This window comes from Reichenbachiella sp. (genome assembly GCF_039941815.1).
Taxonomy (GTDB): domain Bacteria; phylum Bacteroidota; class Bacteroidia; order Cytophagales; family Cyclobacteriaceae; genus Reichenbachiella.
In genome coordinates this window covers 57,672-115,342 of the sequence record NZ_JBDVDW010000076.1, presented here as the reverse complement: position 1 = coordinate 115,342, position 57,671 = coordinate 57,672, and the positions used below count along the sequence as shown (strand labels likewise).

At 40.4% G+C, this 57,671-nt stretch carries 47 protein-coding genes and 2 tRNA genes (2 of these 49 cut by a window edge); 27 read left to right on the top strand and 22 right to left on the bottom strand.

All coding sequences use genetic code 11. From position 1 onward, the window contains the following. The 7 genes from ABJF11_RS20460 to ABJF11_RS20430 all read left to right on the top strand — a co-directional run. Window positions 1–2,686: the end of a putative Ig domain-containing protein gene (locus ABJF11_RS20460; RefSeq protein WP_348122151.1), read on the top strand. It extends 3,782 nt beyond the left edge of the window; 2,686 of the gene's 6,468 nt are visible here — the last part of the coding sequence; the start codon falls outside the window, past its left edge; its stop codon occupies window positions 2,684–2,686. Window positions 2,687–3,194: 508 nt separating this feature from the next. Further along, window positions 3,195–6,941 carry a T9SS type A sorting domain-containing protein gene (locus ABJF11_RS20455; RefSeq protein ID WP_348122150.1) on the top strand — a complete coding sequence of 1,249 codons (3,747 nt, stop codon included), beginning with the start codon at window positions 3,195–3,197 and terminating at the stop codon, window positions 6,939–6,941. Window positions 6,942–7,281: 340 nt separating this feature from the next. Next, window positions 7,282–12,240, top strand: a complete 4,959-nt coding sequence (locus ABJF11_RS20450; RefSeq protein ID WP_348122149.1) for an Ig-like domain-containing protein — start codon at window positions 7,282–7,284, stop codon at window positions 12,238–12,240. Between the two features lie 24 nt (window positions 12,241–12,264). Beyond that, window positions 12,265–12,531, top strand: a complete 267-nt coding sequence (locus ABJF11_RS20445) for a DUF4212 domain-containing protein (protein WP_348122147.1) — start codon at window positions 12,265–12,267, stop codon at window positions 12,529–12,531. Further along, window positions 12,531–14,204, top strand: coding sequence for a sodium:solute symporter family protein (locus ABJF11_RS20440; protein WP_348122145.1), 1,674 nt, complete (start codon window positions 12,531–12,533; stop codon window positions 14,202–14,204). The genes ABJF11_RS20445 and ABJF11_RS20440 overlap by 1 nt, the downstream gene beginning before the upstream one ends. A 5-nt stretch (window positions 14,205–14,209) precedes the next feature. Beyond that, entirely contained in the window at window positions 14,210–15,295 is a 1,086-nt protein-coding gene (locus tag ABJF11_RS20435) for a GDSL-type esterase/lipase family protein (protein WP_348122143.1), read from the top strand. Then, complete coding sequence (locus ABJF11_RS20430) at window positions 15,289–16,125, top strand: polysaccharide deacetylase family protein (RefSeq protein WP_348122142.1); 837 nt, start codon at window positions 15,289–15,291, stop codon at window positions 16,123–16,125. The genes ABJF11_RS20435 and ABJF11_RS20430 overlap by 7 nt, the downstream gene beginning before the upstream one ends. Window positions 16,126–16,263: 138 nt before the next feature. On the opposite strand, the gene ABJF11_RS20425 is transcribed toward ABJF11_RS20430, so the two are convergent. The 8 genes from ABJF11_RS20425 to ABJF11_RS20390 form a co-directional block, all read right to left on the bottom strand. Next, window positions 16,264–17,097 (bottom strand): polysaccharide lyase, encoded by an 834-nt coding sequence (locus ABJF11_RS20425; protein WP_348122141.1) that lies wholly within the window; start codon window positions 17,095–17,097, stop codon window positions 16,264–16,266. Window positions 17,098–17,099: 2 nt separating this feature from the next. Then, window positions 17,100–18,128, bottom strand: coding sequence for an L-rhamnose/proton symporter RhaT (locus ABJF11_RS20420; RefSeq protein WP_348122140.1), 1,029 nt, complete (start codon window positions 18,126–18,128; stop codon window positions 17,100–17,102). Between the two features lie 24 nt (window positions 18,129–18,152). Beyond that, the gene (locus ABJF11_RS20415; RefSeq protein WP_348122138.1) at window positions 18,153–19,925 is read right to left on the bottom strand and encodes a hypothetical protein; all 1,773 of its coding nucleotides are present in this window, start codon (window positions 19,923–19,925) and stop codon (window positions 18,153–18,155) included. Beyond that, window positions 19,913–22,288: a glycoside hydrolase family 2 TIM barrel-domain containing protein gene (locus ABJF11_RS20410; protein ID WP_348122137.1), complete on the bottom strand. Its 2,376-nt coding sequence runs from the start codon at window positions 22,286–22,288 to the stop codon at window positions 19,913–19,915. Before ABJF11_RS20410 ends, ABJF11_RS20415 begins: the two co-directional genes overlap by 13 nt. 17 nt (window positions 22,289–22,305) lie before the next feature. Further along, window positions 22,306–24,762 carry an alpha-L-rhamnosidase C-terminal domain-containing protein gene (locus ABJF11_RS20405; RefSeq protein WP_348122136.1) on the bottom strand — a complete coding sequence of 819 codons (2,457 nt, stop codon included), beginning with the start codon at window positions 24,760–24,762 and terminating at the stop codon, window positions 22,306–22,308. Continuing rightward, window positions 24,746–24,976, bottom strand: a complete 231-nt coding sequence (locus ABJF11_RS20400; protein ID WP_348122135.1) for a hypothetical protein — start codon at window positions 24,974–24,976, stop codon at window positions 24,746–24,748. The genes ABJF11_RS20405 and ABJF11_RS20400 overlap by 17 nt, the downstream gene beginning before the upstream one ends. 93 nt (window positions 24,977–25,069) lie before the next feature. Continuing rightward, a complete protein-coding gene (locus tag ABJF11_RS20395) occupies window positions 25,070–25,942 on the bottom strand; it encodes an AraC family transcriptional regulator (protein WP_348122134.1) in 873 nt (290 codons plus the stop codon). 56 nt (window positions 25,943–25,998) lie between these two features. Further along, window positions 25,999–27,024 carry a GntR family transcriptional regulator gene (locus ABJF11_RS20390; RefSeq protein ID WP_348122133.1) on the bottom strand — a complete coding sequence of 342 codons (1,026 nt, stop codon included), beginning with the start codon at window positions 27,022–27,024 and terminating at the stop codon, window positions 25,999–26,001. Window positions 27,025–27,465: 441 nt separating this feature from the next. On the opposite strand from ABJF11_RS20390, the gene ABJF11_RS20385 reads away from it, so the two are divergent. The 9 genes from ABJF11_RS20385 to ABJF11_RS20345 all read left to right on the top strand — a co-directional run bounded on the left by ABJF11_RS20385 (window position 27,466) and on the right by ABJF11_RS20345 (window position 35,863). After that, entirely contained in the window at window positions 27,466–28,284 is an 819-nt protein-coding gene (locus tag ABJF11_RS20385) for an SDR family oxidoreductase (protein ID WP_348122132.1), read from the top strand. Next, the gene (locus ABJF11_RS20380; RefSeq protein WP_348122130.1) at window positions 28,281–29,084 is read left to right on the top strand and encodes a hypothetical protein; all 804 of its coding nucleotides are present in this window, start codon (window positions 28,281–28,283) and stop codon (window positions 29,082–29,084) included. The genes ABJF11_RS20385 and ABJF11_RS20380 overlap by 4 nt, the downstream gene beginning before the upstream one ends. 20 nt (window positions 29,085–29,104) lie before the next feature. Further along, a complete protein-coding gene (locus ABJF11_RS20375; RefSeq protein ID WP_348122129.1) occupies window positions 29,105–29,878 on the top strand; it encodes an SDR family oxidoreductase in 774 nt (257 codons plus the stop codon). A 21-nt stretch (window positions 29,879–29,899) separates the two neighbouring features. Next, window positions 29,900–30,652 carry a hypothetical protein gene (locus tag ABJF11_RS20370; RefSeq protein WP_348122128.1) on the top strand — a complete coding sequence of 251 codons (753 nt, stop codon included), beginning with the start codon at window positions 29,900–29,902 and terminating at the stop codon, window positions 30,650–30,652. After that, window positions 30,652–31,392: an acetoacetate decarboxylase family protein gene (locus tag ABJF11_RS20365; RefSeq protein WP_348122127.1), complete on the top strand. Its 741-nt coding sequence runs from the start codon at window positions 30,652–30,654 to the stop codon at window positions 31,390–31,392. Before ABJF11_RS20370 ends, ABJF11_RS20365 begins: the two co-directional genes overlap by 1 nt. Before the next feature lie 63 nt (window positions 31,393–31,455). Beyond that, window positions 31,456–32,394 carry a C-terminal binding protein gene (locus tag ABJF11_RS20360; protein WP_348122125.1) on the top strand — a complete coding sequence of 313 codons (939 nt, stop codon included), beginning with the start codon at window positions 31,456–31,458 and terminating at the stop codon, window positions 32,392–32,394. Continuing rightward, window positions 32,391–33,248 carry a fumarylacetoacetate hydrolase family protein gene (locus tag ABJF11_RS20355; protein ID WP_348122124.1) on the top strand — a complete coding sequence of 286 codons (858 nt, stop codon included), beginning with the start codon at window positions 32,391–32,393 and terminating at the stop codon, window positions 33,246–33,248. Before ABJF11_RS20360 ends, ABJF11_RS20355 begins: the two co-directional genes overlap by 4 nt. Before the next feature lie 140 nt (window positions 33,249–33,388). After that, the gene (locus tag ABJF11_RS20350; RefSeq protein WP_348122123.1) at window positions 33,389–34,678 is read left to right on the top strand and encodes an aminopeptidase P family protein; all 1,290 of its coding nucleotides are present in this window, start codon (window positions 33,389–33,391) and stop codon (window positions 34,676–34,678) included. Between the two features lie 21 nt (window positions 34,679–34,699). Then, window positions 34,700–35,863, top strand: coding sequence for an alpha-hydroxy acid oxidase (locus ABJF11_RS20345; protein ID WP_348122122.1), 1,164 nt, complete (start codon window positions 34,700–34,702; stop codon window positions 35,861–35,863). Window positions 35,864–35,879: 16 nt separating this feature from the next. Here the strand turns inward: ABJF11_RS20345 and ABJF11_RS20340 are convergent, their stop codons facing one another. Next, window positions 35,880–36,818 carry a LacI family DNA-binding transcriptional regulator gene (locus tag ABJF11_RS20340; RefSeq protein ID WP_348122121.1) on the bottom strand — a complete coding sequence of 313 codons (939 nt, stop codon included), beginning with the start codon at window positions 36,816–36,818 and terminating at the stop codon, window positions 35,880–35,882. A gap of 161 nt (window positions 36,819–36,979) precedes the next feature. Between ABJF11_RS20340 and kduI the strand changes: the two genes are divergently transcribed. From kduI to ABJF11_RS20325, 3 genes are all read left to right on the top strand, one after another. Then, complete coding sequence (gene kduI, locus ABJF11_RS20335) at window positions 36,980–37,822, top strand: 5-dehydro-4-deoxy-D-glucuronate isomerase (protein ID WP_348122120.1); 843 nt, start codon at window positions 36,980–36,982, stop codon at window positions 37,820–37,822. 7 nt (window positions 37,823–37,829) lie between these two features. After that, window positions 37,830–38,624 carry a gluconate 5-dehydrogenase gene (locus ABJF11_RS20330; protein ID WP_348122119.1) on the top strand — a complete coding sequence of 265 codons (795 nt, stop codon included), beginning with the start codon at window positions 37,830–37,832 and terminating at the stop codon, window positions 38,622–38,624. 166 nt (window positions 38,625–38,790) lie between these two features. Next, window positions 38,791–39,972, top strand: a complete 1,182-nt coding sequence (locus ABJF11_RS20325; protein ID WP_348122117.1) for a DUF4861 family protein — start codon at window positions 38,791–38,793, stop codon at window positions 39,970–39,972. 47 nt (window positions 39,973–40,019) lie between these two features. Here ABJF11_RS20325 and ABJF11_RS20320 read toward each other — a convergent pair whose 3' ends face one another. Genes ABJF11_RS20320 through ABJF11_RS20310 form a run of 3 tightly spaced genes read right to left on the bottom strand, consistent with a single transcriptional unit; the run spans window position 40,020 to window position 42,704 of the window. Continuing rightward, complete coding sequence (locus tag ABJF11_RS20320) at window positions 40,020–41,312, bottom strand: TRAP transporter large permease (RefSeq protein ID WP_348122115.1); 1,293 nt, start codon at window positions 41,310–41,312, stop codon at window positions 40,020–40,022. Next, window positions 41,312–41,776 carry a TRAP transporter small permease gene (locus tag ABJF11_RS20315; RefSeq protein ID WP_348122113.1) on the bottom strand — a complete coding sequence of 155 codons (465 nt, stop codon included), beginning with the start codon at window positions 41,774–41,776 and terminating at the stop codon, window positions 41,312–41,314. Before ABJF11_RS20315 ends, ABJF11_RS20320 begins: the two co-directional genes overlap by 1 nt. Continuing rightward, on the bottom strand, window positions 41,766–42,704 hold the full coding sequence (locus tag ABJF11_RS20310; protein WP_348122111.1) for a TRAP transporter substrate-binding protein: 939 nt from the start codon (window positions 42,702–42,704) through the stop codon (window positions 41,766–41,768). Before ABJF11_RS20310 ends, ABJF11_RS20315 begins: the two co-directional genes overlap by 11 nt. Window positions 42,705–43,161: 457 nt before the next feature. On the opposite strand from ABJF11_RS20310, the gene ABJF11_RS20305 reads away from it, so the two are divergent. Then, window positions 43,162–43,383 carry a hypothetical protein gene (locus ABJF11_RS20305; protein WP_348122110.1) on the top strand — a complete coding sequence of 74 codons (222 nt, stop codon included), beginning with the start codon at window positions 43,162–43,164 and terminating at the stop codon, window positions 43,381–43,383. Between the two features lie 74 nt (window positions 43,384–43,457). On the opposite strand, the gene ABJF11_RS20300 is transcribed toward ABJF11_RS20305, so the two are convergent. Further along, window positions 43,458–43,670: a hypothetical protein gene (locus ABJF11_RS20300; protein ID WP_348122109.1), complete on the bottom strand. Its 213-nt coding sequence runs from the start codon at window positions 43,668–43,670 to the stop codon at window positions 43,458–43,460. 120 nt (window positions 43,671–43,790) lie between these two features. Next, window positions 43,791–44,558 carry a metallophosphoesterase gene (locus tag ABJF11_RS20295; protein WP_348122108.1) on the bottom strand — a complete coding sequence of 256 codons (768 nt, stop codon included), beginning with the start codon at window positions 44,556–44,558 and terminating at the stop codon, window positions 43,791–43,793. Between the two features lie 944 nt (window positions 44,559–45,502). Between ABJF11_RS20295 and ABJF11_RS20290 the strand changes: the two genes are divergently transcribed. From ABJF11_RS20290 to ABJF11_RS20265, 6 genes are read left to right on the top strand one after another with little or no spacing between them, the layout of a single operon-like run. Continuing rightward, window positions 45,503–46,348, top strand: a complete 846-nt coding sequence (locus ABJF11_RS20290) for a hypothetical protein (protein WP_348122107.1) — start codon at window positions 45,503–45,505, stop codon at window positions 46,346–46,348. A gap of 20 nt (window positions 46,349–46,368) precedes the next feature. After that, window positions 46,369–46,893 (top strand): hypothetical protein, encoded by a 525-nt coding sequence (locus tag ABJF11_RS20285; protein ID WP_348122105.1) that lies wholly within the window; start codon window positions 46,369–46,371, stop codon window positions 46,891–46,893. Beyond that, the gene (locus ABJF11_RS20280) at window positions 46,890–48,014 is read left to right on the top strand and encodes a hypothetical protein (RefSeq protein ID WP_348122104.1); all 1,125 of its coding nucleotides are present in this window, start codon (window positions 46,890–46,892) and stop codon (window positions 48,012–48,014) included. Before ABJF11_RS20285 ends, ABJF11_RS20280 begins: the two co-directional genes overlap by 4 nt. Window positions 48,015–48,064: 50 nt before the next feature. Then, on the top strand, window positions 48,065–48,397 hold the full coding sequence (locus ABJF11_RS20275; RefSeq protein WP_348122103.1) for a hypothetical protein: 333 nt from the start codon (window positions 48,065–48,067) through the stop codon (window positions 48,395–48,397). Next, window positions 48,394–48,771: a hypothetical protein gene (locus ABJF11_RS20270; protein ID WP_348122102.1), complete on the top strand. Its 378-nt coding sequence runs from the start codon at window positions 48,394–48,396 to the stop codon at window positions 48,769–48,771. Before ABJF11_RS20275 ends, ABJF11_RS20270 begins: the two co-directional genes overlap by 4 nt. Before the next feature lie 12 nt (window positions 48,772–48,783). Continuing rightward, entirely contained in the window at window positions 48,784–49,038 is a 255-nt protein-coding gene (locus ABJF11_RS20265) for a hypothetical protein (RefSeq protein ID WP_348122100.1), read from the top strand. Window positions 49,039–49,276: 238 nt separating this feature from the next. On the opposite strand, the gene ABJF11_RS20260 is transcribed toward ABJF11_RS20265, so the two are convergent. From ABJF11_RS20260 to ABJF11_RS20225, 8 genes are all read right to left on the bottom strand, one after another. Next, the gene (locus ABJF11_RS20260; RefSeq protein ID WP_348122099.1) at window positions 49,277–49,996 is read right to left on the bottom strand and encodes a hypothetical protein; all 720 of its coding nucleotides are present in this window, start codon (window positions 49,994–49,996) and stop codon (window positions 49,277–49,279) included. After that, on the bottom strand, window positions 49,996–53,013 hold the full coding sequence (locus tag ABJF11_RS20255) for an N-6 DNA methylase (RefSeq protein WP_348122097.1): 3,018 nt from the start codon (window positions 53,011–53,013) through the stop codon (window positions 49,996–49,998). The genes ABJF11_RS20260 and ABJF11_RS20255 overlap by 1 nt, the downstream gene beginning before the upstream one ends. Before the next feature lie 228 nt (window positions 53,014–53,241). Then, window positions 53,242–53,847, bottom strand: coding sequence for a hypothetical protein (locus ABJF11_RS20250; protein ID WP_348122096.1), 606 nt, complete (start codon window positions 53,845–53,847; stop codon window positions 53,242–53,244). A 347-nt stretch (window positions 53,848–54,194) separates the two neighbouring features. After that, a complete protein-coding gene (locus tag ABJF11_RS20245; protein WP_348122095.1) occupies window positions 54,195–54,506 on the bottom strand; it encodes a hypothetical protein in 312 nt (103 codons plus the stop codon). Window positions 54,507–54,570: 64 nt separating this feature from the next. After that, window positions 54,571–55,464 (bottom strand): hypothetical protein, encoded by an 894-nt coding sequence (locus tag ABJF11_RS20240; RefSeq protein WP_348122093.1) that lies wholly within the window; start codon window positions 55,462–55,464, stop codon window positions 54,571–54,573. Next, window positions 55,461–56,783, bottom strand: a complete 1,323-nt coding sequence (locus tag ABJF11_RS20235; protein ID WP_348122091.1) for a site-specific integrase — start codon at window positions 56,781–56,783, stop codon at window positions 55,461–55,463. The genes ABJF11_RS20240 and ABJF11_RS20235 overlap by 4 nt, the downstream gene beginning before the upstream one ends. Before the next feature lie 30 nt (window positions 56,784–56,813). After that, window positions 56,814–56,885 (bottom strand) — tRNA-Glu (locus ABJF11_RS20230). 45 nt (window positions 56,886–56,930) lie between these two features. After that, a tRNA-Glu gene (locus tag ABJF11_RS20225) sits at window positions 56,931–57,002 on the bottom strand. Window positions 57,003–57,151: 149 nt separating this feature from the next. Here ABJF11_RS20225 and ABJF11_RS20220 point away from each other — a divergent pair. Further along, window positions 57,152–57,671, top strand: the start of a protein-coding gene (locus ABJF11_RS20220; RefSeq protein WP_348122090.1) for a hypothetical protein. 644 nt of this gene lie beyond the right edge of the window; 520 of the gene's 1,164 nt are visible here — the first part of the coding sequence; the start codon lies at window positions 57,152–57,154; its stop codon lies beyond the right edge, outside the window.

Genomic DNA, 57,671 nt, shown 5'->3' with positions numbered 1-57,671 from the left:
ATACAACAAATTCTTGCTTTTCGAAGATCCTATCACTCAGTTCGTCATCGACAATGAATTGATCGGAACGCTTATGCAGGGAATTATTATTACTGATGGTTATGGTGATGGATGGGTTGTAGAAAACAACTTAGTGATGAATGACCAGACTCATGGAATCACTTTGTATGGTGCTCGAAATTGTAAAATCCAAAATAATACAGTCGTTCAGCATCCACATTTTACTGATACCGATTTGGTACCATGGATATCTTGTCAAGCGCAAAACAAAACGGGCCAGGACAATTTCAGCAATGTGATTAGAAACAACATTGCAGCGAAATATACAACCTGGACTTTCGACGCTACTTCTATCGTGGAAGGCAACATTGATATTGATCAATCTAATTACAACAACTACTTGCCCTATTTCGAAGATTATGTCAATCATGATTTTCATTTGAAGGCAGGAAGTCTGGCCATCGACGCCGGCGTGAACACAGACCTTTCGACGTTAGACCTTGATGGAAACACCAGATTGTTTGGGCCTACGGTTGATGCCGGATGCTTTGAATATTCTGCTTCATCAGATAGCGTAGACCCTGAGTTGGCAGCCACTAATAATACATTCTTGGATGATGTGTTCACCTTCAGTTATACAGAAAGCGTAACACCTGCCACAGCAGAAAATACCGCTAACTATAGCATTAACAATGGCGTGACAGTTCAGAGTGCTACATTAGAAAGTGATAATCGCACAGTGACGTTGGAGGTGTCTACATTGGGTGGAAACCAGATCAATACCTTGACGGTGAGCAACGTACAGGATTATGCTGGTAACATCATCTCTTCTGGAAATACTGGCACATTCAAATTCACTTGCGACACATTATGGGCGAGTGCATTCCAAGATGATCAATGGGGATACAATCCTCCCGCTGGCGCCATGGATGGTGACTTAAATACTAAATGGTCGTCTGATGGTACGGAATGGTTACAGAAAAATTTCTGTAGTCCAGTTACTATTACTTCTGTTGATATCGCTTTTGGATTAGGAGATGAGCGTACGTATGACTTCAGCATAGAACTATCCAGTGATGGCGTGAGTTATTCAGAAGTATTCAATGGGACCAGCAGTGGAACTACTTTGAGCCTTGAAAATTTTGACTTCACAGATACACAAGCTCGATATGTAAAGATCATTGGCGGTGGTAATTCAGCTTCTTCCTGGAATAATTATCAGGAGGTTCAAATTAACACCTCAGGTACTCCACCGACCAACAATGCACCAGTAGTGGCAAGTATTGCTGACCAGAGTGTGGAAGAAGGAAACAGTGTGAATGTGGCGGTCTCAGCCTCGGATGCTGATGGTGACAACCTCACTTTGAGTGCTACTAATTTGCCTTCGTTCGCATCTTTCACAGATAATGGTGATGGAACTGGAACAGTGAGCATCACCACGTCTATTGGTGATGCGGGTACTTATTCAAATCTGACCATAACCGCATATGATGGCCAGGTCAATGGATCAGATACTTTCGAACTGACGGTAACTGCAGCGCAAGCAGGAAACACAGCGCCGGTATTGGCAGCAGTTGGAAACCAAAGCGTAGACGAAGACTCCACACTCAATGTGTCCATCACAGCCACGGATGCCGATGGTGATAACCTCACCATTTCAGCGACAGGGCTACCTACTTTTGCCACACTCACATCCAATGGAAACGGTTCGTCAACCTTGGCGATCAGTCCGACAGATGGAGATGATGGCGTATATTCTAATATCGTGATCAGCGTGACCGATGGAACGGATACAGCGAGCGAAACGATCAGCATTACCGTCAACGAAGTGGTGCAGGGCCAGTCTTTCACTATCTATGCCCATGCTGACGATCAGGAGGTACGAACGAATGGAACTACGCAATGGGTAGGACAATCCACCGCCCGAGTGGGTGGAGCTAGTTCAGCCTACGATGCCGGATTGGTCATTCCGTTCCAATTACCAGCCCTACCGACAGGTCATGAAGTGGCTGACGCATCTTTTGCCATGAATTTGGTTGCCAAAGTCAATTCTCCAGTTGGGAATATGAATGTATCTGGAGTGACGTATCGAAGTGCAAGCAGCGTGCAAGTGGCGGATTACACGGCATCGAGTACCCTGATAGAAACTGGGTTTATTACTAGCAGTACGGCTGCGGGTGTAGTTTCCATTTCAGATGACCAGGAGCTAGCCGACTTCATCAATGACCAATATGATGCTGGTGCGGTCGCAGGCGATTATATATTCTTCAAGGTGCAATCCGATGTAAACGAGGCCAATTATTCTTATTGGAATATGAGTACGGCAGACGATGGTAACAACAGTAAGAAGCCTACGCTAAGTCTTGTTTCTGGGGTAGATAGCGGAGCGAGAACTTCAAACAAGGTGTTATCTGTCAATATAGAAAATGTAAAACTTTCTATATATCCAAACCCGATTCAGCACGGTGAGCTTAATTTGACTTTGCCTTCGAATTTTGATGCTTCGACCGGAATAGTTCGAATTTTTAATAGTTCAGGACAAGAAGTTCGAGTAATACACTTAGGAATTAGAAATTCTATTTCACAGTATCATATTTCGAATTTGGAGGGTCTAAAAACAGGATATTACTTACTGCAGCTTTCGGATACTCAAACTGTTCACAAGTCGAGATTTTTAATAAAATAGCATTGCTTAAAGAGAACTCTCTTTTCGATGCATAAAAGGGGTTCTCTTTTCAAATTCTTTACAGGACAAGGCAGGATAAGTAGGACTGGATATGGGTATAAATTGTAATCACTTAGAATATTATTCTACAACAACAAACAATTGTTCAATCGTTTCGGGGGAAATAATTGAACATGAATATCAAGGGCAGTCTGCTGGGGGAAAGGCAGATTGCTACTTGGTTTTCAATGAGCCAATCCAACTGCAAAATGAAACCTGCTTATTAACCTGGTATGGAATATTACTTCTTAATTATCAATGTTTGATGTTCATTTCGGTCGTACAGGTCAATGCAGGACAGAGACATTTTTAAGTATCCATAGATTAGTATTTGAATAGAATTATTCACAACAACAACAAGCAAATCTTATTGTTTGAAAAGATAATAGGACTAAAAAGGACAGTGGGTTTGGCATAGCCGAACCCACTTCTTAGCTACAAAAAAGTACTTAAATTAACTATTAGTCGAATGAAAAAAATTATACAATTAAAGAGGATAGTGCCTTTGATTTGGATCGCCATAATCGGCTTCGCCTTCCAAGCCACTGCTCAGATCGCAGACGTAACTAGTCAATTGAACACCTGGCAAACCTTTGACTTTGATGAAGGCGTACAGACTGGCGAGTTTACTTTCGAATTTGATATGATTGCTGAAAAAGTGAACATAGATGCTGTAACTGGTTTGACCAATAAAGAAACGGCAACCACTTATTCTGATCTGTCAGTTATCGTACGTTTCAATAGTTCTGGAATGATCGACGCCTATGATGGTGCAGGTTATGCCAGTGAAAATGACTTGCCATATACAGCGGGAACTACATACAGCGTAAGAGTGGAGGTAGATGCTTCCACAATGTCGTATGATGTGTTTGTTACCGAAGATGGCGGTAGCGAAGTTACTATTGCAGACGGTTATACTTTTAGAAATAAAGTAATTAATCTCACTGGTATGGCAGTGGTTAATGGTGATTTTAACGTTGCTGACCCTGGAAATCACGATACAGAAAATATCGTTTTGACCTTTATTTCTTCCAACAGCGATCCCGTTTTTGTAGCCGTTGATGAACAAAATGTAAATGAAGGATCAGAATTAACAGTAACTGTCGAAGCTGTTGATCCTTTAGATGCGGCAATTGCTTTTACAACAAGTGGCTTACCTGACTTCGCTGAGTTTTTGGACAATGCAGACAATACAGGTACTATGACGGTATCACCTGAAGTTGGAGATTTGGGACAATATACAGTTACGGTCACAGCAACTAGCACCACTGGAAGCAATACACAAGATATTGTTATCAATGTAAATGAGTACTCGGAAATTTTTACTATAGAGTCTGAGCCTGAGGATATAGATCTCTTTTATCACGTAGATACAAGAAACCCAGCGGAACTCAACTGGGGTGGAACTGAGATGTTAGTAGGAGGAGGAGTCAATTGGCAAGATGCAGCAGACGTATATGACATGGCTGCAGTTATGCCATTTCAAATCCCAGAAATCCCACAAGGAAGTAATTCCTTCAAAGCTGCTTCTTTTGTTGCAAACATAAATTATGTTGTGACTTGGGCCTATGTTGACTATGATTTGTATGGCCTTGACTATAGAGAAGAATCAACAGTTTTAGGTACTGATTATTATCAAGGTGTTTATGATGGTGATGAAAGCGCAACGGCGATCCAGCAAAAATGGGCGTCAACTTCTGGCGCAACGAGTCAAACACTTGAACCAGGATTAGTAGAAACATCGATAGATGGAAATGATGCTCTAGTAGATTATCTAAATGCACAATTAGAAGCAGGCGCAATGCCAGGTGACTATGTATTCCTGAGAGTTAATGTGAATGTAGCGGACGCTACTACTTATGCTAGAATTGATATTGATAGTCAGGAGTCCGAAAATCCTCCAGTAATGAATGTGACCTTCTACCAGCCATTGATTCTGGATCCTATAGGAGACCATATGATTACACGAGATGAAACGACTACAATTGACTTGAATGCTACTTTTGCCGAAGCAGACGATATGGCTTTCGCAATAGCAAATGCACCAGAATTTGTAGAATTGATTGATAATGGAGATGGAACAGGTCAATTGTCCCTGACTCCGGACGTGGATGATTTAGGAAACCACATAGACATTGAAGTAACGGTTACAGCTGGTGAATACACGTATGAAGAATTAATCACATTGACTGTGACTGAGGCACCTGAGGAAATATATGTGGATGCAGCAGATAACTATACTGTATATGGCGCGGCTTATGATCCAGCCGAAGCTTTTGTGTGGTCTGGAGCTCCTGAGATATTGACAGGGGGAAGCTTAGTAGATACTGATGAGGTAGACGAAACGGCGGTTATGCCATTCGAAATACCTACTATTCCAGAGGGTATGGTGATTGTTGCAGCTCAGTTGGATTTTACAACTAATCAAGTACCTGCTTGGATGGCTCAAAGCAATGATTTGACTGCATTGCCTTACAGAGAAGCACCTACAGTATTAGGCACCGATCACTATCAAGGTGAATATGGAGGAGATCCATCAGCTTATGGAATTCAGGAAAGTATTATTACACCAACTACAGTTGCGGGAGCTCATACCACCAGTGATAGTGCGAATGATGCTATAGTAGCCTATATGAATGAGCAAATTGCTAATGGAGCTGAAGCTGGTGATTTTGTATTTTTCAGATTAAATCCGGATGTGGCAGATGCAGTTAACTATGCGCGAGTAGATATTGACAGCCATGAGTCAAATAGTAATACAGGAGGTGCTAACTTGACAGTTACCTTTATGCCAAATGCTGCGCCCGAATTTGACCCTATTGCAGATCAGACGATTCTCGAAAGAAGAAGCCTTGAGGTAGATGTTACAGCGACAGATGAAGATGGTGAGACATTGGAAATTAGTTTGGTTGATGGTACCCCATCCTTTATTACATTGACTGACAATGGAGATGGCACAGCATTAATTATGATTGACCCTACTGCCGATGATACTGGAGAAATCACTGTTGAAATTGAAGCAACAGATGGATTTCAGGTTACTTCTGAATCATTTACGCTAACAGTAAATGAAAGCAATTTGCCAGTTTTAGAAGCTATAGAAGATCAGTCTTTACGTGAAGGACTTTCTCTATCAGTGACGTTAAACGCAACAGATTCAGATACGAATGACATATTGGTATTGTCTCTCGAAGATGCTCCTTCATTTGTAGTATTGACTGATAATGGTGATGGTACAGGTTCCTTGGCTATCGACCCTGAAGTAGGAGATGAAGATACATATGCTGACATTTCGGTTTCAGTTTCGGATGGTTATGATACTGTTGAAGAATTGTTTACATTAACTATAACCGCGAATGCTGTACCTGTTTTAGCTTCCATAGGAGACCAAACCATGATTGGTGAAAGAACGCTATCCGTAGCAATTTCTGCTACTGATACTGATAGTGAAGATGACTTGACATTTAGTTTGACTAGTGATCACACATTTATTACGTTGGTAGATAATGGCGATGGGACTGGTTCTCTAGAATTTGATGGAGCAGATGTTTCTCCAGATGAATATACGGATATTATGGTAAGTGTTAGTGATTCTTACGAATTTGCATCCGAAACATTCATTCTGACAGTCGTTCAAAACTCTTTACCTTCCTTGACTGCGATAGGAGATCAGACTGTTGATGTGGACGGAACGAAAGAAGTAGCACTTGCTGCCTCAGATGAAGATGCTTCTGATGATCTTGTATTTTCTATATCAGACGCGCCTTCGTTTATTACCTTAACTGATAATGGAGACGGAACTGGTAAATTGACAATGACTCCAGGTAGTGCTGATGCAGGAGAGTATGAGGACATAATTGTGAAAGTAAGTGATGGATTAGGTCAGGCGATCGAAAGAATTACTGTAACAGTAGAAGAAGATGAAGAAGGAGGTGAAGTACTTGCTATTTCTACTTTGCAAAAGGAAATGATATTGTACCCAAACCCTGCATTGAATGGAGTGGTAAATATTCGCATCCCTGCAGAGCTGGATGGAAGTAAATTGAGCCTGTTCGGAATAACAGGAAAATTGATGCAGCAAGTTCAGCTGAGTAATTCAGTATCAAAACAGCCATATCAATTGACTCTAGATAGTTCTATTCCAAAAGGACAATACATAATGATTTTGTCCAACGCTTCATTAACAGTTACGAAGCGATTGATTATTCAACAATAGAGAATCGATTGGAGTAATGACTCCTAAGATTAGTAAATGAACATTTGTAACCCAGACGTAGCATATTGGTGCTTGTCTGGGTTATTTTTTTATTGGTCGAGACCTCTTATTTCATTTTGCTGATTTTTTGTTTTCGAACTGTTCCTACATAGTACCTACCCTATAGTACAGGACAGCCCACGAGTTACAGTAATCTAAATTGTGATTTAATTGGTAAATGGGCGTTAGTGAAATTTAAGGTATCCTTTTTCGCTAATTCAGACAACTGAAAGTTTAGAGGAATTGATCCTTGAAATTATTTAATTTATTTTTAGCAGGTAGCATGAAAAAGAGAGGAATAATGAGGAAAGTTATTGTGGGGTTCATAGGTATAATATTGTCCCAGGTGGTGTACGCACAAACTACAGTAGTTCTCACTGCGCCAGCAGGGGATGGCTTTGTTTCAGACCCTGCCGTCATAGTTTCCAATAACCCTTTTACGGAATTGGATCTAAAGATTGGAAAGAGTGCGGTAGATGGCTCTGCGAATTTAACGAGCGCGATCATTCCATTCGAGCTTCCAGCCATTCCAGATGGAGAAGAAATTACAGATGCTAGTCTCAGTGTTTACGTGTCTTTTGGCCGAGAATGGATAGAGGATAATTGTTATGTGGATTTATATGGGTTGGATTATCAGTCATCTGTTGCTATTTCATCATCAGATCACTATAGCGGTGCTTTTGGTACTGGCAATGGTTCTGACACTGGCATTGAGGATGATTACTTTCAAAAAAATGTTCCTCGAGGAAGCCAGGATACTCCTAGATTCGAAGAGACCTCTGTCTCTGGGAATGCTAACTTGGTCAGCTATATTAAGGCGCAATATACAGCGGGTGCTGAAGCAGGAGATTATGTATTTCTAAGGTTGAGTATTGACCTACCTGAAATGACCAATTCACAATATTTTGGTGTTCATGGTGGAGAGGGAACCAATCCAGCCACGCTGTCCATTACTCACGAACCAGTAGTGAATGTAGCTCCTGTTTTGGCAGCTATAGGCAATCAAAGTGTAGAAACATCAGAAGATTTAACTATTGCTTTATCAGCATCGGATGTTAACGGAGATGCGTTGACGTTCTCAGTCAGCAACAACTTACCACCTTCTGCTGTTTTTTCTGATCATGGTGATAATACAGGATCCATTACTATTACCAATGCAGGATCTATTGCGACTTATTCAGATATTATAGTTACGGTGAGCGATGGCGAATTTTCAGATGATGAGACTTTCGATATCGATATTATTGCTCAGGCACCGAATGTGGCTCCTGTCTTGGCATCAGTCGGCGATCTTGAAATTGATCAATATGGCTATGGTAAATTAGACATCTCCGCAAGCGATGCTGATGATGATGCACTAACATTTAGTGTGTCTGACAATTTACCCTCTTCAGCTGTACTTGTTGATAATGGAGATGGCACGGCGCATATAGAAGTCATCTCGGAGTCTGTAATAGCCGACTATTCTGATATCGTGATTACTGTAAGTGACGGAGAGGACCAGGACACAGAATCTGTGAGTGTTTCTATAGTCTCTAGAGATGCCAACGAGCTGATGAACTTGGATGAGCCCAGTGGAAACCGTTTTACCATTACTGATCAAATCTGGCCTAGCGCCCATGGAGAAGCTGACGTGAGTTATTGGAACGATGATAAGGTGGCTGTGGTCACTATTACTATCGATGATAATATTGAAGCAGATCATAGCTTTTGGTTGGGTTTACAAGAAACTTATGACAACCTGAAATACACCTGGTTTGTCATAGATAATCAAGTGACTAGTTGGGCAAATTATCAAACTCTGCTGGATGCTGGCAACGAAGTAAACGGACATGATGATTGTGATATCAATAGTAGTGTAGACGAAACGGATACGAGTAATGATCAAACATATCGAACGGCTTTAGAAAGTATCAGCGATGATATTAGCACCAATACAACGGGTGAGGCCTTGACCTACGCATATCCTTGTGGCATCGAATATGACCAGCATATAGCCAGAGATATTTATATCGCCATGAGAGGTGTACACGGGGAGATGAATCAAGCAAATACCATAAATTATTTGGCTTTGAATAGCAGAAGTGCTTCCAACGACAACGCTGATATAGATAACATACTGGATGAAACTGGGGCCGTGCAATTGTTTGGCACTTCATACTATCGAGGATGGTATTCGACTCACTATCATTCAGTAACTAGCAATGGAACATTGCAGGCAAACACCGAATCTCACATGAGTTACATCAATGATCATGCGGATGAACTTTGGATTGCTGGATTTAGTGAAGCAGCCTTATACGGTCAGGAAAGAGATTCTCACAATCTGACTGTAGATGAGGTATTGGACTTGTCCGTAAAATTCACTTTGACAGACGATATGAAAGATGAGGTATTTGATTATCCTTTGACTGTTAAAATTAGAGTCAACAATGATTGGGAATCAGCAAGTACGCTACAAAACGGAGTAGCTCGGCAGACGTCATTGATTTCTCATGAAGGAAATAAGTATGTATTGGTCAAAGCCATTCCAGATCAGGGACAAGCAGTAGTTACAGGAAGTACATCGGATAGCGAGAATCATGCACCTGTATTGGCAGCTATTGGCGATCAGACATTGTCACATGTAGAAGAAGCAACAATTACTGTGATGGCAACTGATGAAGATGATGATTTTTTGACTTTTACGGTATCAGAGGAGTTGCCTTCTTTTGCTTCATTGACTGATAATAATGACGGAACAGCAACTTTAGAGATTATCCCAACTTCAAGTAGTGATATTGGGCTTGTAGATAATATTATCATTACGGTTTCTGATGGACAGTTAGAAGATTTAGAGGAGATTAGCATTGAAATTACTGAATTTGCAGGTACAATTCGCTATTGTGATCCTGAAAACGGAAGCAATTCAAATGATGGCAGTGAAGCTAATCCATGGGGATCTTTTGCTACGGCATTGGCTACAGGCAAAGTTATCGAAGATGGCGACTTGATTTATCTAATGGACGGCGATCATGGAAATCCATATATTTCTAGCAAAATCTTCTCAGAAGAAGTAAAAGTGAAGTCCGTCAATGAACACAGTGCAGTTTTTGGTGGATTGGTCATAGCGAATTCTAAATACTGGACTTTCTCTGATATTAAAATTGACGGATCTAGTTCTGGTCTAAGCAAAGAAGGGTTTTTAGTGACGGGTGATGTGAATAGTACTGATTTGATATTCGATAACTGCCTTATTCAGTCGGCTGAAGAATCCTCCACATGGACTAAAGCAGACTGGTATGCTAATGCCAAAGGCGGTATGGATATGAGAGGAGAAAATGTGGTAGTGGAGAATACCACAATTAAAAATACTTATCATGCCATGTCTTTGCGAGGTGATAATTCTAGAGCGACTTCTAATTTGATCGACAATTTTGCTGGTGATGGTGTTAGAGGACTGGGTCAATTCCAAACCTTTGAATACAACACGATTAGAGATTGCTATGTAGAGGACTACGAGACTAATCATGATGATGCATTTCAGACATATATTTTAACAGGAGACCCAAAATCTGAAGGCTTGACCTTAAGATATAATAAAATTCTTCTGTTCGAAGACCCAATCACTCAATTTGTAATTGATAATGACCTCATTGGTGAATCCATGCAAGGCATTATTGTCACAGATGGTTATCCGGATGGATGGGTCGTAGAAAACAACTTATTGGTTACTGATCATTACCATGGCATTTCACTTTATGGTGCAAGGAATTCTAGAATTCAGAACAATACTGTAATCAAGCATCCATATTTCTCTGACGATAAAATTCCTTGGATATTGATCGAGGATAATTCAAAAACTGGCCAGACCAATTTCAATAATATCATTCGAAACAACCTGGCAACGGACATATCATTTGATGAGTTTGATGAGACCTCCACCGTAGAGGGCAACCTTCAAATTGGCTTGAATAGCTCGTCCGATTATAACGACTACTTTGAGGATTACACAGGCTACAATTATTTGACTAAAGCCGAAAGCCCCGCCATCAATGTTGGAGTGAATACTGATCTATCAGATTTGGACTTGGCAGGCAATCAGCGATTGGCTAACGGCACGGCAGATGCAGGTGCTTATGAGTATTATTCTTCTAGCTTGCCAGTCATTGAATCAATTGGAGACGTAACTATGTTAGAAGGGGAAACGGAAACTATCAATATTACGGCTACAGATCCTGATGACAACGTCCTTACTATTTCTGGAAGTAATTTACCAAGTTTTGCGACTTTGACTGACAACGGTGATGGAACGGCCAGCCTGGAGTTGGCACCTCAGGAAGGTTCCAAAGGAAGTTATGATGAAATTAGAATTACCGCCGATAATGGAACCTTGTCAGTTTCGGAATTATTTAACGTAGAGGTCAGTACTGATAATACTGCGCCAATCTTGGTGAGTATAGGTGCTCAAGAAACCGAAGAAGGTGTATCTAAAGAAATTTCACTTTCAGCAACAGATTCAGAAGACGACGATTTAGAATTTGATTTAGAAGATGCCCCCTCTTTTGTTAGCTTATTGGACAACATGGACGGAACAGGTAGTCTAAATATTAGTGCTGAGACAGGAGATGTAGGCACCTATACTTTCTCAGTGCTTGTAAGCGATGGAAGTCTGGAAGATGAAGAAGAGATAACATTAACCGTATCTGAAGCAATTGAAGAAAATACGGCTCCTGTGTTGTCGGCCATTGGTGAGCAAGCTGTTGAAGAAGGGATTACAACAGAAGTTTTTGTTTCATCCACAGATGCAGAAAGTGATGATCTTAGTTTTAGTTTGATTGATGAACCGAGTTTCGTGTCCTTTAGTGAAACAACCAACGGTTCAGGTAAATTGAAAATCAAACCTCAAATTGGGGATGCAGGCAGTTATACCTTCACACTCATGGTGTCGGATGGTTCATTGAGTGACGAAGAGAAGCTAACGCTTACAGTTAACAATCAAGAAGTCCTATTTATTCAGGAAAACATTCAAAATGCATTGACCGTTTATCCAAACCCTACAAAATCAGGTATTTTCTTTGTTAAGGTGAAGGGTCATGAAGTAATTTCTATCCAGCTACGGGATTTATCAGGGCGCCAAATGGGAGGTGAGTTGCAGGTATCACCATCAGGAACGGATGTTTTGAGAGTTCAAACTTCCGTTCCTTTATTGAACCAACCCTACATTCTCACACTTCAAATTGGTCATCAAACAATAAATCAATTGTTGATTGTAAATTGAGCTGTTGACTAAGAAATCATTTTTATGGAGAAAGATAAAAGCAAGGCCTATTGGCATCAAAATATTCGTTACCTCATCATTCTATTAAGTATTTGGTTTATCACCTCTTTTGGATTTGGCATTTTATGGGTAGATGAATTGAATCAATTCAAAATAGGAGGATTTGGTTTAGGTTTTTGGTTTGCTCAGCAGGGCTCGATTTATTCATTTGTGATCATCATTTTTGCCTATGTCTTTCTGATGAATAAGCTCGATAATAAATACTCTAATCAAGAAACCAACAAGGATTAATGGATATTCAAATTTGGACCTACCTGATTGTAGGCGTTTCATTTGCTCTTTATATTGGCATTGCTATTTGGAGTAGGGCAGGTAGTACTGATGAGTTTTATGTAGCTGGGGGGCATGTACACCCCTTGGCCAATGGTATGGCCACTGCTGCAGACTGGATGAGTGCGGCCTCGTTTATCTCAATGGCAGGTCTCATTTCATTTATGGGCTTCGATGGGTCTGTTTACCTTATGGGATGGACTGGAGGCTATGTGTTATTGGCGCTGATGCTTGCACCATATTTAAGAAAATTCGGAAAATTTACAGTGCCTGATTTTATCGGTGACAGATACTATTCAAATTTCGCCAGAACGGTTGGTGTGGTATGTGCACTGATCGTTTCCTTTACCTACGTGGCTGGACAAATGCGGGGCGTAGGCGTCGTTTTTGCTCGATTTTTAGAAGTGCCGATCAATACAGGAGTGATCATCGGTATGGTCATCGTATTTTTCTATGCCGTCTTGGGCGGAATGAAAGGCATTACCTATACCCAAGTCGCACAATATTGCATATTGATATTTGCTTATATGGTACCAGCCATATTCATTTCCATCCAACTCACGGGAGAATGGATTCCTCAGATCGGATTTGGGAGTCAATTGATAGATGGGAGTGGTACGTATTTATTAGATAAACTGGACGGATTGCACAGAGAATTGGGCTTTGCCGAATATACGTCTGGTTCAAAATCTACGCTGGACATATTTGCCATCACCATGGCTCTGATGGTAGGTACAGCAGGTTTGCCGCACGTAATCGTTCGGTTTTTTACCGTGCCTAGTATGAAAGATGCTCGTATTTCTGCAGGATATGCACTGATATTGATTGCGATACTTTATACCACAGCGCCAGCCATCGCCGCCTTCGCCAGAACGAATTTGATAGAGACGGTATCAGATTCTAAATATGACACCATGCCTGAGTGGTTTTCCAATTGGGAGGAGACGGGCCTCATCTCATTCGAAGACAAAAATCAGAACGGAACCATTCAATATGTGGCCGACCCAGCAAAGAATGAACTTAATATAGACAGAGACATTATTGTGCTGGCCAATCCTGAAATCGCTCGGCTCCCCAACTGGGTAATTGCTTTGGTAGCGGCTGGTGGCCTGGCTGCAGCGCTTTCTACTGCTGCAGGATTGCTGCTTGTAATATCTACTAGTGTGTCCCATGATTTGATCAAAAAGCAGATCAAACCTGACATTTCCGATAAGGGTGAACTGATGTGGGCAAGAATAGCCGCTGGAGCTGCAGTCATTGTAGCGGGCTATTTTGGTATCAATCCGCCGGGCTTTGTTGCGGCCACCGTCGCCCTGGCATTTGGACTCGCTGCTGCTTCATTTTTTCCGGCCATTGTGCTGGGTATTTTCGACAAGCGAATGAACAAAGAAGGGGCTGTGGCTGGTATGGTGATCGGTACGTTGCTCATGCTGTTCTATATGGTCAAGTACAAATTACAAGGATTTGGCGGAGGAGGTGAGGAAGATTGGTGGTTTGGCATCTCTCCAGAAGGATTCGGTACGGTGGCCATGTGTATCAATTTTATTGTTTCCCTTGTTATATCCAGATTCTATGCTGCACCACCAGAGGAAGTGCAAAACATGATCGAGAGAATCAGAGAGCCTGGAGAGTAAATGTTATGAAATCAGTTGGTCTAATCATTTTTGTTTTCGCACTAGCCTTGGTTGGTTGCGATAGTAGGCAAAAAGTGTCTATATCCCCAGCCGAAGAAGTGATCACCTACTCCGGAAGAATAGACCACTCAGCCATGGACAAGGTCGACTTGTATTGGCCGGGATCTTCGGTGAGAGTGGACTTTGAGGGGGACTCACTATTTGCATGGCTGCACGATGAAAAAGGAGCGAATTACTTCAATATAATAATCGATAATGATAGTGTTCGTACGCTTCGATTGGATAGCGTATCTCGCAGATATCTTTTGGCTGCAGGTTTGCCGGCTGGCACACACAGCGTTGAATTATTTAAGCGCACAGAGTGGGACAAAGGGAAAACTACTTTTCAGGGATTTGAACTATCGGGAAGCCAGATAGCGGTGAGCAAATCCCAACCTCGAAGCAGGAAAATGGAATTTTATGGCAACTCCATTACGGCTGGGTATGGTGTAGACGACACCAGCGGCCAAGACAGACCCGACAGTATCTATACCAATCACTATGCGAGCTATGCCTCGCTTGTCGCGAGACATTTTGAGGCAGATTTCCATTCAATTTGTAAGAGCGGAATCGGTATTATGATTAGCTGGTTTCCGATGATCATGCCGGAGATGTACGATCGGCTGATCCCCGAGGATACTGCAAGTCGGTGGGACTTTGCTCAATACAAACCAGAAGTGGTGGTAGTGAATCTCATGCAAAACGACTCCTGGCTGATAGAGCGACCGGAGTACGAGCAATTCAAAGCTCGGTTTGGTAAAAGTAAACCTACTGACGAAGAAATTGCATTAGCCTATCGGACGTTTATTCAAAGCATCAGAGAGAAATACCCAATGGCGCAAATCGTCTGTTTGTTAGGGAATATGGACATCACACAAGAGGGTTCGTCTTGGCCTGAGTATGTGAAGCAAGCGATAACGGGCTTAGAAGACAACCAGATTTATAGTCATGTAGTTCCATATAAAAAGACAGCAGGTCACCCCAATAGAGCAGAGCAAATGGCTTTGGCCAAGAGCTTGATTTCATTTATAGAAGAAAATATCAAATGGTAAGAATCACAATGCAGACAAAGACGTTTATCGGTTTGATGATGCTTTGCCTTATAGGCATATCATTTCAAGTCAGCGCTCAAGAATCACACAGATGGCCAGAAGGCAAAAAAGCCGCTGTGGTGCTGACCTACGACGATGCCATAGATTGTCATTTGGATATCGTAGTGCCTGCGCTCGATGAACATGGATTTAAAGGGACTTTCTATCTGACAGGGAGTTCGCAGTCTGTAGCCAACCGCTCGGATGAGTGGCGCGCTATCGCTACCAATGACCATGAATTGGCCAACCATACGTTGTTTCATCCCTGTCGAAAGGTGATTCCCGGTGAGCGAAATTTCGAATGGATTAGACCAGAATACGACTTGGATGGCTATAGCTTTCCACAGCTGATGAACGAATTGAATACGGCCAATGCCTTGCTGCGCGCATTGGATGGAAAGACCGAAAGGACTTTTGCTTATACCTGTGTGGATCACACCATACAAGGAGTGGATTTTTCGGATAGCATCCAGCACATATTTGTAGCGGCGAGAGGGCTCAGTCCGGTACCTGAGACGCTAAAGGAAGTAGATCCCTATCTGATGCCGAGCACAAGTTGCTCCAATCTAACGGGTGAACAAATGATCGCCGAAGTGAAAAAGGCTGCCGCCAACGGTACAGTGATTACGTTCTTGTTTCACAGTGTAGGTGGTGGATATCTCAATACCTCTGCTGAGGCACATCAAGAATTGTTGGAGTACTTAAAACAAAATGAGGATGAGCTTTGGGTCGACACTTTTTTGAATGTGACGGGGCATATCAAAAGCGAGCAGGAGAGATTAGGTTGGTGAGCCGTAGGTCAATTGTACCGCACCTGTTGCGGTATCCAGCTCGCGCGGAATTTACCTATCTCGCGCGGAAGTTACTTCCACTCCATCTGCCAAGGTGCGGAACTAAGTTCTACACCAGAGGTTTGGTAGTCGATTTACTTACTCTTCTTTTTCAGAAGGCTGCGTGTAGATGCTTATGTTGTCAACTTTTATAAAGCTATCATTTTGAGGCGCCCAGTCTGGAGTGGCTCCACCATGAAAAGTAGAAAAGTAGAAGGAGTCGATCTGCCCGAGGTTTCCCTCTCTTAAACTGAATTTTTCCTTCTGTCCCACCTTCTGGCCATCAAACCAAACCTCTATCAAAGCGTCTTTGTTTCCTGGTGTATTGAGTCTGATGTGTTGGGTGAGGGTGTGCCACTGACCAGTTTCAAATTTGGCATCCAAATAGACGCCTTCGCCATACTTTTCTTTCATGTCTTTGTAGTACAAATAGACGATAGGTACTTGTTCACCCGTCCACATGTATCGAGCACTCCAGCCTTCGCCTCGCTCCGGATGCTTGCCTCCTGTATAAGCCGCGCCACCACTGGTCAATCCAGGTAGTTTGCCTCCCTTTGCAAAATCAAATCCATCTTCAAAATAAACATCATAGCTTAAGTAATACTCAGCGGCTGGTGGTAAGGGAGTTACAAACTGAACACCGCCTTGCTCTGGTCCGACAGCTCCTTTGGGATAGCTGACTTGCAGTACTTGGCCTTTCGTTTTGTCTTCAATGATTGTTCCTCTTTCTTTAGTAATTGACCATTTGATTGAATCAAAATCTTGCTGAATGGCAGTTGCATCATAATTGCCCAGTGGGCTGTTCTCAAAGTCTACTGCCAATATGGCTTTTTCCTGACTGATGCCCGAGCAGGACAGTAGTGTGCCTGTCAGGAGGCAAAATAGGTGACGGATATTATATGATGAGCTGAGCATGTTTCGATTTATTTTCATGGCTAGTGGGTGATGGTATTGGCTAGTCCGATCATGAGAATGGAAACCATGACGATCGTTAGACCGAGGGCCAAAACCCACATCGTTTTGCGCGAAGCCCCTACCCATTCTTTGTATAGGATGCCCCACAGATTGCTAAAGAAAATAATGAACGCCATGTGTATCGACCAGCTAGCAAACTCCAAGTTTTCACCTAAAAAGGTCGTGCCCATTCCATAAAAGAAAAACTGCAAATACCAGGTGAGTCCACCGAGCGCGGCCCACAGATAGTTTTTGGAAAGTGGTGTATTGGCATTGTTGTAATCACCGGCTGTTTGGTTCTTACGATTCAGATAGAGGCAGTAGATGCCATTGGTGGTCATGCCACCCCAAAGGATCCATACCAACACCGCATTGTTTTTGAAAAGGTCGCTGGCTCCTTTGGAAAAGGCAAGATCTGCGATGGGCGACCCAGCTTCTAGTCCGAAGGCAAAGCAAGCACTAAGTAGACCAGAGAGCGTGGCGACTATCAATCCTTTGGAGAGATTGAATTCGTCGTCGGTAACTGACTTAGTTTCTTTTTCTTTTTGTGCGCCAGCATAGCCTACTACGGCAATGCCGATCAAACAAATCAGAATACCCGAAAGGGTAATGATACCTGAATTCGTTTGCAGTAATTCAGTGAAAGTGCCTTTGAAAATAGGCGGGATCAAAGTGCCGAATGCAGTACAAAGCCCCAGCGCGATGGTCATGCCTAGTGATACACCCAGATAGCGCATAGAGAGTCCAAAAGTCAACCCCCCAATGCCCCAGAGCAACCCAAAAAAATAGGTCCATCCTCTGACAGAGGCGTCTGCCGTTGTCAAGACTTGCCAAAGGTCAGGAATGGTAAACCAAGCGGTAACTAGTGGTACCACTAGCCAGGCCGATAGTCCCAAAATGAACCAGGAGCTTTCCCAACTCCACGATTTGACTTGCTTGAAAGGGATATAAAAACTACCTGCCCCGAAACCTCCGATGGCATGAAATATAACTCCTAAAATTGCTCCCATATGCGGCTGTGTTTTTAATGCTGTTTAATACAAATAGTCCTTTTGAATTAATGCCAGTTGATCTTCATCTTTGGAATTTTTTCGGATCAAATCCTGAAATATATAGTAAGAAAGCCAAAAGCCATTGTGATATTGCTCTCGAGTGCTCCTTGGCTGTTTGTAATGATTGTACCATTCTGTATTTAGTGATTCTTTTTCAGCTAATGCTATCATTTTTTTGGCGTGGCTCATTTGGTTGGCAGCGACCTTGGCGAAGAGTGCCGTATAGTCTTCATAATCCATGGTGGCAGTTTCGATAACTTTTGTACTATCTGATATTCCGAGGCTAATCAGCGAAATGGATTGCTCATATGCTTGGTCACCATTCATGTCAAAACTCATTTCGTCGAAGAAGCCATTGTTGTCCGTATCTCGATATCTCACAGTTGCGAACTGAGTAGGTTCAAATTGATCCGTATCTTCGGGCTGGATGTTTGGGCCGCGCCATCCTTGCCATCCCTGATAGCTCAGCGTATTTTGGTCGATTCGCCAGTAGCCAGTTTCGGCCCCTAGTAAATGTATTTTTCCATCCATAGGAGAAATGTACAGTTTGCCCTTGCCGGAAAAATCCAGATCCCATTCGCCTCTGTCCCCAGCTGCATCGGCTTGAGGATTGTGATCCAGTCCACCTTGGCCTGAACCAATAACAAAAGGGTTCTTTGGCTCATAAAATTCTACTCTCTCCCAACGGTGACAATCATCGTCTTCGTCGAATACGAGCCAGCATGCATTCCATTCTCCTCTGGAAAATGTCATGTCGTAGGCCTTGTCGTGATCAACATATACTAAGCCATTTAGATGTCTCCATCTAGGATCAGCGAAGTACTTGTCAGATTTCTTAGCAATGTTGTGTGCTTTGATGGGTTGGGTCTGATCAGAATAGTCAAAGCCATTGCCACTAAATTTCAAACTCATGTCAAAATCCAATTCATTGCCGGCGCTATTGTCATTGTCCAGGTCAAATGCCATTTGAACCAAAGATGCCTTTTGGCTGAAAGCCCAGGTCACGAGGTCCTCTGATTGGTCGATGGCTGTTGGCTCATCGACCACACGTATGGCCATTTCTGTGAGTCCGTCATTGTCTTGGTCGTAAAACAAGAATGGGTTTTCCCAATTGAAACTCAAATCGTCAATATTCCAGGAAGAGATGTGCACTTTGAGCATAGTGCTTTGTCCGTGGTAGTCGGCGAAGAAATTAGCTCTACCACTATGGTCCCAGCCTTCGTACCGAAAGGTGTCCCAATTCATATAGCCAAATATGCCGTCTTTGTCATTGTCCACAAACCACATGTAATGCGATTTCCACTTGCCAGTATAGTCTTTTTTGTCATTCTCTATAATGACTTGATAGTCGGCCTTTCCGTCGCCGTCTTCATCTATATAGTCGACAATCAGGTCACCCTCATCACCATACTTGCCATCGTTGTTCAAGTCGACCAAAAGACAGTCATTGTCCAGATCCCCTTCTAGGTCACCTATCTGCATGTCGTCATCATCGTCGAGCCAGAGCGCACGCATGCCATTGGGTAATTCTACTTTGATGCCCTGAGGGCTTTTTCCTTTTTTTAGATAAGTAACCTTATCAGAGTCAGGGAGTGGTAATCTGAAGGGTGTTAGCGTTTCTTCGAGTTGCGGATTTCTGATGGTCGAATGCTGCACTTGGCCACAGACTGGCAGACAAGGTAGGAGCCCCATCAGACCCAGCATTTTCCACTTTCTAATCTTTCTTATGAAGGGTTTGTTTATCATTCGGGCCATCCTTCAGGTTTTTGATACTCGTAGTTATAGAAGGCTGGCTCGTCTACTGATCCGATTTGGATGTATCTCAGACTTGCCTGCTTCATTCGTTTGCTGGCGGGGTCATCTATCTCTGTTTTCACTAGGTATCCCCCAGCTTTTTCTGGTAAGGCCATGGTCACTGGCACCAATGTTTGCCAAAATGGTTGTACAAATACTTTTTGTTCTCCTTCGGTTATCACAGTGCCCTTGTCATCCAGCAGTTGGTAGCCAACAGTCCCCGATTTGGCTACAGCCGTGTCATTGACTACCATGATGTTGAAATTGAATGTACTTCCTGCTTTTTGAATAGTAGGTGACTTCACATATCTAGCATCTTCTATGTCCAAGAATGCCGCAAATGGCCGAGTCGCATGATATTGTGATAGCAAGGCTTGAGAAGGAATCAAGTCTTTGATATCATGGATAAACCAGTCGCCGGTGTGACCATTGTTGTTGGTCAGGTAAGCAAAGGACGCTACGCCATCGGCTTCTCTAGTGGAGCGGATCATTTCAGTTTCGATCGCCTGCAGGTACGCTTGAAACGCCCAACGTTCTTCGGCAGTAGCTTCTTTGCCTACATAATATTCATAAACATCTCTATTGCTTTCGTAAAGTTGACTGCCGTCTGGCTCGTAGTATTCGTAATCTACTTTGTAGGGTGTACGATCATTTTCAGTGAAATTTCCGTAGGTTCTTACACCAGATGTCAAGCCGTCTCGGTTTTGCCACAACCATGCAAACTCGTTGACGATCACTGGCGCATTGGCCAGTTTCATTTGCTCTAGACCGGCTACTTTGTCATTGAGTTTTCCAAAACGAAAGGCATCTCGCGTTCGCTCAATGAAGTCATCTCCTACCCACCAGCCATGCGCTAGCGGATACCAGTGATACTCAAAGACATCGAGTCTGCTGCCAGCCTCGGCTTTCATAAAGCCCAAATCCCAAAGGCGGGTTGGGTCGATCAGTCGGAGCTGTGGGATCAGTTCTCGTCCGATGTATTCTTGCTTTTGCTCGTTGAGGGCATCCCAGATCACCACGCTGGGATGGTTGCCATCTTGCCAGATCCAGTCCGCATACTCTATGGCATACTGCTCTGGTCTGCCTCTGAGGTTCCACATGTTGTACTCGTTCTGTATCAAAATACCGTGCTTATCTGCCAGGTCATACCAAAACTCAGGCAACAACCCGATGCTGACACGGAAGAAATTCCAGCCCATCGCTTTGGGTATTTCGATCATCATTTTTTCTACCCATTGCTTATCCCAAGGCAGATTTCCTCTGTCTCGGTCTTCAAAAAACCTATTGAGCGTAAGCGTAGAGCCGAAGAGTGCGATTTCTTCGCCATTGAGCTCAAATGATTTTTCTACAGATTTGAAATCTCTCATGCCAAAGGTGACGGCTTGTGAGTCGGAAGGGCCAATCCAAGATTGGTCGTTGGCAGGTTTGAGGTTTTCTGAATTGCCAAAGTCATCGAAGAATTTTCGATCCGCGGAAACTTCCACTACCGCCTCGTATAGAAAGGGGTCTGCCGGTGACCAAGGATTGATTTTTTGATTGAAATCAAATACCAACTCTTTTTCTTGTTGTTCTATCTGGCATTGGATCTTGTCGTTGATTGTTTTAATCTCTGTCACGATCTGACCACTTTCTTTCTCACGAATGTGTGCTTTCAGCGTGTATTCAATGGCACTGTATTCTGTGTTTCTCTCCAATACCTTGGCGTAGTTTTCGAGTAGAACTTTGACGGTAGCCTGCCTACCAGCGAGGTCTGGAAGTGCCAGCGCTCGGTGCACCCTGATAGGTCCTCCAAAAGTGATTTTTATGTCATCCCAGATGCCAGGAATGTCGGTGTATTTTTCTCTGTCGAAACCAGTGGCTGCAGCTTTTGGCATCCAAGCCCGCTCTCCGAGTCTGAGTAGAAGTGTATTGGTTTTGCCATAGATGAGGTGATCGCTCAGATCCACATCGATGGGTGTGTTATTTTGCATGTAGGTGCCCAGGTCGATGTCATTTAAGATGACTTGGGTATTGAATCTACTCTTGAGCGCTGTAAGAATGGCTATTTTGTTCTTCTTCGATTTTGGTACTTTAAATGTGAATTGGTACCAGTTGTACCGTGGCTTGTGCGTGCCTGAGAAATAGGCCTTGTACTGGTCGATCTTTGGCTCTGCCAGATCGATAAGACCCGGCACAGGGATGGTCCGAGTGAAGGCACTTGGAGGAAAGGCCGTTTCAGTCTGCTCAAATGGCACCTTGCCATTCAACGAGATCACGTTCGTGACTTGCGCAGACAGTACTTGGGTAGAAATGATTATTGCAATTGATAGTATTAACTTCTTCATATCCTCTTTCACAAATTCTATAGATTATTTACTCCTGATTTTAATGTTATGGTCTGGTCGCCCCACTCGAAATCTCCAGTGATGCCAGCAGGCAACGTGATGGTTCCTTTTACTTTACCTTTTTTGTTTTTTGAAAAGCTTACCGCTAATGTTCCATTGGGATGAGGAAACGCAGCCTCAATTTTGGTTAGGTGACCGAAGCTTGGTGCTATGCGTACCTTTTGAAATCCGGGTGCTGTCGATTGAATGCCGGCTACCGTGTGGATGAAATCGAAACAAGGGCTGGCACTCCAGCCATGGCATTCTGATCTTGGGTCAACATCTGTTTCTCCAAATGTAGTCATGCCTCTGTCTAGCATGTCCTTCCAGGGTTGGAGGCTTTCGGTATATAGGTCAGCTGCTTGGGCTTTTTGCATGGCGCGAGTCAGATAAAATCTGAAATAGATCGTGCTCTGAATCAAATCCTTTTCGGCCAATAGCCGCTCAAGAAGGGCGGGCTGATCAGTGGCCGCCACAGCATCCGTCAAGATGGCGAATATATTTGTGTGCTGAGAAAACACATCCTTTTCTGGGCGCTCAGCGATTAGTTTTCTCTCTTCGTCATAGCAATTTTGCATGGTAGCATTTATCATGGCTGACGCTTGGTCTCCATACATTTTCGCTTGTGCTTCCAGGCCTAATTCGTTAAAAATGGCCGCTGATTTCTGAAGTGCTAATACGTATTGCAAACTCACATTGGCAGAGTGCCCATCATCAGCACCTACTGGGATGCCGTTTTGGAAGCCGGCGCTCCAGTCTGTAAAGTTCCACCATTCAAGGTTGGCAAGCATGCCGGTTCTGTCCACCTTATTTTCGAACCAACCCAAAACGCTTTTGATGCCTGGCAAGAATTGACGGACAAACTCAGGGTCATTTCTGTAGCTCATGTAGTCGTGTATCATCCCGATCCATAGGAGGGAGTAAGTAGGAATCACTTGATTGATATAGGAAGGGTAACGGCTCTGTGTGAGTCCGTTGGGCATGCGAGAGTCATCAAACTGCCGTATGGCTTTGCGCATCAAGCGGTCGTCGCCCGATACAAAGATGGATACCAACGATTCTATTCGGGTGTCTCCGATGTACTGCAGTTGCTCATAGTACGGGTCTTCAAATTGATCCGTGGATGAATTTTTTAGCGTAAGCCAGGCCGCATCCCAAATGGCGTTGAGTGCTGGGTCGTCAGATTTGAAGGTCGCCTTTTCTTCGAAAGGATACGTCACGTAGATGTTGTGATAGTCTTCGATGACGAGCGGTTCGTCGCCGGTAGTGATATCTAGAGACACGTATCTAAAGGTACGCATGGCTTGTGGCTGAAAAATGCGTTTTTCTCCTCCATCGGCTTGGAAAATGTCGTAGTATCCTCTGATTTCTTGATTCTCCAAACTGTTTCTTGGGCCCTTTTTCCAACCGCCATGTGCGCTAAACTCATGAGAAGATTTGTAGAATAAAGCTTCGGCATAGGTGACCTTGATGGTGGTATTTTTCCCTTGGCTTACCGTGAGTTTTGGATAGCCTATGGTGTGGTTTTCATGATCCAGCAATATCGTGGCAGTAGAATTGGCCGGGACGGTGATAGGAGATTGGCCAGTCACAAACGATGAAGGTATGGTGACGCCATCCGTCTGAGCTACTTTTTTAAATCTAGTTTCTGTCTGAGTCAAAAACGGTATTTGTCTTGGGACTAAGTACCATGTACTTCCAAACAAAAACCCTCTACCTACGGCAAATTCTACCATCGCCAATCTGGGCTTCTCCCACTGGCTATCATCGAAGGCAGGTTCTTGCCACCCCCATGGATATAAGCGACCATCTACCTGATCTCCTGGGCCAGCAGCATAGTAGCCGCCTACAGAATCACTCACGAACGGTATGGTCTGATAAGCAGCGTTCTTTGTTACTTTCCACTCACTGTCTTTGGCTGTGTCGATTAATATTGGATTGCTTTTGTCTCCTTGCAATATGAAGGCGGTTTGGAAAGTCTGCTGCTTTGCATGTCTAAATTCTCCGAAATTGATCACTTCAACTGCGATGGAGTTATTGCCCTTTTGCAAGTAGTCAGCCAAATCATAGGTTTCATAGCGCCAGTGAGAGATATCTCCAATGGCGGGTCCTCGGCCTACAAATGTCCCATTTACATATAGTTGGTATCTGTTGTCTGCGGAAAGGTGAACCACAAATGACTCAGGATTCTCTTCTAAATTGAAAGATCTTCGAAAATTGAATACGCCATACCCCATAGTAGAGGCTGTCGGGTGCGTGATCCATTGGGCATTCCATGCGTGCTTCAGCATGTTGAAGTCTTTGCCTTGATGGTTGATGGCTACCTGTGATTCTTGCCCATGTAGGTAAGAAGAGAACAACAGAAAGAAAACGGCACAAAAGGCATGCTTTAATTTCAATGATTTTGTCTTGATCGTGTTATTTTTTGTTATCATAAATATTTTCTAATTCGCTCAAAGCGCGGTCCAATTCTGACAATGAAAGGTCCAGTTTGGTTTGCCACTTTTGATTGTCTACATTTTTGAAATTCTTCTTGGTTAGAAAACGAGTAATTCCAATAATATTGGCAATCGGTTTTCGAACCTCATGCGAAAGGAATTTTAGTATAATTTCCTGCTTTGATTTTTTGTCATATTTTGCACCTTTCATTGGTGTTAAGTTTTGGTTAATTCGTGGTTTGGTATAGATGGCTTACTCAGTAATTGAATGGTATAATACAATCTTGTTTAGCATGTTTTTTCATCATACAGTCATTTGATTTCGCCGGTCATGTGAGGGTGATTTTCCAGTTTTTTGTTTGTACAATTTGGAAAAATAGAAAACTGAATTAATCCCAACTCTGTTAGCCACTTCCCCGATTTCCATATCTGTGTTGTGTAATAACCTACGTGCGAGACCGATTCTCTCAGCGATCAAAAATTGATTCAATGAAGTGCCTGTAGCTTTTTTGAAAGTAAGTCTGAATTGGCTGTAACTCAGATTAAACCGCTCACTCATTTTTTTATAGTCAATCTGATTTGTAATATTTTGTCTTATATAATCTATACTAGATTGCACAATATATTCGTGCCTATTGGTATTGATTTTGACTCTGTCTTCTATGGTAAAGTGGCTGATGAGCTGGATGAGAGATCCAAAAAGTACTTTTTCCATCAGTTTGGTGGGAGTTCCAACGAGCCTTAAAACATGATTGAATAGCGCTATTATATCCGTTTGGTAGCCCATCGCTTTGATATGGGTGATATTGTTTGGAAACAGATCCTTAAGGACATAGCTTTCTATGTACTCACCTTTGAATCCCAACCAATATTCTTCCCATCCGAGATTTTTGTGTGGTTTGTACCTATGCCACTCCTCCTTATTTATAATAATTGCATCACCAGGTTTGACCTCTGTTTGACCAGTTTCAGATTCAAATATCCCGCCACCTGTTGGAATGTAGATAATATAGTAATCAGGTAAAGTTCGCCCTTCTTCCCAAGAAAATAAATGAGAATCAGGGTGTGCTTTTACTGGGTATTCAGCGTTGCGATTAATTTGTTCATAGCCACAGGTAATTAGCTTTATGCCCCAGTTTTCATTATCACCAGAAAAGTACTTCCAATAGTTTTCCATTTTCAAGTATAACCAATTAAGGTTACATGTTTATACAAAATGACTGTATAGGCCCATTAAAGGGATGCTCTGGACATAAAATGAAAATCATTTTTTATCATTCCTGAAACTTGGCCTAATATCATGTCTGCAGCTACCTGTCCCATCTTAGCAAAATCTGCGGTCATTACCGAAATACCTTCCGCAAGGACTTCTTTGAGAGCAGTATCATTATATGACAATATTCCAGTGTCTTGTGCCAACTTCATTTTTGATAGTTGAATATTTTTTATAATAGTCACCAAGTCGGTTTCTTCAAGAACAATAAATGCAGATTTATTGTAATTCTTTTGATCAATGCTTGTAGCGTCTTGGTAGATCTCATATTTGAATTTATTGAATCCACAAAACCTTTTGAAGCCGGCTAATATATCATCAGGATAAGTTTGGGCTTTATTCTCTGGAAAGATTAAAATCAATTTTTCATACTTGCGAAGTAGTGTACTTGCTTCTTCTAATGCATTGTAAATATCTTCTTTGAAATCATAGTATGTGCCTCCTTTGCAATTAGCGAGTTGATCCAGTTTTGTGTCAAGCAAAATGAGTTTCTCAGAATTGATTTTGTGCAAAAGTTCATTCAGTTCTACTTGATCATTACTCTCGAAGCCTGGCATAATCACATAGTAATGATAGCCATCTACCCCACCTTTAATTATTTTTTTGAATAGAGAATAATCACAATAGTCTACCGTAGCTTGATCACTTAATTTGTGAATCATCTCATTGTAAATTGTTTTTTTCTCTGCGCTGAAGTCGGGGACGAGCAATAAGATTTTTATTTCAGTAGAAGCACTGTCAAGGATGTAATAACCTTTTCTCTTTATTGATTGTATGATTTGCTCTTTGCATAAGTATCGATAAGCTTTTTCAACTGTATCTCTTGATAGATAATAATCGAAACTTAGTTGATTGATAGAAGGCAATTTATCTCCAGAATTCAACTTTCCCACTTTGATACTCCAAAGAATGCTGTCGATAATTTGTTTGTACTTAGGTATGTTGGAATCATCACAAATGTCTAATTGAATAAAATCGTGTTTCATGACAGTTCACTTTAAAGTTGAAAATTTATTTAGTCACCAATACTTTTTTCGGGGCTATGAAAACCCTTCAATTCTAGTGTTTGCGGTTTAGCAGTTTATTGTCTGCCTTTTCCCACATTACAAACATTGCCAATTTTAAAAGCATTCGGAATAGTCAAAATGATTAATAATTTATACAAAATGATTATTTGATAGTTTTAAAACAACACAATGAAAGACGGGTATTCACAGCAAAAAAACCTTTACAATAGGCCTGAATTGCTTTTTTGACTTCAGTTTCATTATCAGAAACATTCTTATCATATTTTGAATGAAGAGATCAATTATTAGCTGAATGGAATCGTATTTACCAGTTATTATGGTGGAAGTACACAAGAGCAGTATAGGGCAGGACAGCATAAAATTAACAATTGATGAAATTCACAAAATGAAGCTGAGTTAATGTTCAATCAGCTAATCAAATCGAATGGAATTAAGACGATTATAAAATATATGTTCGAATTAAAAGGCAAGAGGGTATTGATCACGGGAGGATCCAGAGGCATTGGATTGAGCTATGCAGAGGCGTTGGCCAAACAAGGCTGTACCATTGTGTTTAGTCATTATAAGGACTCTGAAAGGGCGATATTTGAATGTGATCGATTGTCTACTGAATCAAATTCTAGCCTACACCAGATAGAATCTGACATTGCAGATCCATTGCAGACAGAAAAAATGGTCGAAAAAGCGATAGAGATTCTCGGAGGGATAGACATCATGATAAGCAATGGAGGAATCTGCAAGTTTACAAATTTCATGGATATAACTGGAGATAATTGGAATAGACATATGGACGTGAATCTGAATGGTCCTTTTAGAGCAACGCAGCTTGCTGCCAAGCAAATGATTAAACAAGGTATTGGGGGAAGAATAATTTTTACTACTAGTGTTGGCGCCTATAGGTCAAATGCCAAGCAAACACATTATTGCGTATCAAAGGCAGGTCTAAATCTACTCTCAATGGGAATGGCTATAGAACTTGGAGAACACGAGATTACAGTCAATAGTATAGCACCAGGTTGGATTCATACTGACATCAATGACGAAGAATCGCGAGATGAAAAATCCGTAAAACCATGGATTGAATCTAAGCTTTCTATTAGTCGGCTAGGTAAACGCAAGGACTTAGAATCAGCGGTTTTGTTCCTAGCTAGTAAAGAAGCTGAGTACACTACTGGATCTACAATTTTTGTAGATGGTGGTTGGAATGCACAATTATGATAAACAACTATAAAATAACAGCCCTTAAGATGGGGGAGGCTAATGTTCCTGCCGCAGAAGTTTATTGGATGACCAAATTATATGGTTGGGAGATGCTCACTTTTTGGTCTTTTTTGATCGAAAGTGAGGATCGTAAAGTATTACTAAATACGGGCTTTCCTAAAGATTATTCGGATCTAGACGCATTATGGACCAATTGGGCCTATGAGGCTATGAATGAACATGGGCATCAGCCAATAATAAACGAAGAAAATTGGATAGTGAATGCACTCGAACATCATCAAGTCAAACCTGAAGAAATCGACGACGTGATTATTACGCCAATTACCTCATATGCAACGGGAGGCTTGGATCAATTTCCGAATGCTAACATTTGGGTATCTCATAAGGGTTGGATGGACTTCCATGCTCCGGATCCAGAAATACCACAATTACCGAGAAATATTCTATTTCCCGATCATGTCATTAGTTATTTGGTAAAACAAGAGGCTGCTTCAAGAATCAAGCTGTTACCAGATAAGGAAACCGAGTTTTTGCCAGGTATCTCTTCATGGTTTTGTGGAGGGCATCATCGCTCGTCCATGTTATTCAAAGTACAGACCAAAGATGGTTTGGTGGGATTGACAGATGCAATATTTAAGTATAGAAATTTTGAAGATAAAATTCCATTGGGGTTGAGCGAGTCAATAGAAGAACACTATAGGCTTTTCGCAAAGATGGAAAGGGAAGTAGATATGATCTTGCCCTTATATGATGGTGACATACAGAAGAAGCACCCAAATTTAACAGTAGGTGCATAAAAATTAGAAGAAGGAAGGAAATGGAATTTAATAATAAGGTGGCGCTGATTACGGGCGTTGCGAGTGGATTTGGAAAAGCTACAGCCATGCAATTGGCATCACAAGGATGCGTAATTGTTGGAGTAGAGCGAAATGAAGGAAAATTGAAAGCAGTATTGTCTGATTTGCCTACTATTGGCGGAGAACATCATGCGATCGTTCAAGATTTACGTGACGCACAAGGAGCAAAGAATGTAGCAGCCAAAGCTAAAAAATTGGCCGGAAGGATAGATATAGTAATAAACTCTGCGGGTGTTTGTCATTTCAATAAACTGAACGAAATCACGATTGAAGAATGGGATGAAGTGTTCGAGATTGATGTTCGGGCATTGTTTCAAGTAGCTGTAGGCGCTGCCGAACTGATGGATCACGGAGGAACAATTATCAACCTTGGTTCTAATGCGGGAAGAAAGGGCAGAGCAGTGTCAGCACACTACGCAGCCGCTAAAGCTGGTGTAAGCAATTTTTCAGAATCCATGGCATTGGCGTATGGAGCTAAAGGAATAAGGGTGAATACGGTAAGTCCAGGCCCAATCATGACATCCATGTGGGATGATCTTTATCCCGAGTTAGCCCCTATTACTGGTAAAAATTCAAAAGAATTGGCGGATGTTTGGGCAGCTCAGACACCTCTTGGTAGGTTAGGAAAAGCGGAAGATGTGTCTAATTTGATTGTATTTCTAGCTTCCGAAAAAGGGAGTTTTATCACAGGTCAAGACATCAATGTTTGTGGCGGCTTCATGCTCAATAGCTAATTAATTCAAAAACAGATACCTATGAAATTATCAAAATCAGATATCATCAATCGAGACCTTAGACAAGACCCACCTTCAGAAGTAGGGAAAGCAACTTTAACATTGGCTTATGAGGCCATGCAAAAAGGAGATCTCGAGGAAGCAAAGCGAATTACAGAATATGCTCGTCTAGAATGGGAAGTAGTCCACGATATGTTTACTAATTGGGCATGGTCTTTTTTTACCTATATCGCAGACAATTTTGGTGAAGATGAGGTGGAAAAGGCATTTAGAGGAATCTTAGGAAGTTATTACAAAGCTCGATATGATAAAGTAATGGCACAAGATGTGGAAACTCAGTTGCAATTGACAATCGAAGGATTGCGTGGACATTTGATGGGTCCTGATCGTCAGGGAGAGATTGAAGTAGTTGAGGATAAAGAGAAATATACTCTTGTTCTGGATTCTTGTGGTAGCGGAGGAGTAGCCCGTCAGCGAGTAGATCGTGGTGAAGTAGACAACCCAGAAGTTTATGGCAATTCCAAAAAAGAACATCCTTGGACCTGGGGCAAAAAGAATGTAAGCTACTACTGTGGACATTGCACAATGGTAAACGAGATTCTTTCTATCGAAAACTATGGACATCCCATGCGTGTCACGGAGCATAATGATGATTCTGAAGCACCATGCAAATGGCTGGTATATAAGGACCCAAAGAAAATACCAGCTGAATATTATGAACGAGTAGGTAAGGAAGCACCAGCTCATGCTCCTCGACTCAAGGATAAAGAATAATGAGTAATCAAGGAAATAATCATTGGTCTACGCCGATTGGAGCGCCTTTGGCCGCTCCTTTCCCATTTTCGTTTCGCGACGTGGAGGTACTCACACTCTCGTACAAAACAGATCGAAAGGCTGCTGAAAAGTTTTTACCTGAGCCACTAAAACTGAGAAGCGATTGGGTGCTCATTCATATATACAATATGAATGACACGGACTATCTTGGGCAGTATCAGGAATGTAATGTTATGCTAGATGCTGAGCTACCTGGTAAAGCGGTTGGTGGCTATTCACCGTTCCTGTTTTTGAATAGCGATGGTGGTATTTCTCAAGGCAGAGAAGTACATGGTCAACCCAAAAAGTGGGGTAACCCCAAAGTAGATTTCAACGGAGACTTGATCATTGGTTCGCTGGAGCGAAATGGTATTGAGGTAGTAAACGGCAATATGGCTTACAAGCAAAACCGAGGTTCTATCCAACAATTCAAAGAGATGACGTTCGACTTTTCAGTCAATCTCAATTACAAAGTTATTAACCATATAAATGGAGAAACTGCAATTAGGCAAATCACTTCACGAAATTTGGAAAATGTGGAAATTGCTGAAAGCTGGATAGATCCATGTTCCGTGGCGCTTAGACCCAATATGCAGGCACCAATCTATAAGCTACCAGTAATTGAAGAAGGCAATGCCTGCTTTTGGAAAGGTGAATTCACTTTGGTTGAAGGTGAAATAGTGCACGATTATTTGAAATAAATAGGATCAGCAATTGAGGAAATTCAACTGAATTAGGTTAACAAAAGCAAAATTTTAGAAACAATGAAAATAGTGATTACGGATTGGAATTTTCCGAATATAGATGTTGAAAGAAATATCATAGAAACTGCTGGTCATACAGTAGTGGATGCACAGTGTAAGACTGAAGATCATGTCATAGATCTTGTCAAAGATGCAGATATTGTCATTGCTCAGTGGGCACCCGTAAAGGCCGCAGCTATTGCTGCCATGACTCAATGTAAAGGTATCGTAAGGTATGGTATTGGATTGGACAATATCGATTTAGAGGCTGCCAAGAGTAAGGGAATTCCTGTTGCTAACGTGCCAGACTACTGCCTCAACGAAGTGGCCGATCACACTGTAGCACTAATGCTTGCAGCACAAAGACAGATTATATCCACTTGGGACAGAATAAACAAAGGCACGTGGGTGATTACTTCTCCACAGACCTTGCCACCTCTTCGTCAATCGACTTTGGCCTTGATAGGATTAGGAAGAATTTCTCAGCGAGTGGCCAGCCGAGCACAGGCCTTTGGTATGTCTGTTATTGCCTATGATCCAGGCCTGAGCCCAGAGCAGTTTGCCGAATTGAATGTAGAGCCCGTCGCACTAGAAGAAATTTGGGAAAGGGCCGATATAGTGAGTTTGCACTGCCCGTTGATACCGCCCACGCATCATATCATTAACAAAGAGGTTTTAGCCAAAATGAAACCTACCAGTATTGTTGTCAATACTAGTCGAGGAGGACTTGTAAATACAAATGATATGATTGACGCTTTGAATAATGGAGTTATTGCTAGCGCAGCATTAGACGTGGTAGAAGAAGAGCCGTTATCAAAAGATCATCCGTTACTGAAAGCTAAAAATATGATAGTCACCAGCCATACAGCATGGCATAGCGGTAGCAGCATCACAGAATTGCAAACATTGGCTGCGGAGAAAGCAGTGGATTTATTAACCAGAATTAAGGAAGTAGTATGAAATTGATAAGATTTGGAGCTGAAGGTAATGAGAAGCCAGGGGTACAGCTGAGTGACGGTACTAGACTTGATGTCAGTAGATTGGTAAACGAATATGATGAAGCATTTTTTGCTGGCGATACTTTGGCCGACTTGGCGTCTAAGATTGCAACAAAAGCGGATACGTTGCCTAAGGTGGACGAATCTGTTCGACTAGGGGCACCTCTAGCTCGTCCATCTAAGATCGTATGTGTAGGGTTGAACTATGCTAAACATGCCGCTGAGAGCGGAATGGAAATCCCTGCCGAACCGGTATTGTTTTTCAAAGCGACATCAGCCATTGTAGGTCCAAACGACGATATTATTATTCCAAAAGGAAGCGAAAAGACCGATTGGGAAGTAGAGTTAGCCATAGTTATTGGCAAAAAGGCTAGCTATGTAGATAAAGAAAATGCTATGAATCATATCGCGGGGTATGTATTGCATAATGATGTGAGTGAAAGAGCATTTCAATTGGAGAGAAGTGGTCAATGGGTAAAGGGAAAAAGTGCTGATACATTTGCTCCGATAGGTCCATTTATTGCTACTCGAGAAGAAATCTCAGATCCAGGAAATTTGAGACTTTGGCTCAAGGTAAACGGTGAGATACAGCAGGATAGTGATACATCAGATTTGATTTTTGATGTGCCTCATTTGATTAGTTATATCAGTCAGTATATGACTTTATTACCTGGAGATATTATTTCTACAGGCACACCATTCGGTGTAGGTATGGGTCTCAATCCACCAACATACCTCAAAGATGGCGATGTAGTTGAATTAGGTATCGATGGCTTGGGTACTTCGACTCAAAAAGTGAAGTCTTACAAAAAATAGTATTTGAGGAGTTCAGGTGGTTACTGCCCGTTTCGGCCAGAGCGAATCAATTCTTGGTGTAATATTCTCAAGGCGTCCTAAGGTTTAATAGTCTAATCTGGTGATGCCTTGAGATGTTTTTTTACGATTAAACAACAAAAATGAGATACACTCCCCTACATAAGGAAACTTATATCAACAACAGAACTCAGTTTATAAAAAGTTTATCTACTGATTCAGTGGCGGTTTTCAATTCTAATGACATTATGCCTACTAACGCAGATGGTGTGATGCCCTTTCGTCAAAACAATGACTTACTGCATTTGACAGGTATAGATCAAGAAGAAACTATACTAGTCTTAAGACCAAATTTTCCCGACCCGACCCAACGAGAGGTTTTGTTTATTAGAGAAACGAACGAGTTAATCGCTGTTTGGGAAGGCCACAAATTTAATAAGGAAGAAGCTCAAGAGCTGTCGGGAATTCAAAATATTCAGTGGGTGTCTGATTTTGAGAAGGTCTTTAATGAATTGGCAGTAGCCTCGCAAAAGATATATCTAAATTCCAACGAACATACACGTGCTATGTTGGACGTTGAGACTAGAGATGACAGATTCTCTAGATGGTGTCATCGGAAGTATCCGAATCATGAGTTTAGAAGATCAGCTCCCATTATGCATCAGATTCGTTCGGTCAAATCAAATGAGGAAATTGAGATGATCCAAAGAGCTTGCGATATCACCAATGATGGTTTTAGACGTATACTAAAGTTTGTAAAGCCAGGGGTTACTGAATACGAAATTGAAGCAGAATTTGTGCATGAATTTATTAAACAAAAATCTCGCGGATTTGCCTATATACCAATCATAGCTAGTGGTGGGGATTCATGTATTCTTCACTATATAGAAAACAAAAAGCAGTGTTTGGATGGGGATATTTTATTGATGGACGTGGCGGCTGAATATGGTAATTACAATGCTGATATGACGAGAAGTATTCCAGTCAATGGACGATTTTCGAAAAGACAAAAAGATGTGTATGAGGCAGTACTCCGCGTGAAGAATGAAGCCACCAATATGCTTAGACCTGGTGTTGTCTTGTCGGAATACAATGGGGAAGTCGGGTTGGTGATGGAGAAAGAATTGATTGATTTGGGGTTGATTGACCAAACGGATATAAAAAATCAAAATCCAGAACAGCCAGCTTACAGAAAGTATTTTACACATAATACTTCGCACTTTTTAGGTTTGGATGTTCATGACGTGGGTAGTTTTTACAAGCCAGTCAGATCAGGAACAGTTGTCACGGTAGAGCCGGGAATCTATATTCCAGAGGAAAATATTGGAATCAGGTTGGAAGACAATATCGTGATTCAAGAAGATGGAAATTTAAATTTGATGAAAGACATTCCGTTGGAACACGAAGAAATAGAAACACTAATGAACGAGTAAAAATTAATTTGTGATTAAAACATGAAATTGACATACAATTCTAATTATCCCGCAATTGAAGATTTAAGAGACAAAGCGAAAAAGAAGATTCCAAAATTCGCCTTTGAATATCTGGATGGTGGCTGCAACGAGGATGTCAATTTGGATAAAAACACTAGAGAAATTCGTGACGTAGAATTGATTCCACAATACTTAAGTAAGCATTATCGGTCTGATATGAGTACTGAATTGTTTGGCCATGTCTATGATGCCCCATTTGGCATTGCACCTGTGGGATTGCAAGGACTCTTGTGGCCCAAAGCACCTGAAATATTGGCGAAAGCTGCACATGAACACAATGTGCCTTTTATTCTAAGCACGGTCACTACTATGGATATCGAACGAGCGAGTGAACTCACCGAAGGAAAGGCCTGGTTCCAACTCTATCATCCAGCAGAGGATCGTATGCGTGATGATGTGATCCATCGGGCTGCCGCTGCTGAATGTCCGGTACTGGTCTTACTTGCCGATGTTCCGACATTTGGTTTCAGACCACGAGACATCCGCAATGGGTTGGCCATGCCTCCCCGTATGACATTTAACAACATGGTTCAGATCATGTCCCGGCCAGAGTGGGCACTCCGCACCTTATTCCACGGACAGCCCGAATTCAAAACGCTAAAACCGTACATGCCCAAAGGGCTGGACATGAAGCAGCTCGGTCACTATATGAACCAAACATTTTCAGGCAGGTTGAATGAAGAAAAAATAGCACCTATTCGAGATATGTGGAAAGGAAAGATTGTGTTGAAGGGTGTCGCCAGTGAAGAAGATGCAGAAAAGGCGATTAAATTAGGACTAGATGGTATTATCGTGTCCAATCATGGTGGCAGACAGTTGGATGCTGGGCAATCTGCTATTAACCCTTTAAAAACTATTGCTGAATCTTATAAGGATAAAATCAAAGTTATGATGGATAGTGGGGTGAGATCAGGACCAGACATTGCTAGAACCTTGGCGAGCGGAGCAGACTTTGCTTTTCTTGGGCGTACTTTTATGTACAGTGTTGCAGCGCTTGGTGCTCAGGGTGGTGATCATGCAATAGCATTGCTCAAAACGCAGTTGCAACAAGTCATGGAACAAATTTGCTGTGAAGAAGTGAGCGACTTCTCAAGCTTTCTTGCAAATTCAAAGAAACCTAATTGATTGGCAATAGGGAAGTTCAAATGATAGAAGAGTTTCTAAGGATGAGTGAAGAATCTAGCAATTTGGTTTCTTGCACTACATCCGGATTTTCAATTTGATGTAGTAAAGTTTGAGTAGCTATTTTACCCATTTCCAATGGATTTTGGTTTACAGATGACAAAGAAGGGCTAGTGTAAGCGCCTAATGGTTCATTACTAAACCCTACAATAGCAATGTCATGTGGGATTTTAACACCGGATTCTTGTAGTTCTTGCATACAGGATATCGCTGCAAGGTCATTGGCAGAAAAGATGGCGTCAGGTATTTCCTTAAGCTCAAGTATCTGACGCGCCAATATTTTCCCGTCTGCTGGTTTAAGAGAACTTTTGTAAATCAAAGTAGGGTCTTCTGTTATATTATGTTTGTGGAGTGCTTCTTTATATCCTTTGAGACGATCTTGATAAATACTGACATTTTCTGAACCAGTAAAGTGAACAATGCGCTTTCGACCACTTAATATGAGATGTTCTGTGGCTTCAAAAGCTCTTGCAAAATCATCGATAAGAATATTGTTAGCTGGTATGGCTTCGCACTTTCTATCAAAGAAAACAATTGGTGTTTTTTGAGTTTCTATTTTTTCTAAGTGCTCATATTGGTTTGTCTCCATAGAAATAGACATAATTATGCCGTCTACCTGACTTGAAAGAAGTGTATCTGTTAATTGTTTTTCTCTTTCTAATTGATCTAAAGACTGACAGATGATCACTCGATAATCATTTTCAAACGCAACTTCTTCTATCCCAGCAATCACAGTGGAAAGGAAATAGCGAGAGATATGAGGTACGATCACACCAATAGTTCGGGTTTTTTGACTTCGGAGATTGGAGGCGAGTGTATTTCTAAAATAGCCCAATTCTTTGGCTTTTGCCTGAATCAAGTCACGTGTTTTTTTGGTGACTCTAGGGTTATTGGCCAATGCTCTTGAAATTGTAGAGCTGTCCTTTTTTAATATGCGAGCCAGGTCGTGAATGGTGACTTTTTTCTTCATAGGCGCAATTTATTCACTTTTTCGATACCAAAATACAATCGATTGTATTTTTATGTTTAGTTTTGTTTTGGAACAAAGGATTATAAACTATGAGCGCAAAATATGAAGTAAGATATGCTGCTTCACCAGAGGCAGTCAAACAATATGACACGACTGCATTACGAAAAGAATTTTTGATAGAGGATTTGATGACTCCCGACGAAGTGGTGTTGGTTTACTCTCATTATGATAGATACATCACTGGGTCAGTGGTACCGGTAAAGGGCGACTTAGCACTCGAGGCCATAGACCCGCTCAAAGCAGAGCATTTCTTGGACAGAAGAGAGTTAGGTGTAATTAACGTAGGCGGTGAAGGGAGTGTCACTGTGGATGGTACTGTGTACGAGTTGTCCTACAAAGACGCACTATATGTAGCCAAGGATAGCAAATTAGTTGTTTTTTCAAGTAAGGATGCTAGTAAGCCAGCGAAATTCTATTTGAATTCAGCGCTGGCACACAAAGCATTCACAACCAAAAAAATCACGAAAGATCAGGCCAATAAAATTGAGTTGGGATCACTAGAAACAGCTAATCACCGTGTAGTTAATCAAATGATCGTTTCCAGCGTAGTGGAAACTTGCCAGCTTCAAATGGGCATGACAGAACTAAAAACAGGAAGCGTGTGGAATACCTTGCCTTCGCATGTTCACGACAGAAGAATGGAAGTCTATTTCTACATCGAGGTACCAGAAGGTCAGTCTGTATGTCACTTTATGGGTCAGACTGATGAAACCAGACACATCTGGATGCAAAATGAACAAGCAGTGATTTCTCCGCCGTGGTCGATTCATTCAGGATCAGGTACTTCAAATTATACATTCGTATGGGGCATGTCTGGTGAAAATCTGGACTATGGCGACATGGATGTTTGTCCAATTCAAGAACTTAGATAATAATTAGATGTCATTAGAATTATTTAACCTCAAAGGAAAAGTAGCACTAGTAACAGGTGCTACACATGGACTGGGCATGGCGATGGCTATGGGATTAGGCAAAGCTGGGGCCACCGTGGTAATCAACGGCAATTCTTCTCAGGAGAAGATCAACAATGCACTAAAAGAATACGCAGCCGTAGGCGTTAATGCCAAGGGCTACAAATTCGATGTGACCAACGAAGTTGACGTAAAGGCAAATGTCGCTAAGATAGAAGCGGAAGTAGGAGTTATCGATATTTTGGTAAATAATGCCGGTATCATCAAACGTGTGCCGCTAGAAGAAATGGAGGTAGCGGAATTCGAACAAGTGATTAAAGTTGACCTTGTCAGTCCATTCATTGTTTCTAAATCGGTAGTCAAAGGTATGATTGCCAGAAAATCTGGTAAAATCATCAACATTTGTTCTATGATGAGTGAATTAGGTAGAAATACCGTAGGTGCCTACGCTGCAGCTAAAGGTGGCTTAAAGATGCTAACGCAAAATATGGCGACAGAATGGGCCAAGCACAATATCCAGACTAATGGTATTGGTCCAGGCTATTTTGCTACGAGTCAGACTGCACCCATCAGAGTAGACGGTCACCCGTTCAACGATTTTATCGTGGGCAGGACTCCGGCTGGCAAATGGGGCGATCCTGCTGACCTTGAAGGAGCAGCCATATTCTTGTCCTCACAAGCAAGTGATTTTGTCAATGGTCAGGTGATCTATGTAGATGGAGGAATACTTGCTACTATCGGTAAGCCGGCAAACGAAGATTGATAGTAAGGATTCATAATTCATATTATGAATCCTTTTTTATTATCTATAGGGTAAATACCCCGAGGCTTGCCTCGTGAGTAAAAATCATAAGTTTGAAAACGAAAGATCCTTTGAATGCCTCGCGGGCTTGCCCCGAGGATTATTTACTAGACCTTATTCAGAAAAAATGAACAAAATACATTTACTTTTTTTATTAGCCATAGTTGGTATATCATGTGTTCCTACGGACCAGCCAGTTTCATTTGTTGTATCGAATGCGCTGTCATTTGAAAGAAACCAGGAAGTCATTCAAGTACCTATTGAATTGATTGTTTTGAAGAAAGGTCAGCAACTGGAAAATTTTGGAATAGCAGATGAAATGGGCAATTTATTGTCAATTCAATATGTGGACAATAATCAAGATGAGATTTCAGATGGCATCTTATTTCAACCAACTGTACCTGCCAATGGTCAGTCGAAGTTTTTTTTGAAAGAATTAGGAGCGGAGGAAGAAATCCCGACTAGTATGGAAGTTTGTTATTCGAGATTTGTACCGGAGCGTACTGACGACTATTCCTGGGAGAATGATAAGGTTGCTTTTCGAATGTTTGGACCAACAGCTCAACAAATGAAAGAGGAAGGAGCCCCTGGAGGAACACTGACAAGCGGAATTGATTGTTGGCTGAAGAAAGTAGAGTATCCAATTATTAACAAGTGGTATAAAAAGTATGAATCTGACCCCAATGCGTATCATGTGGATTCGGGTGAAGGCTTGGATAATTTTCACGTCGGTATTAGCAGGGGTTGTGGTGGAATAGCTGTAAAACAAAATGATGAATTTTATACTTCCAAAAACTTCACTTCTTTCAAGACGCTATCGAAAGGTCCTCTAAAAACTGCTTTTGAATTGAATTATTCACCTTGGAGTGCTGGTGATTCTACAATTATTGAAACCACGAAAAAAATAAATTTAGACAAGAGTAGCCAGTTGAGTCGAATCGAAGTGAACGTCAAAGGCGCTAAAAATATTTGGGCTGGACTAACCTTGCATGAAAACGATGGGCAGGTAACAGTAGATTCTTTGGGAGCATGGGTGAGCTACTATCAACCACATGGAGATAGTTATTTGGCTACAGCTCTATTGGCAGCACCAGGTTTCTTTTCAGGAAGTGAAGTTGTATTGTCAGAGGAAAAAGACCTAAGTCATGCGTATCTAAATTTAGCCGTCAATGAAGGAAAAGCTGTTTACTATGCCGGTTTTTATTGGCAAGAAAGTGGGCAATTTGAAGACAACGAGGCTTGGGAGTTATACCTTACTCAGTTTTCAGCCCAACTTGCAGATCCTTTGGTTTTGAGTCAAATTAATTAATTCACCAGTGCCTTTATAAAATTATTGAGTGATCTCTAAATAGAAGATCACTCGAACATACCTGGCAGCCATAGGCTCAGCTTTGGCACATAAGTTACGAGTATCAGCACTACTATCATTGCAATAAATAAAGGAATAAGTGGTTTGATTACTTTGTCTAACGAAATACCAGCTACACCAATTCCTACAAATAATACTGACCCCACTGGTGGTGTACACAATCCAATGCACAGATTCATCACCATGATGATACCAAAATGAACAGGATCAATACCGATGGCAGTGACTACTGGAAGGAAGATTGGAGTGAAAATTAACACTGCAGGTGTCATATCCATAAAAATCCCAACAGCTAATAACAATAAGTTGATGAGTAGTAATATCACCCAAGGATTGTTTGAAATACTTAGCAAACCGGCAGTGACTGCTTGTGGAATGTCGGCATAAGCCATCACCCAAGACATACTCATAGAACAAGCAATTAAAAGTGCAACTACTGCTGTGGTGCCCACACTGCTAATAGCGATTTGCCGAATTTTCTCTACGGTTAGTTCTCGGTAAATCAGAGACAAAATGAAAGTATAAAGCACAGCAATGCCAGAAGCTTCCGTCGCAGTGAATATTCCTACTACAATCCCTCCAATGACAACCACCAACATCATCAAACTTGGGAAAGCCTGAACGAATGTTGTGAATACTTGGCCAAAGCTTGATTTTTCTCCTCTGGGGTAATTTTTTATTTTGGCGTAGATATAGGCTACAAACATGAGCGCCAATCCCATGAGAAGACCAGGAACATAACCGGCCAAAAAGAGAGCAGCAATTGACACGCCACCACTGGCTAAAGAGTATACAATCAAAATGTTGGATGGAGGTATCACCAAGCCAGTTGTAGACGATGCTATATTTACGGCTGCGCTGTATGATTTCTCATAGCCTTCTTTTTCCATACGAGGTCCCAAAGTACCACCTATAGCAGACACAGCTGCCATCGCAGAACCGGATATTGCCCCAAAAAGCATCGCACCTATGATATTGACATAGGCCAAACCGCCTGGAAACGAACCCACTAATGCTTTTGCGAAAGCGATCAAACGATGCGCAATACCCCCTTGATTCATTATTTGTCCAGCCAATATAAAAAACGGAATGGCCAGCAAAGAGAAACTGTCTAACCCAGTTGCCATTCGTTGGGCGATAGTGGTGAAAGCAGGCATGGTGTCTATATTGATCAGTATAGTGACCAGTGAGGCTAGACCCACACTATAGGCTACAGGTACTCCAATAGCTAACAGCGTAATGAAACCCAGTACAAGTACGATTACTTCAATATTTTCCATTAGTTCTTTTTGAGTAGATGGATAAAGTCAGATAAGGAATAATAGGCGATGAGCAAACCGCTCAATGGCAAAGAGAGGTAGACATAACCTAAAGGCAGTTGCATGGCAGATGAGGTCTGCCCCAATTCAAACGAAATCAGCACTAATCGAGTACCGCCTACGGTCAATACCAAAATGGAGAATACCGTGATAATTACTTGAATGGTCAGTTTTTGGAATCGTTTTTGTTTTTCACTCAATGCTCTTTCGAGCAATTCGATAGCCACATGCATGCCTTTGCCGGAAGCGTAAGCTGCGCCTAAGAGTCCTACCCAGATCAGCAAGTATCTGGAGAGTTCGTCCGTGAATGCACTGGGGTCATTAAGTAAATACCGAGAGGCTACTTGCCAAAGTACATTTAAGACCATAAGTCCGAGTAATAGACTCAAGACATATTCTAAGGTTTGATCTATTTTATTTCTCATTTGTTTCATTTTGAATGGATTCGATCAATTGATAGAGGGCAGGGTCAGTTTTAAATTCGTCATATAGGGTGGCGACTTTTTCCTGAAACGGTTTTTTGTTCGGGTAATATACGGTTACACCAGCCTTTCGAACCGCAGTTAGGCTTTCTTGAACGGACTTCGCCCAGACGCTTTTCTGAAACTCTACAGATCGGTCGGCAGCTACTTGTAACCATTTTTTTTCTTGTTCATTGAGCTGGTCCCAAAGGTGTGTGCTTACTATGAGTACATCAGGTAAAGTTGTATGTTCATCTATAGATAAGAATTTGCAAATCTCGTACTGTTTGGAAGTATAAAATACAGGAGGATTGTTTTCCGCAGCGTCCACAACTCCCTGCTGAAGAGCTGTATATAATTCACCAGCCGAAACTGGCGTAGGTGAGCCGCCTAATGCATTCACCATATTGAAGGCCGATTGACTATTCATTACTCTGATCTTCAATCCTTCTAGATCCTTGGGAGATGCTATTGGTTTGTTTTTTGAATAAAAACTTCGACTTCCTGCATCGTAGAAGCACAAGCCTCGTAGGCGGTATTGACTGCCTTTGGAGAGTAAACTTTTCCCAATTACTCCTTGAAGAATGCTCCACCTGTGTGTAGAGTCTCTAAACAAATAAGGTAGTGTTAGCGCTTTAAATTCTGGAACAAAATTTTCTAAAGTTCCAGCTGACACTTTAGTCATGTCTAGGCTACCTATCTGGAGCAGTTCCATGAGATCACGTTCCTGGCCTAACTGGCCATTCGCATATATGTCGATCGACATTTTGCCTTGAGAAATTTCGTTGAGTGTTCTAGCCATTTCTGCCATTCCCAAATGAACGGGGTGTTCTTTGTTGAGTCCATGAGCGAGCTTGAGCGTGCGCTGATTGTTTGAAAATTGACAGCTCATCACAATAGAAAGAACACAAATTGAAAATAGTTTTGTAAACTGGTGCCTGATAGTCATACTCTAATGTTCATTACATTGTGTAAAATACAATCGATTGTATTATAATGCCACTTTTTAAATGAATATATTAAACACCTGTGTAGATTCGTTATTTTGATTAAACCTGAATCAATATTTTAGCAGAAAAGTAATGATTTTTAATTAGGTTCCAGCAAGTCGAAAATTACAATATTTTCAAATTCTGTTCCTGTTGGAGAGGGCCTAGTTCGTCTTGGTACGAGCAGAATAGAATACTCAGTTTATAACTATGTAAAAAGACAATTTGATATTTCATTAACAGAAAATGAAACAAGAACAGTAATTAATTCATATGGCTCTCAAGATGATGCCATAGCGATCCAACACAAAGAAATTCCGGTTGAGGGTCTTATCAACAACTATTTGTCTATTTTCAAGTATGAACTGTGGTCATGTCTGGACAAACTTCAAGCTGAGAATACTAGCCAATGGAATGTATTTTACTGGAGGCGGATCTAATTATTCTTCACTTTGTGAACAAATCTCAAAAGAAGCCAATTTGAATTATGAGCTTAGTCAAACACCGTTTCATGACAATATCAATGGTCTAAAAAGTATAATAGATAATCCCGAGCAATTCAAAATGTACTTGATGCAGTAGACATCTTTACATTTGACGAATTATTCAAAACCACAAGGAGGAAAATAGCTGGGAAATCCTAAATCGATCTCCGTTTATTTTTTGACTTTCAACTTCTCTTTTCTCTCTTTTGGACTCAATGATTTAAGATCTTCAGATTGTTCTGAGATTACAATTGTATTTTGCTCTCTTTGTAGTTCCCGGTGTTTCTTTTTCGCAATAAGTTGCCAATCACTTTTTTTTACCTTGACTTTCTTGTTCTTGAAACCGTTACCGTTGTGGTTATTTCTCATCTCTGATTTATTCATAGCCTCTGTTTTAAAGCAAAAAAATTGAGCCGAATGTTGATTATATTCTTTTAAATATAGGCATTTAGTCTTTATGATTTTGGGACTGATCATTATGGCAGTGTAATTTTTTTTAAAAAATTAAGTTAGGTCAAGCACAGCTTTTCGGTTAAACAACCTGTTTTCTTGTTGACTCACATAGCCCATTTGATTTGTTAGCATGCGTGTATTTTCAATTTGAAATTCAGGTTGATTAAAGTGGTTGTGACCATAGATCCATGCATCGATTTTATGTCGAACTAGCATTGGTGTTAGATCGCTGTGGAAGGCATCATCCAATGTTGATACAAATGGATAGTCGCAATAAGACTCGGGGAAGGGCACGTGATGTGATACAACCACGGTGTGATCACAGTCCGTTTCTTCTACGAGCTGACTATTCAGGAAATTCAGACTTTTTAAATGGCATTGGTTATGATCTGCCACGGTAAACCGTTTGCCTTCATACGTGCATTGATGAAAGTCATTCAGTCCTTGCTCTATTCCCAATGGATTTTTGTTCACGTTGGTCCAAAGAGTAGAAAACAGAAATCTAATATTTTCTATTTCCACCTCAATGTTGTTCAAGTATTGAACATTATCTCTTAATGAGATAGAGAAGTCAGAAACTGCATTTTTGATATCATAAGAGTTGTTATAAAACTCATGATTGCCAGGTACGATGTAAGTTTCTTTCCAATGATCTGAACAGTAGTCGAAAAAAGTAAATTTGAAATGATCTTCTGTCAAATAACAGATGTCACCAGCCAATATCAATATGTCTCCAACAGGTCTCAATCTTTTGGAATTTATGGCTGCACGTTGTTCTGGGAATTCCAGATGCAGATCTGATGCGTATTGGATTTTCATATTTTTACCATTCTTCAAATGGAATTTGGTTTGATACAAGTTAGATAGCAACTTTTCTTTCAGAAACAATTAATTCATAAGGCAACCAATGTTGAACATATCAAACCGTAAAGGCCCAGATTTGTCTACAGGGAAGTAGGCGAAAGAGCGTAGACTTCTCATTATTCTTCCCATGAGATCACGTAAGTTGATGCCTGGGTTCAAGCTATACTGAGATATTTTTCACATTGAATGGCTAAGATTTTCATTGGATTCTGTTTCAGAATTAATTTTTCCGGGATGATTTTCATTGTATTTCGCTTATGATCAAGTCCATCTACTGGTGAAATTCTTTCCGAATTCAACTACTTTTGGAAGATTTTTATGTTTCTCAATCTTCTAATTTATAATTGATTTTCAAGGATCGGTTTAAAATAAATGCAACCATAGGGAGCTGTATCCAACCCTTGTGGTGGATCGATTTGAGGGTGTGGTATCCACATCCTCCGACTCGCTGAGAATTCCTACAAATAGGGAGTTTTTTTATTAAAATCAAGCTGAGTTAAATCAAATGTAAGTGTATTAGTGTATTGATACACTTGTGTAATAGTAGAAGTGTGTAATTATTATGACACAATTACACAAGTAGAAAATGTAATTGTATAAAGTAGAAGCGTGTAACATTACACTAATTTGTGTAAAGTGTAAGCGTGTAGAATACACGAAATTGTGTAATGTGTATTTGTACTCTATCTATTCAACAGCTGAATAAAATTCTTCTTATTCTGAGCCAGGGTTTCAATTTCAATTTCGTATCAAGCGCTTCATCATATAATAAACAAAGAGGTTTTGCGGTTTTGCCAATCACCGCAAAATGTGCGGCGATTGGTTCTAATCGCACTTTTTTCTTGGTAAAGTCAAGAAAAATTGCATTCTTGTTAAAACCGTAAGTTGAAAGAACAATTATGATCGTGAAAATAAGAATAGCAATAGTCGTTTTGCTATGGCTCTCACATAGTGCCTGGGGGCAATTGGATTTTGCAGCTGAGAAGGCAGCTAAAATAGCCATTCAAGGCATTGATGCAGCTGAAATTTACACCAATGCTGTAGCCTTGAAATCAGCGCTTGACCAGATGGATGTTATGTATGATGTAGCACAAGCCACGGAATGTCTGATTGAGCAAAACAAAGCCAATGACTATGCAGCTGAAGGGGTAGATGTCTGTGGTCTGAGTGGCCTCGATGACGCAACCGGCAAGTTTATGCAATTGGAAATGGCAACGGTAGGGTTTGGTGATCAAATGAAACAAGGCTACATCGTGGTCAAAGATGTGTTAGGCGGTAATATGGACTTAAAACGCGCCCTGGATATGGGCTGGGAAGGTACAGGAATCAGTTTCGACGCTAGTGCCATTAAAGGTGAAGCCGACCGAATTTGGGAAATCTACGAAGTTGAGAAAGCCAAATGGCAAGAGTTGTTTACGAGGAAAAAGCAGCGTGAGGAAGCACTTGAGATCATGACAATTGATATTGAATGGTTGTATTTGACCGCAAATCCAGCGGCAAACCCCTTTAGCTTTTCTTTTAACCCGGACAATCAGTACGTTAGAGACAAAGCCAAACAAGAAGGTGAACAAGCTAAAATTCAAATGGAAAACATCATGGATATAGTTGTGTCTGCCTTGATTGTCATCATGTTAGGCTTTACGGCTTGGACCTTGTACAGAAAAGGCGATACATCACCAGAGTTGATCGTCGGAACCATGATCGGTTTAACCATTTTATCAATTGTGAACACAATATGGGTTTGAAATTGAAAACCTATAATAATATGAAATATTTAATCAATCTAACACTAGCGTTATTCTTAACGAGTACGTCCAATGGCCAGTCTGAACAAACCATAAATGACGGCTTAAAATACGAGCTCAAAGAGATCGTAACCACATATGCCGAGACTGCATACCGTGGGAAAGATCTTCGAACAAACCGGCTCTTACAGAAACATTTTGATGAAAGATATCTTGAAATCAAATACAATAGTCATCAAAGAGCTAGCAAGAACATTAATACGCCTGACTACGAAATCAATATCATAGATGAGTTTTTTTCCACCAAAAAAATCAAGGACCGAGGAATAGCTGCAATTTATGCTGCTCAAATCGAATGGAAAGGATTCTACATAGAAGTAGCGCTGAGTAAAAATTTCGAAGAAAAGGTCTCGTTCTTTGAAGGTTTTGTAAATGAAATATCCTACTACCCAACTGATCCCAATGCGGAAAATCAAACCGAAGAATATGTAGGCAAGGCATGGGATGACCTGATTTTGAAAATCAAAAAACTTGGCTTCCAATGATGTTAACATCCATTTTCGAAATACTCTACCTCCCTGAAATTGTCAGTACAGAACAGGGGGTAAGCGCTGCGGTCGCTAAATTGGCGATGACCAAGATATTGCCCATAACCTTATCCCTGGCACTAGTCAAAGCGGTCTGGGATTACTTCAGAGAAAATAAGCACATGGGTATTGAAATTGACGAGCTGGCTAGGATCTTCCTTTTGTCTCTGTTCCTGTTTGCATTCAATCCAGCCATTAACTTATTCAATGACATGGTAAACGGGATTGCCGCTGAATACGAGTACACAAATGTGGAACTCAAAGAGGAAGTGGTTATCAATCAGGTCATGAGCAGGGCAAAAGCACTGATGCCTAATCTTTCAGGAAAAAAAATGACAGCATTAAAAAACTCATTGACTGGAAGGCCGAAAGAGGATGCGAAAATATTGGCAGAAACAAAAATGGAGTACGATGCTGAAAACGGAGAAGGTGAAAGTTCCTGGAGTATGATGGACGTAGGTACTGCGGTTAAAAGAATGGTGGGTCAAATCAGCAACATAGCCAATAATTGGTTCATGGCAGGAGTGACGGGTGTCGTAAGCAAAGGGGGCACAATGTTGGCCCAATCAGTGATGTGGGTGGTTATCATCATTTTTACGATGATTTTACGTTGTCTGGGTCCATTGGCCATAGCCATGACGTTGATATTTAAGAATCAGACCAAAACATGGTTTATGACTTTTGCTGCAGCGAAATGCGCCATCATCACAACTATGATTGTCGAATCCATTGGAGCCGGTATGGTCCTGGCATTTCATTCAGATGCAGTCATGAGTATAATGGGCCTCGATGCGATTGATGATACCAGCCCGCTAGCTCATATGGTCAATGGTAATTTAATTTTGGGTATGAACCTTACCTTGATTCTATGCTATGTTTTGGTTTTTTTCTTCACTTCAAAATGGATTGGTAGCGGTGATGGATCTCAGGTATTGAGCCAGGCCGCGGGTTTAGCTATGATGGGTACTTCTGCTGGCTTTAAGGCCATACAGAGTGCTGCTAAAAAGATTGGCTCAGGTAGTGGCAACAACTCTGGACACTCTGGGGGATCAAGTAATGAATCACCGGCAAAAGGATAATTTTTATCAAGGGCTGTTTCTCCAGACTTCTCCGCAGCATTTAAATAATAATGAGAAAGAAAATAATAAAAATATACGACATTCCTGAAGAAGAATGGACATGGATTGACCGTGGCAATCACTTGTTTAATCGCTTAAAACACAATAAAAAGTATCAAATCTCTGTCATAACTGTCACAGCAGCTACTACGGTCGCTTTTCTCCTAAAACTTTCAGGTATTACAGCTCTGTTATTTGGTCTTTGGCTGACCATGGCATCGATATCTCTAATGCCCTGGAGTTGGCGAGGAATGAGTAGGTTTATTTTTCTTTTTGCAATTCTTATTCCTTCTTTAATTTTTGTCTATTATGGATTTTTTCTCTTAATTCATGGCATAATGTGAATGCTAAGATTGAGGATATAACAACAAAAAAGCCTATTTTTAGCTTTATGGAAAATCAATCAAACCCTATTAAAAAACTTCTGGTTGAAACTGCTCTGAGTATGTTCAGAGGTAGTATTGCTCCAACTGTTGTTTTGGTAATGTACGGCTTTTTTGCCTGGATACTGAGTGATATGATGTATGCGTTTTTTCTTGAATCAGCCAATCGTGCTTTTGGTCAAGGTGATACTGCAGGCATGATGATCATAAGTGTTCTCTTTGGCATGAACTTAACTGTATTGATAAAATTCACAAAACGGTTGATCAAGCTAAACATCGAGGAAATCCGCTACTTTAAAAAAATGCGCAAACACCAGATCACGCTGGGTTGGTAACCAATAAAGTTAATGGCTTTGAACGAACAGGAAAGAAGTGCTATCGCTGAGCGCATCCGTTTCAACACTGAAATCATTAAGCTGTTTGCTTTGATGATTATTGCAACGGCGACGGGATTATTTACGTTAATGTTATCAGGTATAACAGAGGCTAGAGAGTTCTTTATCACTTTTGTAGGTATGGTGGTTCTAATCATGTTAACAGGAATTGCTATCTTTGTTTATCTACAGACCTTAAAATTGTTAAGAGAAATAAGAGATGTTTGAATTGATAATCATATCACTGGTAGGGTTGGCACTCATTGTTCCGTTGGGAATGTTGCTAACTTATTATGTAAAAGACTACCTGAAATCTCAGCACTAATGCGTAAAAAATGAGTACGATAATTTTTTCTATCGTGCCAGGTATGTTCAGGTTTATTAGACTAGAATGCTCTTTTGCCGGTTTCGGATAAGGGTTGATTTATGCGACTGAATAATGTGCATGGTTGGGTAGCTTCTCTATTCATGTATCATCTACTAAGCTAATCCAAAAATGAAAAAGTTTGATTTTATCAGTTCCAGATTTCACCGGGACTCGAATATTGTCTGATTCAAATTTAGTGAGCTGCTTATCAGTCTGAACTCCCCGTTTTGTAAGCTTATCATCAGCAATCCATTCACCCTTAGAAGTTCTGATAAGCTCCTCAATCCAATCATTGATTTGTAAAAACCAAAAGTCAAAATCTTCCTTTTGCACATATCCAATAATAGCCGAATATCTGAGGCCTTTGCCATGAATACCTTTCTTAAATCTCTCAATTCCCCCATTGGCTTTATCATGGCCGATTAAATATTCTCTTTCCCTATTTTGACCAGGAGTAGGGAGCCTTTTTGCCTCTATAGAAAAAAATGAGTCAAACTCATTATAGTTCTTATCTCCAATAGTTATTTGTTCTTCTCTTGAAAGAGTACCTATATCTATTTGTGGGCTCTTTCCAGAACTATGATCTTCTACATTTTCATGGTGAAAGTAAAATGGATATGATCCGGCCACCCGATTAAAGTACTTGCAAAGTTTATCTGTTAATGCTTTTTCACTTGCAGAGATTTCACCTTTTACTTTCTTTGAGAAGTCTGAAAAATGAGTATCTATGAACTCGATTACTGCTTTTACCGAAGCGTCAATTTCAACCCCATCGGAAAGCGCTCCATTACTGATATTTTCTACTCGGTCTGCTAACATCAATATCCCTGCTTTCTTAGGTCTGTAAATGTTTCATCAGCATCTCGGAGAGCAATGGATTGAAGCCAATAACGAAGCTTCTTGGGTTTGATCAAGTATATGACATTTCCATCATACATTCTTACAATTCGGGTAAGCCTAAGACTCACATTTAAGTTTTTTTTCACCAAAGATTCAAGATGGCTTTCAGTGTTGTCAGAGTTCAAAAAGTCAATATTTGGCTTGGTATCGCCAAAATAAAATGGGTAGCAAACGTAAGAATTGGTTTCAAAGTATTCATGCGGTTTAATTGAAGGGTAAACCTTACTTAGTATGTCACAGTAGACTTCTCCATACTTTTGAAGATCATATGATGTAATGTTTTGAGTTGCCGCTTTAGATGTTTCTCCATTTCTTCTGAATTCTAGTTGATAATTGATGAAATCGTTAACTAGAATTAATTCAAATTTGTTCAATTCAAGCTCATCTAGGTCTTTAGGGTAGGGTAAGTTTTTCAAATCCGACAGTAGTAGAGAAGAAGACTTATTAATCATAAATCTGCCACTGGTGGCAGCTATGTAGAATGTGTTGAACGTATTATTTTGCAAATAAGTAGCTAATTCATAAAGTGATTTTCTAGAGTTCGAATGAATCCCTAATATTGAATTTTTGAAAACCAAATCCTCTTCAACTAAGCATACCGGTATCAAACCTGATTCTTCTTCAATCACTTCCTTTATGAGTAAATGAGGCGACTGATAGAGACGTGGGTCTCTTCTTCCATCAAAGTACTTGTCTTTAACCACTGTTTTTGAAGAAATTCCCTTTGAGGTAAATTGCGATGGATTAATGCCCTGTTGCCCTGTTATATAATCCGCAGTAAATTTTTTCCGCAACTTATCAAGTTCATTAGTCTCCTCAGTATTCAACGAACCTTTTTCATCTTTAGAGAGTAAATCCTTTAGCCGTTTAATTTCGGGTCTATTTTCTCTAGCAATAAAACCCTCGCCAAACACCCAGTCCTCGTTTTGTTTTTTGTGCAATAAAAATTGACCCAAAGTTCTGTTTGAAGCGATTCTGCTAACAAGCTGATGAACTCTTGATCCTCCAATAAAATTTGACTTCCATATTAGTAGGTCATTTAAAGCTAACTGCCTGGGAACATGGTGAAAGTCGTAAGTGTCCAACTCAAAATATAGTTTCTCCTTATGTGGTTTGGTTCTACGCACGGTAATGTGCAGTACGCCTTTGTCTATAGCCCCTTCATTTTTAATGAATATTGCTGCAGTTGCTACATCACCATTTTTACCAAACAAGATTCTACTAATATGTGTGAAATCTATTATCTGAGGAATATTATATTTCTCAAACAACAGCCTCCTAAAATCCGCTGATGAATTATTATAAAGAAGGGGACCAGATGGTTGAATAAGACAGACTAAACCGTGCTGTTTACAAAGTTTAATCGTCTGCTCAAGAAACAGAAGTGATATCTGATTGTCAGGTAATTTTATTTGCTTGTTTTTTTTATGCAGATTCTTCTTTAGGTCTGAATCATTTCTTTGAAGTAGTGCCTGACTCTCTACAATTTTTGCTGCCGGTGTTAGACTGGATTCAAATGGCGGATTACCAATGATCAGATCAAAATCGTGTGAGATTTTTTTTGACACCAATGCATTAAAAAAATCGTCATGAATAATGTTTTTCTCATGAAGGTTGTCAAATTTTAAGTCTTCCCATATTTGCAAGGGAGTTAACTCGTCACAAAGAGCGAGACTCAAACTGAAAACGGTCAAGTCAGCAGCGTCTTTGTTCAGTTCAACGCCATAAATATTTTTTTTAAGTAGATTTTTAAGTGTTGCTAGAGAAGGTCTTTTCCAAGCATTATTTCTTCTCCATCTATGTATAAGCCGTCTATATGCTCCTACAAGAAAAACACCAGATCCGCATGCCGGGTCAAGAATTTTAAAGTCGGTAACTTCTGATTCAAGAGGCATAGCCTCATTAAGGAGGAAGTTAACTAAAAAAGGAGGTGTGTAAACTACACCAGGTTGCTTCCCTAGAAATTCTTCATATATATTGCTAATTAACTCTACAGGAAGGTCATTGAAAGAATATAATTTCCATAATACGCGTTGAAGTCCTTCAGCTTTACCTTCTAGGAATAAACCAAACCTTCTTAAATCTGCTGTTTTCAAGAACTTCCGATCTTCAAGGTTTACTTGAAAGATTCCTCCGTTGAAATGTTCAGCTAAAAAGTCCAGAAGGTTTAGGTAAGCTCCCTTTTTTGCGAAAATATCTGTGAATTTTTCCCCTTTAGTGATGAACCTTTCAAAAAATTTATTAGGAAATACTTTTCTTCCTTCTTCGTCTTCCCGCTCTTCCAGGTATCGAATCAGAATTGATGTCACCATTACCTTTCTGGCGATATTTGCAGGCAGAATCTGCATCTTGACGATATCCCTAAGTGCTTGTTTTAGTTCTGTAAGTAATTTCTCATATGCACTATTACTAAACTTGAAGTATTTACTGTATTTTGAATTTTCCCAAAATGTTCCATTGTCGAAAGACTTAGCAGAGAATGCTTCATATTCTTTTTGAGCTTTGTTGTCAATAGCTTTTGAAACTTCAGAAGCAACTTTTATTACTGATAATGGTTTGTATTTTAATTGATCCCCGTCTGATGGCCTATCAAAGCAATTGAAAATTCTTATGTCCTTTTTTGTAAATACAAAGAACATTGGCACCGGTGCCGAACTGTAAAGCTGTTTGTGAAGATTTGTGAGCTCTTGTTCTTCAATGCCAATCCTATCGGTGAAATCATATATGAAAATCTGAGGTATGGAAGGACGATTTTCAAATCTCCTGAAATAAACAAAATCGGCTTTATATTTTTTGGCATTTTCAAGTGCAATAACCTCTTCTGATTTGATGCTTATGCCCTCAACACTATTACGAACAGATACAAGCCCTGAATCATGATTGGAGCTTCCAATCATTTCTAAATTTTCAAGTCCTTGTTCAAGTATCTCGTTCATCTATTTTTAACAAAAATACTAAAAATATTAGTATTTTATACTACTCATATTAGTTTAGTTCAGATCGTCCCAAAGATATTCAATTGGCCATTCATTTAACAATCAAACACTAGTAAAGCCATAAAAGCGCAAATTTTAACTTATTTGTTTTTTGTAAAACGATGGCAAAAACCCAATACTAGCCCTGACAAATATGGGAGTAATTATTTTATCACATATGAAATCGTACTAGCCAAATTTGATATTATCAAAGTACGACTGATCTTCTGATGTAAACCCATCAAAATAGCGTTCGCAGTATTTGATGTAAAAATTGAGAACCTCACCAAAAGCACGAATATTGTTTTTTATAAGCCTTACACAGTAGTTTCTAAGATTGACTTTATTGAAAAACCTCTGATTGGTGATACTTAAAGGATCCAGGAATTTGGCTCTCTTGGTTTCATAAAGATGCTCGTAAGGATTCTTACCGGACCTTTTAAGCTCGTAAAACCGAGTAAGAAATTTATCGAGGTAATCTCTATAATGGTTTGGGTTCCATTCATAGCAATCTTGGTACAGCGTGAAGGCATGAACATACCTGCCTGTTGAATCATCCTTCCAAGAATATGTTATTTGAACTGCATTGTCACGCTGCGGATTGTTTTCATCTAGGTATCCAGCTTGGTACATTCTAAGAATTAGATTTTGAAGAAGAATTCTCTTGTCTTTTGCTTCTTCCTTTCCTAATCGCTTACTGTATCCTGGGAAGCTTTTTCCGTTTTCTAGTATTATTTCTTGTTGGTAGGTACTTTGAGACGTATCCCAAGGGAGACTAGCGTATGATCTGTTCATTTTCATGGAACGTTTAACGTTTTAAATAATTGAAAACTGTCGAAAACGCATTTGAAGCAAGCTTCATATAAACGGAAAACGTTTATGGTTTCGCAGTGAAAATTGGTCATAGAAATCCTATGTCATTTTATTGGGCATGACGGTATTGTGTTAAAAAATTGAATTAATTCTATGTCCGGTATTGATGTAATTGATTGATAAGGCTGAATTGAGCCTAAGAGGTATTTTTCATAATCATAGTTAATTATCGTTTGGTTAAACATATAACTATGGCTATCTTTGGTTTCTAGATAAGGAAGCCATAGTGTTTTCTTAAAAAAAGCAACTCAGTGCAATGAGTTGCTTTTTTATTTTCCTTCTATATATTTCTTTACGCTATCAGCCGTCAGATATAATTTTCGACCACGCTTTATAACTTTTATTTCGTTGTTGGCTCTCTTTTCATCGAATGTTGCACGGCATATTTTGGCTCGATCCATGAACTCTTGAGCAGTGATATATTCGTCTTGATTTTTGGAAATGGGGTTGGAGTCCTCAATTCTTGCAAGAATTTTATCAACGGCATTTTGTAGATGCTCAAATACTGGTTGAGGAACCATTACAAACTGATTGAACTGATTGTTGTTGCCATCCATATGAGTTAGTTTTTGAAACACCATTAGGCATTCCTGTTTAGTGATGAACAAACATAGTAATTAATTTACACAAAAAAAATTATGTAAATTAATTTAAGTACTCACGTGTTAAGGATTCAGCCAGAGGTGCTACGTCCGTTCCTTTTTTGCTCAGGAGCTGAAGATCTCGAGAGAAAGTGGATTGAATATATCTTTTGAATTCTATGGCTCCAATTAATTCAATGTGTTCATTGACGTAATCTTTGAAAGGATTCCACCAATGTGGGTCATTGATGAAATCATAAAAGTTTAATGGGAGTGAGTTGTCCTGATCATGTTGAGTAATAAGGTCCTCTACAGTCATATTAGTGCCATCTGGCAATTGACCTACTGAGTTCCAAAAATGATTTCCATATTTGTGATACTCATCTAGTACGGTGCTAATTTTTTCTGACTCTAATTCTTCAGAAAGTGCGGTAAGGGTTGAGGTTATTTCGTCCAGGTTAAAACCATTGTCCCAATCGAGCAGGGAATGAAGTTTAAATAGTCCCTCTTGTTTAAGCAAACGTTTGATTACTAGCTCCATTGTGGAGTATTTGGGGCTAAAAAAATTGTAATTGCGATTGGTTAGTTCAATTTTACTTAACCCCTTGATATCAAAGTGTGGGTTGCTATAAATATCTAAAGTTTTGAGAATTTGCTGGTAAAGCTTAATCTCATAATTGATGAATTGTGTGATTGTATATTCTTTGAATTTAGATTTTGAAAGTTCATCTTCTTGGGATTTTACATGATCTATTTCTGAATAATTTTGATTCATTATCCTGTCTAGATAATCTTCGTTATCAATGTCCAGATCAAACCAGTTGTAAATCTTACTTTTGAAATTGCATACCTGTTGAAGGACTATGACTTTCACATTGATTGTGAATGAAACAGGCGCATTTTTTTTTGTGCTTTTATTTAAATAGTGATTGACAGATATTTTTCCTTCTCTTTTCATAATCCAGCACTTTTAAAGTCAATCTCGGAAATCTTTGAGTCAATATTATGAATAGACATATCATAATAATGCTGTGTGGTCGCTTCTTCCGAGTGCCCTACCATTTTCGAGACAAATTGTCGTTCGACGCCAGCTCCTATCCACAATTGAACATTCGTATGTCTGGCAACTTTATTAGTAATGGTTTTGTCAATTTCAGCCATTGTGGCAAATTCTTTAAGGTGTTCATTGAATTTTTGATCGCTGATTGTATTCGGAAATATCAAATGACTGCTTGGGTCTTCATATTTCTCTATTAATTGTAGAGCTACTGGGAATTTATATATTGGAATTAAAAATGGGTTTTTGTTTTTGCTTCGATTTCCAGAAATATAAGCCTTCTTACTTTTTCTTTTCAAATCAGACTTCTTCAAATTTTTCAAATCACGGTAATAGAGCCCGGAGAAGGTCATGAAAATAAAGTGATCTCTATGCATTTCAAGCTTGGCAGAAGTGAACTTCAAATTAATTAATGTTTTAATTTCTTCAACCTCAAGATAGGTTCTTTTTGGTTTTTCAATTTTGAATTTGAGGTCAGAAAAGAAAAATGGATTGTGATTGACTTCGATATATCCTCTTCGAACAGCTTCTTTGCAAATGACCTTGAATTTATCAAAGTATTTTTTTGTTGTCCCTCCATTATGTCCTAATTCCTCTTGAAGATATCTCTTAAAATCATACAATAGTTCTTCATTTAACTCAGAGAACTTGATTCGTGGATTGAATGAGTTAAGGTGCTTCTCAAATGTTTGATATACTTTGATAGTATTTAGAGCTAATCCCCTAAGGTTTTTAAGGTACTCATTAACAAAGTCATTGAAGATTGTACCATCCCCCTGTCTAAAGAAGTATTCTTTTATTGTCTCAAAAGAGGCTATTCTGCGTTTTAATTTAGTTTGAACTAAATAGTTATCAAGTTCACCCAGTTTTCTTTGAAGCAGGCTGTTAATCTCGTATGAATTAGGATGAGACTCTTTGACCCACTTGTTTTGACGCCCTGACCAATAGTTGGTTTCTATTTTTGGAAGGTCCGGATTGATGTATTCTGTTTTCCTATCAATCGTAACTCTTACATGAATAGAGTATAAGCCAGACTTATTTTTCGTTTTCTTTCGGTTAAATACTGGCTGAAATGTAACTCCCACAGGATGAAAAATTAAGGATAAAACACCGGGTAAAACACGATTGGTACAACAAAATGTAAAACAATTACTAGGAATTGCTGCTAACCAATAGGAGCTGGAAATTAAATAAAAAAGGGATAAACGGCTATTATTCACCTGTTTATCCCTTTTAACACTTGTTATGTGTAGTCCGTAGGGGAATCGAACCCCTGTTACCAGGATGAAAACCTGGCGTCCTAACCCCTAGACGAACGGACCATTTACAATCATAAAAAAAGGAACGACGACTCGTCCCTGCTCTTGTAGTCCGTAGGGGAATCGAACCCCTGTTACCAGGATGAAAACCTGGCGTCCTAACCCCTAGACGAACGGACCATTTTGTAATGGTCTGCAAAAGTAAACTGGAATTTATCTTTTTCAAAGGCTTCATATTAAAATATGATTTTTTTTTACTACTAATTAGATTTTTTTTTCTTCTGATACGAAAAATTGCCTAAAGACAATCGTCTGTTTAAGTTTAGGGCATGGAATTGATTGAGGTAAAAACCAAGCGCGAGCAGCAAGAATTCATCACTATGGCTGTAGACCTGTATCGCCATGAACAAAATTGGATAAGGCCACTCGATAAGGATGTCGATGCGGTATTCGATTCCAGCATTAACAAGACTTTCAAATTTGGTAAATGTACTAGATGGTTGCTCAGAAAGGACAACAAAACCATAGGCCGGATTGCAGCCTTCATCAACGATAAGACCAAAAACAAAGACAACGATCAACCCACTGGTGGCACAGGTTTTTTCGAATGTATCGATGATCAGTCAGCTGCCAATATGCTGTTTGATACAGCCAAAGCCTGGCTGGAGGCGGAGGGCATGGAGGCCATGGATGGCCCTATCAACTTTGGTGACCGTGATAAGTGGTGGGGACTTTTAGTTGATGGATATGACATAGAGCCTAACTATCAATGCAACTATCACTTTCCGTATTATAGGGAGCTTTTCGAGAACTATGGCTTTGAAGTCTATTTCAAGCAATTTACCTTCA

Coding starts and splice junctions, on each gene's coding strand:
- ABJF11_RS20260 (WP_348122099.1), bottom strand. CDS start 49,996: ATGTTAGCAGACCGAGTAGAAAATATCAGTAATGGAGCGCTTTCCGAT.
- ABJF11_RS20455 (WP_348122150.1), top strand. CDS start 3,195: ATGAAAAAAATTATACAATTAAAGAGGATAGTGCCTTTGATTTGGATC.
- ABJF11_RS20250 (WP_348122096.1), bottom strand. CDS start 53,847: ATGAACAGATCATACGCTAGTCTCCCTTGGGATACGTCTCAAAGTACC.
- ABJF11_RS20410 (WP_348122137.1), bottom strand. CDS start 22,288: ATGAAGAAGTTAATACTATCAATTGCAATAATCATTTCTACCCAAGTA.
- ABJF11_RS20380 (WP_348122130.1), top strand. CDS start 28,281: ATGATAAACAACTATAAAATAACAGCCCTTAAGATGGGGGAGGCTAAT.
- ABJF11_RS20300 (WP_348122109.1), bottom strand. CDS start 43,670: ATGAATAAATCAGAGATGAGAAATAACCACAACGGTAACGGTTTCAAG.
- ABJF11_RS20390 (WP_348122133.1), bottom strand. CDS start 27,024: ATGAAACACGATTTTATTCAATTAGACATTTGTGATGATTCCAACATA.
- ABJF11_RS20440 (WP_348122145.1), top strand. CDS start 12,531: ATGGATATTCAAATTTGGACCTACCTGATTGTAGGCGTTTCATTTGCT.
- ABJF11_RS20345 (WP_348122122.1), top strand. CDS start 34,700: ATGAAATTGACATACAATTCTAATTATCCCGCAATTGAAGATTTAAGA.
- ABJF11_RS20400 (WP_348122135.1), bottom strand. CDS start 24,976: ATGAAAGGTGCAAAATATGACAAAAAATCAAAGCAGGAAATTATACTA.
- ABJF11_RS20315 (WP_348122113.1), bottom strand. CDS start 41,776: ATGAGAAATAAAATAGATCAAACCTTAGAATATGTCTTGAGTCTATTA.
- ABJF11_RS20445 (WP_348122147.1), top strand. CDS start 12,265: ATGGAGAAAGATAAAAGCAAGGCCTATTGGCATCAAAATATTCGTTAC.
- ABJF11_RS20305 (WP_348122110.1), top strand. CDS start 43,162: ATGAACTGTGGTCATGTCTGGACAAACTTCAAGCTGAGAATACTAGCC.
- ABJF11_RS20355 (WP_348122124.1), top strand. CDS start 32,391: ATGAAATTGATAAGATTTGGAGCTGAAGGTAATGAGAAGCCAGGGGTA.
- ABJF11_RS20320 (WP_348122115.1), bottom strand. CDS start 41,312: ATGGAAAATATTGAAGTAATCGTACTTGTACTGGGTTTCATTACGCTG.
- ABJF11_RS20395 (WP_348122134.1), bottom strand. CDS start 25,942: ATGGAAAACTATTGGAAGTACTTTTCTGGTGATAATGAAAACTGGGGC.
- ABJF11_RS20255 (WP_348122097.1), bottom strand. CDS start 53,013: ATGAACGAGATACTTGAACAAGGACTTGAAAATTTAGAAATGATTGGA.
- ABJF11_RS20325 (WP_348122117.1), top strand. CDS start 38,791: ATGAACAAAATACATTTACTTTTTTTATTAGCCATAGTTGGTATATCA.
- ABJF11_RS20450 (WP_348122149.1), top strand. CDS start 7,282: ATGAGGAAAGTTATTGTGGGGTTCATAGGTATAATATTGTCCCAGGTG.
- ABJF11_RS20375 (WP_348122129.1), top strand. CDS start 29,105: ATGGAATTTAATAATAAGGTGGCGCTGATTACGGGCGTTGCGAGTGGA.
- ABJF11_RS20310 (WP_348122111.1), bottom strand. CDS start 42,704: ATGAGCTGTCAATTTTCAAACAATCAGCGCACGCTCAAGCTCGCTCAT.
- ABJF11_RS20245 (WP_348122095.1), bottom strand. CDS start 54,506: ATGGTGTTTCAAAAACTAACTCATATGGATGGCAACAACAATCAGTTC.
- ABJF11_RS20295 (WP_348122108.1), bottom strand. CDS start 44,558: ATGAAAATCCAATACGCATCAGATCTGCATCTGGAATTCCCAGAACAA.
- ABJF11_RS20415 (WP_348122138.1), bottom strand. CDS start 19,925: ATGGCCCGAATGATAAACAAACCCTTCATAAGAAAGATTAGAAAGTGG.
- ABJF11_RS20285 (WP_348122105.1), top strand. CDS start 46,369: ATGAAATATTTAATCAATCTAACACTAGCGTTATTCTTAACGAGTACG.
- ABJF11_RS20405 (WP_348122136.1), bottom strand. CDS start 24,762: ATGATAACAAAAAATAACACGATCAAGACAAAATCATTGAAATTAAAG.
- ABJF11_RS20365 (WP_348122127.1), top strand. CDS start 30,652: ATGAGTAATCAAGGAAATAATCATTGGTCTACGCCGATTGGAGCGCCT.
- ABJF11_RS20425 (WP_348122141.1), bottom strand. CDS start 17,097: ATGAAAATAAATCGAAACATGCTCAGCTCATCATATAATATCCGTCAC.
- ABJF11_RS20350 (WP_348122123.1), top strand. CDS start 33,389: ATGAGATACACTCCCCTACATAAGGAAACTTATATCAACAACAGAACT.
- ABJF11_RS20265 (WP_348122100.1), top strand. CDS start 48,784: ATGGCTTTGAACGAACAGGAAAGAAGTGCTATCGCTGAGCGCATCCGT.
- ABJF11_RS20240 (WP_348122093.1), bottom strand. CDS start 55,464: ATGAAAAGAGAAGGAAAAATATCTGTCAATCACTATTTAAATAAAAGC.
- ABJF11_RS20385 (WP_348122132.1), top strand. CDS start 27,466: ATGTTCAATCAGCTAATCAAATCGAATGGAATTAAGACGATTATAAAA.
- ABJF11_RS20420 (WP_348122140.1), bottom strand. CDS start 18,128: ATGGGAGCAATTTTAGGAGTTATATTTCATGCCATCGGAGGTTTCGGG.
- ABJF11_RS20280 (WP_348122104.1), top strand. CDS start 46,890: ATGATGTTAACATCCATTTTCGAAATACTCTACCTCCCTGAAATTGTC.
- ABJF11_RS20430 (WP_348122142.1), top strand. CDS start 15,289: ATGGTAAGAATCACAATGCAGACAAAGACGTTTATCGGTTTGATGATG.
- ABJF11_RS20370 (WP_348122128.1), top strand. CDS start 29,900: ATGAAATTATCAAAATCAGATATCATCAATCGAGACCTTAGACAAGAC.
- ABJF11_RS20330 (WP_348122119.1), top strand. CDS start 37,830: ATGTCATTAGAATTATTTAACCTCAAAGGAAAAGTAGCACTAGTAACA.
- ABJF11_RS20435 (WP_348122143.1), top strand. CDS start 14,210: ATGAAATCAGTTGGTCTAATCATTTTTGTTTTCGCACTAGCCTTGGTT.
- ABJF11_RS20275 (WP_348122103.1), top strand. CDS start 48,065: ATGAGAAAGAAAATAATAAAAATATACGACATTCCTGAAGAAGAATGG.
- ABJF11_RS20290 (WP_348122107.1), top strand. CDS start 45,503: ATGATCGTGAAAATAAGAATAGCAATAGTCGTTTTGCTATGGCTCTCA.
- ABJF11_RS20360 (WP_348122125.1), top strand. CDS start 31,456: ATGAAAATAGTGATTACGGATTGGAATTTTCCGAATATAGATGTTGAA.
- kduI (WP_348122120.1), top strand. CDS start 36,980: ATGAGCGCAAAATATGAAGTAAGATATGCTGCTTCACCAGAGGCAGTC.